55 protein-coding genes (1 of these 55 cut by a window edge) are annotated in these 57,671 nt (G+C 52.8%); 29 read left to right on the forward strand and 26 right to left on the reverse strand.

The annotated features are described in order from the left end of the window. Positions 1-218: 218 nt before the first annotated feature. The gene (locus AWR27_RS00970; protein WP_077129467.1) at positions 219-1,496 is read right to left on the reverse strand and encodes a bifunctional 3,4-dihydroxy-2-butanone-4-phosphate synthase/GTP cyclohydrolase II; all 1,278 of its coding nucleotides are present in this window, start codon (positions 1,494-1,496) and stop codon (positions 219-221) included. A gap of 628 nt (positions 1,497-2,124) precedes the next feature. On the opposite strand from AWR27_RS00970, the gene AWR27_RS00975 reads away from it, so the two are divergent. The 3 genes from AWR27_RS00975 to AWR27_RS00985 are packed head-to-tail and all read left to right on the forward strand — an operon-like array spanning position 2,125 to position 5,148. Then, complete coding sequence (locus AWR27_RS00975; protein WP_232325939.1) at positions 2,125-3,753, forward strand: gliding motility-associated C-terminal domain-containing protein; 1,629 nt, start codon at positions 2,125-2,127, stop codon at positions 3,751-3,753. A gap of 19 nt (positions 3,754-3,772) precedes the next feature. After that, on the forward strand, positions 3,773-4,105 hold the full coding sequence (locus AWR27_RS00980) for a YbaB/EbfC family nucleoid-associated protein (RefSeq protein ID WP_077129469.1): 333 nt from the start codon (positions 3,773-3,775) through the stop codon (positions 4,103-4,105). Positions 4,106-4,122: 17 nt separating this feature from the next. Beyond that, complete coding sequence (locus AWR27_RS00985) at positions 4,123-5,148, forward strand: glycosyltransferase family 2 protein (RefSeq protein ID WP_077129470.1); 1,026 nt, start codon at positions 4,123-4,125, stop codon at positions 5,146-5,148. A gap of 139 nt (positions 5,149-5,287) precedes the next feature. On the opposite strand, the gene AWR27_RS00990 is transcribed toward AWR27_RS00985, so the two are convergent. Beyond that, positions 5,288-5,509 (reverse strand): PspC domain-containing protein, encoded by a 222-nt coding sequence (locus tag AWR27_RS00990; protein WP_077129471.1) that lies wholly within the window; start codon positions 5,507-5,509, stop codon positions 5,288-5,290. Between the two features lie 338 nt (positions 5,510-5,847). Between AWR27_RS00990 and AWR27_RS00995 the strand changes: the two genes are divergently transcribed. Next, positions 5,848-6,054 carry a cold-shock protein gene (locus AWR27_RS00995; RefSeq protein ID WP_077129472.1) on the forward strand — a complete coding sequence of 69 codons (207 nt, stop codon included), beginning with the start codon at positions 5,848-5,850 and terminating at the stop codon, positions 6,052-6,054. A gap of 89 nt (positions 6,055-6,143) precedes the next feature. Here the strand turns inward: AWR27_RS00995 and lysS are convergent, their stop codons facing one another. Then, positions 6,144-7,928, reverse strand: a complete 1,785-nt coding sequence (gene lysS, locus AWR27_RS01000) for a lysine--tRNA ligase (RefSeq protein ID WP_077129473.1) — start codon at positions 7,926-7,928, stop codon at positions 6,144-6,146. 265 nt (positions 7,929-8,193) lie between these two features. Here lysS and AWR27_RS01005 point away from each other — a divergent pair, with 265 nt between their 5' ends. Then, positions 8,194-9,000, forward strand: coding sequence for an SPFH domain-containing protein (locus AWR27_RS01005; RefSeq protein WP_077133720.1), 807 nt, complete (start codon positions 8,194-8,196; stop codon positions 8,998-9,000). An 84-nt stretch (positions 9,001-9,084) separates the two neighbouring features. Next, positions 9,085-9,276 carry a type II toxin-antitoxin system antitoxin gene (locus AWR27_RS01010; RefSeq protein ID WP_077129474.1) on the forward strand — a complete coding sequence of 64 codons (192 nt, stop codon included), beginning with the start codon at positions 9,085-9,087 and terminating at the stop codon, positions 9,274-9,276. A gap of 17 nt (positions 9,277-9,293) precedes the next feature. On the opposite strand, the gene AWR27_RS01015 is transcribed toward AWR27_RS01010, so the two are convergent. The 7 genes from AWR27_RS01015 to AWR27_RS01045 form a co-directional block, all read right to left on the reverse strand. Next, the gene (locus AWR27_RS01015) at positions 9,294-10,067 is read right to left on the reverse strand and encodes a type III pantothenate kinase (RefSeq protein ID WP_077129475.1); all 774 of its coding nucleotides are present in this window, start codon (positions 10,065-10,067) and stop codon (positions 9,294-9,296) included. Positions 10,068-10,130: 63 nt separating this feature from the next. Beyond that, a complete protein-coding gene (gene tsaB / locus AWR27_RS01020; RefSeq protein ID WP_077129476.1) occupies positions 10,131-10,844 on the reverse strand; it encodes a tRNA (adenosine(37)-N6)-threonylcarbamoyltransferase complex dimerization subunit type 1 TsaB in 714 nt (237 codons plus the stop codon). Beyond that, positions 10,841-12,502: a S41 family peptidase gene (locus AWR27_RS01025; RefSeq protein WP_077129477.1), complete on the reverse strand. Its 1,662-nt coding sequence runs from the start codon at positions 12,500-12,502 to the stop codon at positions 10,841-10,843. Before AWR27_RS01025 ends, tsaB begins: the two co-directional genes overlap by 4 nt. A 61-nt stretch (positions 12,503-12,563) precedes the next feature. Beyond that, a complete protein-coding gene (locus tag AWR27_RS01030) occupies positions 12,564-13,058 on the reverse strand; it encodes a ribonuclease P protein component (protein WP_077129478.1) in 495 nt (164 codons plus the stop codon). A gap of 13 nt (positions 13,059-13,071) precedes the next feature. Beyond that, a complete protein-coding gene (gene rpmH, locus AWR27_RS01035) occupies positions 13,072-13,239 on the reverse strand; it encodes a 50S ribosomal protein L34 (RefSeq protein WP_077129479.1) in 168 nt (55 codons plus the stop codon). 236 nt (positions 13,240-13,475) lie between these two features. Beyond that, positions 13,476-14,309 (reverse strand): SDR family oxidoreductase, encoded by an 834-nt coding sequence (locus AWR27_RS01040; RefSeq protein WP_083732714.1) that lies wholly within the window; start codon positions 14,307-14,309, stop codon positions 13,476-13,478. Between the two features lie 61 nt (positions 14,310-14,370). Then, positions 14,371-14,949: a TetR/AcrR family transcriptional regulator gene (locus AWR27_RS01045; protein WP_077129481.1), complete on the reverse strand. Its 579-nt coding sequence runs from the start codon at positions 14,947-14,949 to the stop codon at positions 14,371-14,373. A gap of 119 nt (positions 14,950-15,068) precedes the next feature. Between AWR27_RS01045 and AWR27_RS01050 the strand changes: the two genes are divergently transcribed. The 7 genes from AWR27_RS01050 to AWR27_RS01080 all read left to right on the forward strand — a co-directional run bounded on the left by AWR27_RS01050 (position 15,069) and on the right by AWR27_RS01080 (position 25,272). Continuing rightward, entirely contained in the window at positions 15,069-16,673 is a 1,605-nt protein-coding gene (locus AWR27_RS01050; protein WP_077129482.1) for a M61 family metallopeptidase, read from the forward strand. 532 nt (positions 16,674-17,205) lie between these two features. Then, the gene (locus tag AWR27_RS01055; RefSeq protein WP_077129483.1) at positions 17,206-17,928 is read left to right on the forward strand and encodes an RNA polymerase sigma-70 factor; all 723 of its coding nucleotides are present in this window, start codon (positions 17,206-17,208) and stop codon (positions 17,926-17,928) included. Further along, positions 17,925-18,908 (forward strand): FecR family protein, encoded by a 984-nt coding sequence (locus AWR27_RS01060; RefSeq protein ID WP_077129484.1) that lies wholly within the window; start codon positions 17,925-17,927, stop codon positions 18,906-18,908. Before AWR27_RS01055 ends, AWR27_RS01060 begins: the two co-directional genes overlap by 4 nt. Before the next feature lie 27 nt (positions 18,909-18,935). Continuing rightward, positions 18,936-19,886 (forward strand): carboxypeptidase-like regulatory domain-containing protein, encoded by a 951-nt coding sequence (locus tag AWR27_RS01065; RefSeq protein ID WP_077129485.1) that lies wholly within the window; start codon positions 18,936-18,938, stop codon positions 19,884-19,886. Next, positions 19,856-22,408, forward strand: coding sequence for a SusC/RagA family TonB-linked outer membrane protein (locus AWR27_RS01070; RefSeq protein WP_232326079.1), 2,553 nt, complete (start codon positions 19,856-19,858; stop codon positions 22,406-22,408). Before AWR27_RS01065 ends, AWR27_RS01070 begins: the two co-directional genes overlap by 31 nt. Positions 22,409-22,420: 12 nt before the next feature. Continuing rightward, positions 22,421-23,893: a RagB/SusD family nutrient uptake outer membrane protein gene (locus AWR27_RS01075; RefSeq protein ID WP_077129487.1), complete on the forward strand. Its 1,473-nt coding sequence runs from the start codon at positions 22,421-22,423 to the stop codon at positions 23,891-23,893. Positions 23,894-23,976: 83 nt separating this feature from the next. After that, positions 23,977-25,272 carry a DUF4185 domain-containing protein gene (locus tag AWR27_RS01080; protein ID WP_077129488.1) on the forward strand — a complete coding sequence of 432 codons (1,296 nt, stop codon included), beginning with the start codon at positions 23,977-23,979 and terminating at the stop codon, positions 25,270-25,272. A 13-nt stretch (positions 25,273-25,285) separates the two neighbouring features. Here the strand turns inward: AWR27_RS01080 and AWR27_RS01085 are convergent, their stop codons facing one another. The 5 genes from AWR27_RS01085 to aat form a co-directional block, all read right to left on the reverse strand. Beyond that, positions 25,286-26,536, reverse strand: coding sequence for a glutamate-5-semialdehyde dehydrogenase (locus AWR27_RS01085; RefSeq protein WP_077129489.1), 1,251 nt, complete (start codon positions 26,534-26,536; stop codon positions 25,286-25,288). Beyond that, a complete protein-coding gene (locus AWR27_RS01090) occupies positions 26,533-26,898 on the reverse strand; it encodes a toxin-antitoxin system TumE family protein (RefSeq protein WP_077129490.1) in 366 nt (121 codons plus the stop codon). Before AWR27_RS01090 ends, AWR27_RS01085 begins: the two co-directional genes overlap by 4 nt. Positions 26,899-26,915: 17 nt before the next feature. Beyond that, positions 26,916-27,185 carry a hypothetical protein gene (locus tag AWR27_RS01095; protein ID WP_077129491.1) on the reverse strand — a complete coding sequence of 90 codons (270 nt, stop codon included), beginning with the start codon at positions 27,183-27,185 and terminating at the stop codon, positions 26,916-26,918. 48 nt (positions 27,186-27,233) lie between these two features. Then, positions 27,234-28,268 carry a glutamate 5-kinase gene (proB, locus tag AWR27_RS01100; protein ID WP_077129492.1) on the reverse strand — a complete coding sequence of 345 codons (1,035 nt, stop codon included), beginning with the start codon at positions 28,266-28,268 and terminating at the stop codon, positions 27,234-27,236. Positions 28,269-28,389: 121 nt separating this feature from the next. Then, the gene (gene aat, locus AWR27_RS01105) at positions 28,390-29,019 is read right to left on the reverse strand and encodes a leucyl/phenylalanyl-tRNA--protein transferase (protein WP_077129493.1); all 630 of its coding nucleotides are present in this window, start codon (positions 29,017-29,019) and stop codon (positions 28,390-28,392) included. A gap of 142 nt (positions 29,020-29,161) precedes the next feature. Between aat and AWR27_RS01110 the strand changes: the two genes are divergently transcribed. Continuing rightward, entirely contained in the window at positions 29,162-29,506 is a 345-nt protein-coding gene (locus AWR27_RS01110) for a DUF4260 domain-containing protein (RefSeq protein ID WP_077129494.1), read from the forward strand. A 120-nt stretch (positions 29,507-29,626) separates the two neighbouring features. On the opposite strand, the gene AWR27_RS01115 is transcribed toward AWR27_RS01110, so the two are convergent. Next, positions 29,627-30,637: an AraC family transcriptional regulator gene (locus AWR27_RS01115; protein WP_077129495.1), complete on the reverse strand. Its 1,011-nt coding sequence runs from the start codon at positions 30,635-30,637 to the stop codon at positions 29,627-29,629. Beyond that, positions 30,634-31,386 carry a helical backbone metal receptor gene (locus AWR27_RS01120; RefSeq protein ID WP_077129496.1) on the reverse strand — a complete coding sequence of 251 codons (753 nt, stop codon included), beginning with the start codon at positions 31,384-31,386 and terminating at the stop codon, positions 30,634-30,636. The genes AWR27_RS01115 and AWR27_RS01120 overlap by 4 nt, the downstream gene beginning before the upstream one ends. A 157-nt stretch (positions 31,387-31,543) precedes the next feature. Here AWR27_RS01120 and AWR27_RS01125 point away from each other — a divergent pair, with 157 nt between their 5' ends. The 12 genes from AWR27_RS01125 to AWR27_RS01180 all read left to right on the forward strand — a co-directional run bounded on the left by AWR27_RS01125 (position 31,544) and on the right by AWR27_RS01180 (position 47,149). Continuing rightward, positions 31,544-32,047 (forward strand): Rad52/Rad22 family DNA repair protein, encoded by a 504-nt coding sequence (locus AWR27_RS01125; RefSeq protein WP_077129497.1) that lies wholly within the window; start codon positions 31,544-31,546, stop codon positions 32,045-32,047. Between the two features lie 83 nt (positions 32,048-32,130). Further along, positions 32,131-32,856 (forward strand): head GIN domain-containing protein, encoded by a 726-nt coding sequence (locus AWR27_RS01130; protein ID WP_077129498.1) that lies wholly within the window; start codon positions 32,131-32,133, stop codon positions 32,854-32,856. 188 nt (positions 32,857-33,044) lie between these two features. Further along, on the forward strand, positions 33,045-33,776 hold the full coding sequence (locus AWR27_RS01135) for a vWA domain-containing protein (RefSeq protein ID WP_077129499.1): 732 nt from the start codon (positions 33,045-33,047) through the stop codon (positions 33,774-33,776). 133 nt (positions 33,777-33,909) lie between these two features. Beyond that, positions 33,910-34,398, forward strand: coding sequence for a helix-turn-helix domain-containing protein (locus tag AWR27_RS25450; protein ID WP_077129500.1), 489 nt, complete (start codon positions 33,910-33,912; stop codon positions 34,396-34,398). 90 nt (positions 34,399-34,488) lie between these two features. After that, a complete protein-coding gene (locus AWR27_RS01145; RefSeq protein WP_077129501.1) occupies positions 34,489-35,331 on the forward strand; it encodes an SDR family NAD(P)-dependent oxidoreductase in 843 nt (280 codons plus the stop codon). 3 nt (positions 35,332-35,334) lie between these two features. Further along, positions 35,335-36,492, forward strand: a complete 1,158-nt coding sequence (gene lpxB / locus AWR27_RS01150; RefSeq protein ID WP_077129502.1) for a lipid-A-disaccharide synthase — start codon at positions 35,335-35,337, stop codon at positions 36,490-36,492. 55 nt (positions 36,493-36,547) lie between these two features. Continuing rightward, positions 36,548-38,902: a glycosyltransferase family 4 protein gene (locus tag AWR27_RS01155; protein WP_077129503.1), complete on the forward strand. Its 2,355-nt coding sequence runs from the start codon at positions 36,548-36,550 to the stop codon at positions 38,900-38,902. A 49-nt stretch (positions 38,903-38,951) separates the two neighbouring features. Then, a complete protein-coding gene (locus AWR27_RS01160; RefSeq protein ID WP_077129504.1) occupies positions 38,952-40,439 on the forward strand; it encodes a glycoside hydrolase family 130 protein in 1,488 nt (495 codons plus the stop codon). A 458-nt stretch (positions 40,440-40,897) separates the two neighbouring features. After that, positions 40,898-44,170, forward strand: a complete 3,273-nt coding sequence (locus tag AWR27_RS01165; protein ID WP_077129505.1) for a SusC/RagA family TonB-linked outer membrane protein — start codon at positions 40,898-40,900, stop codon at positions 44,168-44,170. Positions 44,171-44,297: 127 nt separating this feature from the next. Continuing rightward, positions 44,298-45,782 (forward strand): SusD/RagB family nutrient-binding outer membrane lipoprotein, encoded by a 1,485-nt coding sequence (locus tag AWR27_RS01170; protein WP_077129506.1) that lies wholly within the window; start codon positions 44,298-44,300, stop codon positions 45,780-45,782. Positions 45,783-46,129: 347 nt separating this feature from the next. Then, positions 46,130-46,648: a hypothetical protein gene (locus tag AWR27_RS01175; RefSeq protein WP_077129507.1), complete on the forward strand. Its 519-nt coding sequence runs from the start codon at positions 46,130-46,132 to the stop codon at positions 46,646-46,648. Positions 46,649-46,735: 87 nt separating this feature from the next. Continuing rightward, positions 46,736-47,149: a hypothetical protein gene (locus AWR27_RS01180; protein ID WP_077129508.1), complete on the forward strand. Its 414-nt coding sequence runs from the start codon at positions 46,736-46,738 to the stop codon at positions 47,147-47,149. Positions 47,150-47,201: 52 nt separating this feature from the next. Here AWR27_RS01180 and meaB read toward each other — a convergent pair whose 3' ends face one another. Continuing rightward, a complete protein-coding gene (meaB, locus tag AWR27_RS01185) occupies positions 47,202-48,185 on the reverse strand; it encodes a methylmalonyl Co-A mutase-associated GTPase MeaB (RefSeq protein ID WP_077129509.1) in 984 nt (327 codons plus the stop codon). 299 nt (positions 48,186-48,484) lie between these two features. Between meaB and AWR27_RS01190 the strand changes: the two genes are divergently transcribed. The 3 genes from AWR27_RS01190 (at position 48,485) to AWR27_RS01200 (ending at position 51,325) form a co-directional block, all read left to right on the forward strand. After that, entirely contained in the window at positions 48,485-49,024 is a 540-nt protein-coding gene (locus tag AWR27_RS01190) for a transposase (protein ID WP_077129510.1), read from the forward strand. Positions 49,025-49,535: 511 nt separating this feature from the next. Beyond that, positions 49,536-50,492 (forward strand): HNH endonuclease domain-containing protein, encoded by a 957-nt coding sequence (locus AWR27_RS01195; protein ID WP_232325940.1) that lies wholly within the window; start codon positions 49,536-49,538, stop codon positions 50,490-50,492. Continuing rightward, positions 50,489-51,325, forward strand: a complete 837-nt coding sequence (locus AWR27_RS01200; RefSeq protein WP_232325941.1) for an HIT family protein — start codon at positions 50,489-50,491, stop codon at positions 51,323-51,325. Before AWR27_RS01195 ends, AWR27_RS01200 begins: the two co-directional genes overlap by 4 nt. Before the next feature lie 84 nt (positions 51,326-51,409). On the opposite strand, the gene AWR27_RS01205 is transcribed toward AWR27_RS01200, so the two are convergent. From AWR27_RS01205 to ade, 8 genes are all read right to left on the reverse strand, one after another. Further along, positions 51,410-52,054 (reverse strand): 2-C-methyl-D-erythritol 4-phosphate cytidylyltransferase, encoded by a 645-nt coding sequence (locus AWR27_RS01205; RefSeq protein ID WP_077129512.1) that lies wholly within the window; start codon positions 52,052-52,054, stop codon positions 51,410-51,412. Next, positions 52,054-53,097 (reverse strand): tRNA preQ1(34) S-adenosylmethionine ribosyltransferase-isomerase QueA, encoded by a 1,044-nt coding sequence (queA, locus tag AWR27_RS01210; RefSeq protein WP_077129513.1) that lies wholly within the window; start codon positions 53,095-53,097, stop codon positions 52,054-52,056. Before queA ends, AWR27_RS01205 begins: the two co-directional genes overlap by 1 nt. A gap of 116 nt (positions 53,098-53,213) precedes the next feature. Continuing rightward, positions 53,214-53,579 carry a hypothetical protein gene (locus AWR27_RS01215; protein WP_077133722.1) on the reverse strand — a complete coding sequence of 122 codons (366 nt, stop codon included), beginning with the start codon at positions 53,577-53,579 and terminating at the stop codon, positions 53,214-53,216. A gap of 121 nt (positions 53,580-53,700) precedes the next feature. Further along, positions 53,701-53,913 (reverse strand): DUF4926 domain-containing protein, encoded by a 213-nt coding sequence (locus AWR27_RS01220; protein ID WP_077133723.1) that lies wholly within the window; start codon positions 53,911-53,913, stop codon positions 53,701-53,703. An 8-nt stretch (positions 53,914-53,921) separates the two neighbouring features. Then, entirely contained in the window at positions 53,922-54,257 is a 336-nt protein-coding gene (locus AWR27_RS01225) for a DUF6883 domain-containing protein (protein ID WP_077129514.1), read from the reverse strand. Positions 54,258-54,286: 29 nt separating this feature from the next. Beyond that, the gene (locus AWR27_RS01230; RefSeq protein WP_077133724.1) at positions 54,287-55,573 is read right to left on the reverse strand and encodes a replication-associated recombination protein A; all 1,287 of its coding nucleotides are present in this window, start codon (positions 55,571-55,573) and stop codon (positions 54,287-54,289) included. A gap of 153 nt (positions 55,574-55,726) precedes the next feature. Beyond that, a complete protein-coding gene (locus AWR27_RS01235; RefSeq protein ID WP_077129515.1) occupies positions 55,727-56,326 on the reverse strand; it encodes an RNA polymerase sigma factor in 600 nt (199 codons plus the stop codon). Positions 56,327-56,416: 90 nt separating this feature from the next. Beyond that, positions 56,417-57,671: the 3' portion of an adenine deaminase gene (ade, locus tag AWR27_RS01240; protein WP_077129516.1), read on the reverse strand. 386 nt of this gene lie beyond the right edge of the window; only the last 1,255 of its 1,641 coding nucleotides appear in the window; its start codon lies beyond the right edge, outside the window; the stop codon is at positions 56,417-56,419.

Consider the following 57,671-nt stretch of genomic DNA (forward strand, 5'->3'; position numbering starts at 1 on the left):
GAACTTTTGGGAAATAGTAAACGATTGATTACTAATAACTGATTAATTGATGAAGTGTCTTTTACGAGTGGGTTAGCGTTCACAAGAACCGCAAAAAATAACTCCCGCTATGCGCCGGAAAACAGGCACAACGGGAGTTAAGACTAAGCCGCTCGGGTATGGTAACGGCCCTACTGCTATTTTTTGACTAAACTAATGCAGCGGTCATGCGTCAGAGATTATTGCTCTTCATTGACCGGCTCGTTCAAAATGGTGTGACCCATTTTGTCGCGTTTGGTGCGCAGATACCGCTCATTGTGCGGGTTGGCAGGCATCTCAAGCGCAACGGTCTCGACAATCTCCAGCCCGTAGCCCATCAGGCCCGCCCGTTTTTTCGGATTGTTCGAGATCAGCCGTAGTTTCCGAACGCCGAGGTCGCGCAGAATTTGCGCCCCTACGCCGTAGTCGCGGGCATCCATCGGCAAACCCAGGTCCAGATTGGCTTCGACCGTATCGCGTCCCATTTCCTGAAGTTTATAGGCTTTTAGCTTGTTAATCAGGCCAATGCCGCGTCCTTCCTGAAACATGTAGACCACTACGCCACGCCCTTCGGCTTCAACCATTTCCATAGCCGCGTGAAGCTGCCCCCCGCAGTCGCAACGGCACGATCCGAAAATGTCGCCCGTTACGCACGACGAATGGACGCGCACCAACACCGGCTCGCTCGGGTCCCACTCGCCTTTCACTAATGCCAGATGCGTGTCGCCGGTGTTATTTTGTTTGAAGGCGATGAGATCGAAATGACCCCACTCGGTAGGCATGTCGACGCCAATTTCGCGACGGATGAGCGTTTCGGTACGTAGCCGGTACGAGATCAAATCCTGAATGCTGATAAGTTTCATACCGAAACGGTCGGCCATAACGCGCAACTGCGGCAGGCGGGCCATCGTTCCATCTTCGTTCAGCACTTCGATGAGCACCCCCACCGGCGACAGTCCGGCCAGCCGGGCCAGATCAACGGCGGCTTCCGTATGGCCTGCCCGCCTGATAACACCCCCCTCAACAGCCCGCAACGGGAAAATATGCCCCGGTCGGCCCAGATCGTCGGGCGTGGTGGTGGGGTCGACTAAAGCGCGAATGGTTTTGGAGCGATCAGAAGCTGAGATGCCCGTTGTGCAGCCGTGGCCGAGCAAATCGACCGAGACCGTAAACGGGGTAGTATGAACCGACGTGTTGCTAATCACCATCATATCGAGACCCAACTGATCGCAGCGTTCCTGCGTGAGCGGGGCACACATCAGACCGCGTGCTTCACGAATCATGAAGTTAACCATTTCGGGCGTGATCATTTCGGCGGCACAGATCATATCGCCTTCATTCTCACGATCTTCGTCGTCGACAACCAATATAATCTTGCCAGCTTTGATGTCGGCAATGGCGTCTTCAACGGTATCGAGCCGAATGGGGGTTATTTCTTCAGGCGGTGGCGTATCGGATTTGGTACTATTATTGTTCATGGATTTGGTCGATGGGAATCGACGGAATTATATTTGATAGCTCGTTGGCAGTTTGTGTGGTTCGGCAGCAGGAAAGCCTGTCTACAGAACCGATGCTACTGCAAGTTGAAAACTCTTTTTCAGAAAGATACGTTTCGCGGGGCGCGAAAATGTCCGACGACCCGTTTTAGGCATAGCAACCATCTGACTTACAGGAACGAAAAACTCTATACCCTCCGTGCGAATTTTACGATTGTGGCTGGCCGAAGCAGGGGCGAAAACCGGAAAACCGGTGCAGTGGCAGACTTTTTTAGGCGTACTTTTTCTGGCTTTAGCCGGGGCTATACCCGCCATAGCGCAGGACCCCAACAACAATTACTGCGAAAATAAACTGGGCTTAGAGACAGGTGGATTTTCGTTGAACAGAAGCACTATATGTGCGGGATCATCGGTTAGCATTGTTAGTGGTAGTGTTCCTTCTGCAATGAACAACACTGCTGGTTATGTTTCCGCATACAGCGGGAGAGGGTTACCATCGGTTTCGGAAACTTCTGGACCAAGTATTGCGTATTCCCGGCCTGGCTCCTATACAATATTACAGATTGGTCAGATAAATTCAAGACCCTCTGTCTTCTGCCAGACTGTTAGAGTGCTGCCGCTTGAACCGCTAAAATTCACTGCCAAAGCGTGTTCTGGTCGTGTTGCAACGCTTGACGTAACGCTCGATGCTAATACAGGACAGTATGATAGTTTTATTGTGCGCTGGGGTGAGGGACTGCCTCAGGTCATTACAAGAGCCAACATCAATCAGGCTTCATATACGTATACTCGCACTGGAAACTTTACAATCGAAATTCAAGGCCAATACGCGGGACAAAACGCTACTGATTGTATAACCCCAATTTCAAAAGCAACTATTACAGTTTCACAGGCGAACAGTCAACCCTCCATTACCCGCCTGACCACAACCAGCGACAACAGCATTAGCATTCAGTATCAGGCCAGTCCGGGGTCTACGGTGCAACTTCATCAGAAAGGAACCGACGGCGTGTATGCACCGACAGGGCAAACCAGCACGGGCGCGCCGTTTGTAGTGCAAACAAACGCTAAACAAGTACAGTGTTTTCAGGTGGTGGCGCAGGATGCCTGCAACAACGCCGGGCAACGCTCCGACGAGGTTTGTAGCTTGGTAATCAACGCGCAGGCGGTTAACAAGCAGAACAATCTAAGCTGGCAACCGTATGCCGGTACAGTGTCGGGTACGCGTCCGTTTCGATTTTACCGACTAACGCGCAACGGCTCTCCAACCGGCGGCACAATCACGAATCGTAACACGGGTTCGTCAACGGATTTGAACGTGCAGTGTGGTGTGCAATACTGCTACGCCATAGAAGCCACCATCGACGGCACCAATGGCCTGCCGCAAACCGTTGTCGCGTCGGGACCGTCGTGCGTGACGGGCATCAACGGCGAAACGCCGGGCAGTTTTCGTAACACAACGGTATCAATCGAGAACGGGCGTCCGCGTTTGCAGGCGGGTTTGCCGTTAACAGGTACGTCGACCAGTTTCACGTTGGTTATCAATCGAAGCAGCGGCTCCGGCCCGGCGGAGACAATAGGAACGGTTACGAACCGCAACACATTTATCGACGAATCTGCCGATCCGAACGCCGGCTCGTACTGCTACACACTTACGTACATCAACAGTTGTGGCTTGAGTTCGCCCCCGTCGGCTCCGGTTTGTACGATACATTTAAGCTCAAAATCGAACGGTAGTATTGACTGGACCGCCGAGTCGCCGTTTTTGCCCGGCCCCGTGGCCGAGTATACGGTCGAGGTAATTGACTCGGTCAACAACACCAAGCGCGATATTCGGGTGGGCGGTAACACCCGCTACGAACCCGACCCCAACGACCCGAATCTGCAACAGCAGAAATACCGGATTGTAGCCACAACAAGTACCGGTGCTGTTAGCTACTCAAACTTTTTTACCTTTCGGCGCGAAGCCAGTATTTTTGTGCCCGACGCGTTCACGCCCAACGGCGACGGTATGAACGATGAGTTTCTGGCGAAGGGTATTTACGTCGATGCCTTTCGTATGACCATCTTCGACCGATGGGGTACGGTAGTGTATAGCACGCCCTATAAAACCAAAGGCTGGGACGGTACGATAAACGGTCAGATAGCCATGCCGGGGCAATACATGTACCGCATCGAAATCGAAGACCTGACCGGCCAGAAAACTGTTCGTACCGGTGGCGTGTTGTTGATACGATAACCTAACCTGTGGAAGAAAGATGAATATGATGGATATGTTTGGGAAGATGAAGGAAGTTCAGTCCCGAATGAAAGATGCGCAGGAAACTCTCCGAACCGTGACCGACACGGGCGAATCGGGGGCGGGTATGGTGCGCGTGACGGTCAACGGCCTGAAAAACGTGCTGTCGGTAGAGATTGACGTTGATTTGATGAAGCCCGACGACCGCGAAATGCTTCAGGACCTGATTGTGGCGGCCACCAACATTGCCATGCAGAATGTAGAAGTGAAAGCCCGCGAACACCTCCGTAAAGCCACCGAAGGACTGCTGCCCAACATTCCGGGCCTGAATCTGGACGGATTGATGAGTTAGTTAGACTGTTTATCAATTTGAGTACCCTCGCCATTGTTATCCTTACTTATAACGGTCAGAAGTTTTTAGCTGATTTCCTGCCTGCCGTACTGGCCCACGCCGACAGTAACCCGGTATATGTGGCCGACAGTGCATCGACCGATAATTCCGTTCCATTTGTTCGGGCTAATTTTCCGGCTGTTCGCATCATCGAACTGCCCCGCAATGAGGGCTACGCGGGCGGCTATAACGCAGCCCTTGCTCATCTTCGGGCAAACTACGAATTGCCAACGTATTACGTGCTGCTCAACTCCGACGTGGAAGTAACGCCCGGCTGGCTGCGGCCCGTGCAGACGTTGATGGATACTAATCCGAACATTGTGGCCTGTCAGCCCAAAATCCGGTCGTATCAGCAGCGCGATTTATTTGAACATGCCGGTGCTGCCGGTGGCTTTGTCGATTGGCTTGGCTACGTATTTTGCCGGGGTCGTGTGTTTGCTACGTTTGAAACCGACCACGGGCAGTACAACGACAACCGACGCGTGTTCTGGGCCACGGGCGCGTGTTTGTTTGTGCGGGCCGACGTGTTCCACGAAACGGGTGGTTTCGATGCGTCGTTTTTCGCGCATATGGAAGAAATCGACTGGTGCTGGCGGGTGCAGCGGCTCGGCTACGAGGTGTGGGCCTGTGGTGAATCGACCGTGTACCACGTTGGCGGAGGAACGCTTCAAAAATCGAACCCGCAGAAGACCTACCTTAACTACCGTAACAGCCTGCTCATGCTCTACAAAAACTGGCCCGCCGACGGCTGGCTGTGGGGCAAAATTCTGTTTCGACTACTGCTCGACGGAGCTTCGTCGGTGCTGTTTTTAAAAGCCGGGCAGTGGCGCGACGTGCTGGCAATCATCCGCGCTCACTTCGCTTTCTACGCCCGACTGCCGCAGCTACATCGCCAACGACGTGCGTTGCAACAGCAACAAACGGCTACCATTCAGCTTTTTGCCAAAAGTATCGTGTGGCAGTATTTTGTGAAGGGAAAGAAAACGTTCGGAGAGATTGTATAAAAATTATGCTGGGTAATAGGTTGTTACACAGAGATGCACTAAGAAAAAGAGATACCCAGAGATTCTTTTAAAACATTCTCCGTGTATCTCCTTTCCTCCGTGCATCTCTGTGTAATAACTTATCCACATACAGAAATTCTCAAAGTTCCCAGATTGTTGGGTGAGCGTGTCGGCGGAGGTGCTTATTCATCTCAAGCCAGAAGGCCATAATTAAATACAGCACAACGGGCGAGCCAAGCGTCAGAAATGACGTGTAGATAAAATAAAGCCGGATACTGCTCGCCGAGATATTCATTTTTTCACCCAACAGACTGCATACGCCGAATGCCTGCTTTTCAACGAAATATCTGATTCTGTACATACCGGTTTTTTTGTGAAGTGTACCTATATACGTCGAGTACGTCTGAGCAAAGCTAACGCCTATTACTGATATAATGTTTGCCGTTTACACAGAAAACAGGTATAAAATTAGTAAAAAGAGGTAAAAAAGTATTTTGTAGCTATTTTTAGTCGGAACATTTTTACTTTCTTTGTGTTGTAACGAGGTCGACATTATGAAAGTCTCGTCATATTCTCTTTTTAAACAAAGTCCGTTGACGCTCAATCCAATGACCCAGTAATGGGTGTGTGCTGGTGCCTGTTTCGCGCTCTTTGTTCCAACCCCTTGTGAATGTTTAATTGGTTAAATTTTCTCTTTTTATGCAAACAGGTGTAGTAAAATTCTTTAACGAAAGTAAAGGATACGGTTTCATCGTTGAAGACGACACAAACCGGGACATTTTTGTCCACATTACCGGTCTGAACGGCATTACCATTCGGGAAAAAGATCGGGTTCAGTTTGAAGTGGTTGATGGTAAGAAGGGACTCAACGCCGTAAAGGTAAAGAAATTGGATTCGGACTATTAAGCTCAGGCTTCCGAACATAAAAAATGAAACCCCCGCCCGATGCCAGGCGGGGGTTTTTTGTCGAGCTGCCCTGCTGGGTCAGCTATACGTTATGCCACCCAACTCTTCACGTCGTCAACCTTCGGCATTATCACATCGGTCATTTTCAGCTTCTTGCGAACACCACCGAGGTCGTTGAACAGTTTGTTTGGGTTGGTGGCTTTTAGCTGCTCAAGAGTCTGAATATTTAGCTGACGCAGAGCCGCAACCCACTCCGCCGGAACACCCGCCCCCGTAAAGTCGGCGTCGGTCGAAACGTCGGTCTTCTTTTCCGGGCGCATCTGCGGAAAAAATAGTACGTCCTGAATGCTTGGCTGATTAGTCATAATCATAGCCAGCCGGTCGATGCCCAGCCCAACGCCCGCCGTGGGAGGCATACCGTATTCCAGTGCCCGCAGGAAGTCTTCATCCAAGGCCATCGCTTCTTCGTCGCCCCGTTTGGCGAGTTCGAGTTGCTCCTCAAACCGTTCGCGCTGGTCGAGCGGGTCGTTTAACTCCGAGTAAGCATTAGCAATTTCTTTGCCGTTACAAATCGCTTCAAACCGCTCCACCAAACCCGCTTTGCTGCGATGCTTTTTGGTCAGGGGCGACATCTCGACGGGGTAATCGGTAATGAACGTCGGCTGAATCAGGTTAGGTTCGCAGGCATCGCCAAACAGTTCGTCAATCAGTTTCGACTTGCCCATGCTGGCGTCTGTCTGAATGCCCCGGCTTTCGGCTACAGACCGCAGTTCGGCTTCGTCCATGTTCGAGACGTCGACGCCGGTATATTCCTGGATGGCCTCGAACATGGTCAGGCGTTTCCACGGGCGTTTAAAGTCGATCACATTCTCGCCTACGGTCACTTTGGTCGTTCCGGCTACGTCGATGGCTATTTTCTCAACCATCTCTTCGATGGTGTCCATCATCCAGAGATAATCTTTGTAGGCCACATAGAACTCTACCTGCGTAAACTCCGGGTTGTGGGTACGGTCCATGCCCTCGTTGCGGAAATCTTTCGCGAACTCAAACACGCCGTCGTAGCCACCCACGATGAGCCGTTTCAGATACAACTCGTTCGCAATACGCAGATACAGCGTCATGTCGAGCGTGTTGTGATGGGTTTTAAAAGGTCGGGCGGCTGCCCCGCCATGAATGGGCTGCAAAATGGGCGTTTCTACCTCCAGATACCCACGCTGACTCAGAAACTGCCGGATCGAATTAACCAACTTCGTGCGCTTCACAAACACGTCGCGTACCTGCGGATTCACAATCAGATCGACGTACCGCTGCCGGTAGCGTTGTTCGGGGTCGGTGAAGGCGTCGTACACTTCTTTCTCGCCCGTTTGCTCATTCACCACTTCTTTCACCACCGGCAAAGGCCGCAGCGACTTGGTCAGGAGTTTGAACGATTTGACGTATACCGACAATTCGCCGGTTTGGGTTGTGAATACGTGGCCCTCGACGCCAATGATATCGCCAATGTCCAAGAGTTTCTTAAACACGGTGTTATACAGCGTCTTATCGTCGCCGGGGCAAAGGTCGTCGCGCCGGAAGTAGAGTTGCATACGGCCAGTGGCGTCCTGCATTTCGACAAACGATGCGCTGCCCATAATTCGGAAACCCATCAACCGGCCCGCCAGCCGGACTTGCCCGTACTGGGTATCGGACGAAAAATCGAGGTGGGATTCGTAGCCGCCCTGCGAGTCGGAACCGGCTTTGCTGGCGAAGGCATCGCGAAGCTGGGCGATGGTGTGGGTTACGTCGAAGAGGTCGGCGGGGTAGGGGTCAATGCCCATCCGCATCAGTTCTTCCCGTTTTTGTCGGCGGTTTATTTCTTGTTCGCTTAAGATCATCTGAACGGTCTGAACCGGGATTAGCCGGGATTATCAGGATTAAACACGATTGATTTTGTGCTCAGAAAATGAAACCGCAAAAATAAGGAAAAGGATTGGCGTTTGCAGAGGCAAGTCTGGAATTGCCGCTGATTGATTCGGCTAACCGTTCGTCTGATTTTTGACAAAATGTCTTTAGTGTTTGCTATTATTGTGCTATCAAAATAATATCAAAGTCATGAATGAAAAAACGCTTACCTCGATGTCGGGTTATCTGTTGTTGCTGATGGCCGTCGTGTGTTTGTTGGGAGCTGCCGCCGTTGGCGTGGCTCAGGTAGGCTGGCTTTTAGCTGGTCTGCTTTTCCTGATGTCAATGATTCTGTTTATGGGTATCACCGTCATCAATCCAAACGAAGCCGTAGCCTGCACGTTCTTCGGCGATTATGTGGGCACCATGAAACAGAATGGGCTGCGGTGGGTGAATCCGCTCTACAGCAAAACCAAAATCAGCCTGCGGGCGCGTAACTTCAACGGGCAGCAGATTAAAGTGAACGACAAGATGGGCAATCCCATCGAGATTGCCGCCGTAGTGGTATGGCAGGTGGTCGATACGGCCAAAGCCCTGTTCGATGTTGACAGTTACCAGACATTCGTGCAGATTCAATCGGAAGCTGCCGTGCGGTTTCTGGCGAGTTCACATGCCTACGACAACATGGAAGACGAAGACGAAACCGTGATTCTGCGCGATAATACGGGTCAGATCAATAGTTTTCTGGAGCAGGAACTGAACGAGCGGCTTGGTCAGGCGGGCGTTCGGGTGATGGAAGCGCGGATTAGCCACCTTGCCTACGCGCCCGAAATTGCAGGAGCCATGTTGCAACGCCAGCAGGCTACAGCGGTGGTATCGGCCCGGAAGCAGATTGTGGAGGGAGCCGTCGGGATGGTGGAGATGGCGCTGACGCGGCTGGCCGAAAAAGGCGTAGTGCAGTTAGACGAAGAGCGGAAAGCCGCCATGGTCAGCAACCTGCTGGTGGTGCTATGCGGTGAGAAAAACGTAAGCCCCGTAGTAAACGCCGGAACGCTTTATCCGTGATGAGTGATGAACGATGAGTGATGAGTGGTTTACGCGCAGGCGACACTCATCACTCATCGTTCATCACTCATCACTCAAAAACTTATGGCTGAGAAAAAAGCATTTGTGTTGCGGATTGCGCCCGAAACGCTGAAAGAACTGGAACGCTGGGCGCAGGAGGAGTTTCGGAGCGTGAACGGGCAGATCGAGTTTCTGCTCAACGACGCGCTCCGCAAACACCGGAAACGCAGCGCGTCGGAACCTGACGAAAACCAGCCGTCCGCGACAGACGAATAGAACCGGCTGACTAACTGTTAATTAGCCCCTCGTACCGATTCGCCAATGAGCCGCACGCCCTCCAGCGTCAGCGAAGGTATAACCTCGGCAAACACATCGCGTAACGAAGGAATCTGCCCCGACAGGCCACCCGTTGCCACGGCTATGCAGTCGCCGTTCAGTTCGGTGCGGATGCGCTCAACCAACGACCGAATCAGCCCTTCATAGCCCAGTACGACACCGGACTGAATGGCGTGCGTCGTGCTTAATCCTAATGCCGACGTGGGTACTTCAATGGGTACTTCGGGCAGTTGGGCCGTGTTGGCAAACAACGACCGAATAGCCGTTTTCAGCCCCGGTGCAATGGCGACGCCCAGAATTTTACCTTCCCCGGATACGGTCGTAAACGTTAGGGCGGTGCCAAAATCGACCACTACGCAGTTGCGCCGATAGCGCGTGTAAGCCGCCAGCGCATTGGCAACTAAATCGGCTCCAATTTCATGAGGGCGCAGAATTTCGAGCGGTAGCAACGGATAAACACCCGGCCCCACAACCACCGGTTCAGCCCCAAAAAGCTCGGTCAGCATCGTCCGCATGGTGGGCGTGAGGTCGGGCACAACGCTGCTGAGTACCGTGTGCGACACGCTGCTGAGTGGCGTCCCGGCTTCGAGGAGCCACAGCCGCAACCGTGCTTCGTAAGACTCGGCGGTTTCTTCGCGCCTTGCGGGTGTGCGCCAGACGTAAAGCCAGGAGGTTTGGTTGTATAAACCGAAAACGGCGTCGGTATTGCCGATGTCAATGATAATCTGCACAGGCGAGAGGAGAGAGGTTATCGGAGCGAAATAACGGCAAAATTGCCAGAATCCCGCAATCGGTCAGACCACCAGCCGCTTTGGCACCGTCGTCATAAACTCTTTGAGGTAATACGGCTCGAAGGTTGCCACGTTTTCAAACCGGCCTTCGGCAAAGGCTACGCTTGCCAGTGCGCCCACCGTGCGGGCCGAGGGCTGCACCACCTGATCGAGAAATTGGGCGTTGGGGTGGTTTCCCAGCACCGGGCGGCACTTGGCAGCCCCGTCGCCGAAAAACAGCACCGACCCGCGTTCGAGCCATTCGGCAAACGACTGTTCATCAATGATTTGGGCCGAGGTTGGCTGCACTTCCCGCCCATCGGCATCGTACATAGCGCAGTAAACTTCCATCCGCCGGGCATCAATCATGGGGCAGTAAAAACCCCCCTCCCCTTGTTTTAAGGGGAGGGGTTGGGGGTGGGGTAAAAGCCGTACTTGTTCGGTAAGTGCTTGTAGGGTGTTGATGGCGAGCAGGGGCTTGTCGAGAGCGAAACACAAGCCTTTGGCGGTAGATACGCCAATTCGCAAACCCGTGTACGAACCCGGTCCTTTGGCAACGGCAATGGCATCCAACGCGCTCAGTTCGTGGCCCGTATGCCGAACTACGTTATCGATCAGCGTAGTCAGCATAGCCGCCGACGTGCGCTCGGTATATAGTTCGTAGCAGCCCAGCAGTTTGTCGCCCTCGTGCAGAGCAACCGAACAAACGGTAGTAGAGGTATCGATGGAAAGAATCACTTTTTTAAAATGGCCTGATACCGGGTCATGTCTTTAAACAGATCGAGGGCAGCTTTCAGGTCGGGGTCGGTGGCAAAGGAGGCTTCTTTCAGACCGCGTTGCAGGTAATAATGCCCGGCAATTTCCTGTTCGAGCAAGGCTTTGATCTCGTTTTTAAACGTCAGCATATCGGCGTCTTTGCTGTGCGAAACTTTCGTTTTCAACGCCTTCAACTGATCCTGAATCTGATCGAAATACTTCTCTTTCTTTGCCGACGCTTCGAGGGTGCCGAGGTCTTTTTCAACCTGCGTGGTGTAGTCGTATTCTTTGTCTGACGCCCATTTCACAAACTCCTGGTATTCGGCATCGGTTAGCCTAAACTCGCGGGCGGGTTTAATGGTCGGGTGTTCGTGCCGATATTTCACGGCATAATCGAAAATCAAGCCTTTGTTGGTCAAACTCAGCGCAATGGGCGTGGGCGTAGGCGCTTCGGTTACAACGTCGGGCAGAACGCCCCCACCGTCGTAGACAACGCGCCCGGCTTTGGTTTTAAAAGCCGTTTTCAGCGAATCGGGCACTTTGCCTACGCTGCCATCGGGGTTGCGGTGGCTGTAGTCGATGGCCTGAATGCACCGCCCGCTCGGAATGTAATATTTGGCCGTCGTGATTTTCAGCTTGGTGTTGAACGACAGTTCGCGGGTGGTTTGCACCAATCCCTTGCCAAAAGTCCGTTGCCCTACCAAAACGCCCCGGTCATAATCCTGAATCACGCCCGACACAATCTCTGCCGCCGACGCACTGTGGTTATTGGTCAGCACCACAATCGGCATGTCCAGATCGAGGGGTGGATTCAGTGCCGTGTACGTCTTGTTCCACTCGGTCACTTTACCTTTGGTCGTTACCACTTCCGAATCTTTCGGGATAAAGATGTTGGAAATGTCAATAGCCATATTGAGCAGCCCACCCGGATTCTCGCGCACGTCGAGAATCAGTTTTTTCATGCCTTTGCCTTTCAGTTCCTGGTAAGCCGTGCGCACTTCGCGGGCGGCTGTAGCCGTAAAATCTTTGAGGTCGATGTACCCTACTTCGTCGCTAATCATGCCGTAATATGGCACATTGGTCATTTTTACCACGTCGCGCGTGACGCTGAGTTCGATAGGGTCTTTCTGCCCAAACCGCCGAACAGTCAGTTTCACCGCCGTGCCATTCTGTCCTTTCAGCAATTTTCCGGTATCGCCCGATCCGTCGCCACGATCTTTGCGATTTTTGAGATCAACGCCATCGATTTTCAGGATTTCGTCGCCAATACGCAGGCCCGATTTCTCGGCGGGGGTGCCTTCGTAAATCATTAGCACGATGTTGCGGTCCTGCCGGTTGCCAATGAGGGCACCAATGCCGTTGTATCGACCTGTAGTCATGGTGCGGTAATCCTCAATCTCGTCTTCGGCGAAGAAGTTGGTGTATGGGTCAAGTGCCTTCAGCATGGCGTCGATGCTGGTTTTGACCATACGATTGGGATTGATCTCGTCTACGTAATACAGGTTCAGCTCTTTGAAAAGCGTAGCGTAGATGTCGAGGTTGCGGGCGATCTCAAAGAAACGGTCGTCGGTTTTAAACGAAAACAAACCGATACCGCCTGCTACTATAGCCGACGACGCGAGAAGGGTAAAACGTTTCATAGTCAGTTATCAATTAACAGCCAACAGCCAACAGTACGCAAAACAACCCCTTTGAACGCAGTTAGCGTTTAGCTGTTGGCTGTTGGCTGTTACCTGATAACTGTCTGAGGGCTAATTTCATGCCTTTTTCTATCTCTTCAAACGAAATTATTTGTTTGGCGGTATATAAAAACGCAATGTAAGCCGGGCGGGGGCTTTCGGCCCGGAGCAGGTGTTTATTAAGCCGATACGCTTCGCGCACGCGCCGACGAATCAGGTTGCGGTCGACGGCCCGTTTAAACATGCGTTTAGGTACAGTGATAACAATGGCGGGTACAGGTAGAGACGCGACCCTTCGCGTCTCCTGTGCGTCAGCAACCCTTTGCGTCTCGCTCGCGTCAGCAACAGCCATCCGGTCAGGAGACGCAACATCTTGCATCTGTACCTGTGTTGGCATATACAACACCCGAAACGGAAAAAGGTAGAACGTCTGAACCGACGGACTACCTTTCTTAAATAGTTCACCCAGAATCTTTTTGCTGCAAAGCCGCTCCGATTTGGTAAAGGTTTGCCGCATTGACATAGGCTTTTTAAATCTTGAACCGCTCGCCTTTTTTCTCGTCTGAAACGGTTAGTTTCCAGCGACCTTTGGCACGACGGCGGGCCAGCACCTGCCGGCCATTGGCGGTTGACATCCGCTCACGGAAGCCGTGCTTGTTTTTGCGCTTCCGGTTCGATGGTTGGTACGTTCTTTTCATGATATATCTTGCCTAAAACCCTTGTTTTCCAAATGAGTCCGCAAAGATAGCAGAACCAAGTCAGTTTTACAAGTACCGGTTATGTTCGATTTGATCCCCGGTAATGCAGCGTCAATGCAGTTATATCGTCAAACTGATCGTAGGTGCTGATGACTGTTTCCAGGAAGAAACGTTTTCCGGTACAAAATAGCGGTATCAAGTAAATAGGCTGCTAACGAGCAGACTGGCTAATACCCTTATACCTCTGGCTTATAGCCTTTTTCGACAACGCTTTTGACAATGCCATGAAACCACGATAGCGGCAAAATCCGACGCAGAAACAGCAATGCACCGGTTTGGCTGCTGCCCGTCACATATCGCAGCCGGAACGAGCGATCATTAGCGGCTTTAAAAATGGTTTTGGCAACTACAATCGGGCCCGGCGCGTCGGCTCCGGCTTTCTGGGAGTTGGCGAGCGTAATACGCACATAGCCATCGTAGGCAGTCAGGCCAGGCTTCTGGAGCAAGTCCTGCGAACGGTCGTAAAAATCGGTCTTGATGGCTCCCGGCTCTACATTTTTAATCCGAATGTTGAATGGACGTACCTCAAAAGACAAGGCTTCAGCAAACCCTTCGACAGCCCATTTTGTGCCGTGATAGATGCTGTAAATTGGAAACGTGATTAGCCCGCCCATCGACGTCACGTTGATAATTGTGCCATCGCGTCGTTGGCGGAAGTAGGGTAGAATTTCGCGGATCACGTTCATGACGCCGAATACATTGGTATCAAATTGCCGTTGCACCTGTTCGGGCGTGGCAGCTTCAAACGGCCCGACGGCTCCATAACCAGCGTTGTTTACGATGACGTCGATATGACCAAAAGCCGCGCGGGTGTCGGCAATAGCCTGCCGGATACTGTCGCTATCCATGACGTCTAATCGAAATAGTTTCACATTGGGCAATTGACCGAGTTCGGTTTCTTTGGCGGGCGTACGCATGGTGGCGGCAACGTTCCAGCCCTGTTCGGCGAAGTAACGTACCGTAGCCTTGCCAATACCCGACGACGTGCCGGTAATCAATACAGTTTTCATGATTTTGTTTTTTTAAGGTGAAAAAATATTCATTTTAGTGCCAAAAAAAGGAGAGGCTATCTCACCGTTTAATACCGTCCCAGATTACGCCGAACGTGGTTTCCCAGTCTGCATCGGAGAGGGGTTGGCCCGTAAACGGCACCTGTTTAGCCAGTTCACTGAGCATACCGCAAACCAGTGTCACGAGCAAATCGGGGTTAGCATCTTTAATAATCGTTTCGCGCTGCCCCTGTACTACCAAGTCCAGGATCGGTTGTAACATAGCTTGTTCTTCGGCCCGTAAATCAGGCGTTTCAACTGCATAGGGAGACCGGAAATACTGTTCAAAAAATATGGTATATTCAGGGTGTTCTACGCAGTCGTTGAAGTAGTTACGGGCTATTTTCTGGAGCTTGATTCGTAGCGGATCACTGTCGCCAATACCCAGCGTAAGGTCGTTCAGGTTTTGCCGGAGCAGATACCGGTACAGCGTCTGAATCAGCGCGGGTTTATCGTCGAAATAAACGTACAGCGTGCCAGTAGCTACGCCCGCTTCTTTCGCCAGGTCCGACATTTTCAGCCCAGCCATGCCAACGCGGGTAATTAGCTGGAGAGCCGTTTCCAAAATCAGTTTTTCTTTCGCTTCGTCCTTTGTGCGCATACTGTTGAGCTAAGTACGCTGCAAAGATAAGTGAATAAAAATTCAATATCAAATCGAAAAAATAATCCTTCATCTATTTGATCTGTAGTATCTGTGTTCGCCGTTCGTATCTTTAACCTATGCACTACCGCTTGTCTGCTGATACCAATGCTGCGCATTACATCGCCGTTGAAGCCCATTTAACCAACATCGACACGCCGACCGTTGACCTGCAATTGCCTGCCTGGCGACCAGGACGCTATGAGTTACAGCCGTTTGCAAAAAACATTCAACGGTTCGGGGTGGTCGATCAGGACGGAAAACCGTTGCCATGCCGGAAGATTTCAAAAGATCGCTGGCGGGTAGAAACCAACGGTGCTACTGAACTTCGGGCCGTTTATAATTACTACGCATTACTCACTGCGCCCCATCAGCTTAACGCAGGCAGTAGCTTTATCAACGACACGTTGTTGTATGTTAACCCGGTAAATCTGTGTATCTACGCTGAAGGTCGCATCAACGAGCCGTGTTCGCTTGTTCTCGATGTGCCGACTAATTGGATGGTGGCCTGCGGGTTGCGGCAGGAGAGCGTTCGACGGTGGGTAGCGGCTGATTTTTACGAACTGGCCGACTGCCCGTTAATGGCCGCGCCCGTGCTGCAACACATTGGTTACGAAGTGAATGGCATTAACGTTCACGTATGGATTCAGGGTGGTAGGCGCACCGATGGCGACCCGGTTTTCGACGCCCGGCAAATCACGGAAGACTTTACAAAGTTTTCGGTGAGTCAGATCGAACTGTTCGGCGAGTTTCCCGAACGCGACTATCACTTCCTGGTACTGGTGCTGCCTGTAGCCTATTATCATGGCGTTGAACACCGCAACAGCACGGTGCTGGTGCTCGGCCCCAACGACGAAGGGCCTGGCCTCTACGTCGATCTGCTGGGCGTGGCTTCGCACGAACTGTTTCATGCCTGGAATATCATCCGCATCCGGCCCATCGAACTGCTGCCTTACGATTTCACGCGGGAGATGTATTTCGAGACCTGTTTTGTGGCTGAGGGCGTAACAACCTACTACGGCGACCTGATACTGCGGCAGTCGGGCGTGTTTGACGATGAAGCGTATCTGAAAGAACTACAGGTGGTTATCAAACGCCATTTCGAAAACAATGGCCGGGCTGTGCAGTCGCTGGTCGAATCATCGTGGGATTTGTGGCTCGACGGCTACGAGAAGGGCGTTCCCGACCGTAAAGTGTCGGTCTATCACAAAGGTGCGCTGGTAGCTCTGATTTTGGACCTCCACATCCGCCGACAGACCAACCACACCCGTTCGCTCGACGACGTGATGCGGGCCATGTGGCATCAATTTGGCAAACCGTTTGTGGGCTACACCCTGGCCGATTACCGGGCTATTACCGAAGCCGTAGCGGGCCAACCGCTCGACTGGTATTACGAGTTGTGCATTTTCGGAAACCAGTCCATCGAACCCATTCTGAACGAATACCTCGGCTGGGTAGGGTTGCAGGTGGTGTATGAACTGCCCGTTGGCGAACAGTCTGGTATGGATTCGCCCGGCGAATCTATCGGAACGCCAACCGCGCCGGGCGGCTACCGGCTGCTGGAACTGGACGAACCCAACGCCCTGCACCAACGCGCCCGCTGGTTCGGCCAGCCGCTCACCGAGCAACCGCACGAAGGCGTTGTGGAAGAAAAAACGGTTGGGAAAAATGTAGTGGCGAAGTGAGGGGAGTCTGAAATGAATGTTCTGGGCAGCGCGATTTTCTATGACCGCCACTTCATACAGCATCCTGCATGGTATCAAAGCTGAACGCTAAACGACTCTCGAATGGCATATCCGTATTGTATCCATATTGTATCCGTATTGTATCCGTAAATACAGCGGATACGCATGTCAAAACGAGCCTTAGAACACAAAGATATCCAATGTGGCTGGCGCGTGTAGAGACGCAAAGGGTTGCGTCTCTACAGGTGACCATCCGGCGTAGAGACGCAACCCTTTGCGTCTTTTTCGCGTCAGCCACGTTGGATGTCTCTTTCGCGCCAGCCATCACCCCCTTTGCGTCTCTTTCGCGTCAGCCATTACCCCTTCGCATCAGCCACACGCCAATGCATCAACAGGGTTTATAGACTCATAAATAGGCACCCACGCCCTATTCAGGAAATAATCAAAAAATTTATTCAAAAAGCGCAAGGGTAATCGGGTCGTGTAGGACTCTTCCCCATAGAAAGCCTATTCCTACTCCCAACGTCTGCCGATGGACGCCCAATTTGACGCTGAACAACCCGACCGCATCCGGCCCCTGCGCCGGGCACCCAACATTGACCCGGCCAATGCCTCGCCCGACCCGGAACTGTTTATCCGGCAGGCGTTTGCCGAGCATCCCGAAAAGGGGTATGAACTGCTGTTTCGGCGGTATTACGCGCCCCTGTGCAGCCATGCGGCCCGCTTTATCTATGACCGGCAGGCCGCCGAAGACGTAGTGATCGACGTATTCTCGCAGTTCTGGCAGAAACGGCTCGACCTGTCAGTAACCACTTCGTTTCGGGCGTACCTATTTACCATTGTTAGGAATCGGGCGTTCTGGCATCTGCGCCGGGAGTTTGGCCGCGAACTGCCCACCGACAATCTACCCGACGAAGACTTCACCGACGCGTTGGCAACGCCCCTGCAAACGCTGCAATTCAGTGAGTTATACATCACCATCAACGACACCATTCGGTCGGCATCGGCCCATAGTCAGAAGGTGTTTGTGATGAGCCGGTTCGAGGGTAAGAAAAACGCGCAGATCGCCGAAGAACTGGGATTGTCGGTGAAAACCGTGGAAGGCCACATTACTAAAGTGCTCAACCTCTTGCGGCAGGTGTTGCGGCAAGACGGACTGATTTCGGTAGGGCTGCTGCTGGGTGGCTGGCTAAACGCGCAAGGGATAGACCACCTTTTTCGACTCATCGGTATAGCAACTAATCTGAACGTATGAAGCCCGATCAGTTTAAATCCGTAATTATCAGCTCGTTTGAGGGCCGAAATACCCCCCTGCAACAAACGCTGATTGCCGAATGGCTTCAACAACCGGCCAACCTGGAACTGTATTATCAATGGCTGGAGGAGTGGGAACGGGCCAATCCGCAATTTTTGCCCGATACTGACGTGGCTTTCCGGCGTTCGCTGCAACAGGCAGGCCCGGCTGAGGTGGCGCAGGTAGTGCCGATGCCCGGTCGGCAGTGGGGCCGCTGGCTTATGGCTGCATCGGTGCTGGTGGTTCTGTCAAGCATTGGCTGGCTACTCCGCGACAACATCCGTTACCGGAATGAGCAAACGGCCTACGGTGAACTTCGCACGCTTACCCTGCCCGACGGGAGCCGCGTAACGCTGAACGCCAACACCCGGCTGCGGTTGCCGCGCTGGCGGTTTGGCACTGGCTCACGCGAGGTGTGGCTAACGGGCGAGGCCGAATTTTCGGTACAGCACCTGCCTGAACATCAGCCGTTTGTTGTGCATACGCCCGATGGCCTGAACGTACACGTGCTCGGCACCGAGTTCGTAGTTTACAGCCGGGCGCGGGGTACGAAAGTGGTCTTGACCAAAGGCCGGGTGCAACTCCAGAACGCCCGTGCCGATACCGCCAAACCGCTGCTGATGCTGCCCGGCGACGTAGTGATGCGTCCTGCCAATGGGCAGTTAACCCTGCGACACCGGCAGCCATTACCGGTGCATACGGTCTGGAAAAACCATCAGTTTGCATTCAACAATACCCCGGTGGCCGAGGTGGCCTATCGCATTCGGGAGCAATTCGGCGTAACCGTTATCCTTGCCGACACGGGCTTAGCCAACCGTCGGATTGGTGGTACGTTCAGCGCGCAAACCGCCGACGAACTGCTGATCGTAGTGGCGCAATTGCTGGGTGCCGATGTCGTCAAGACCAATTCCCTTCAGTATCAACTTAGTACCAACCCCTAATCGTCTATTCGTAAACCCAGTACTTCTATGCACAAACTCCTACGCATTCCATTCGTGCTGACGACGGGTTGTTTGCTCAGTGTGCCCCCGTTGCATGCCCAGCTTTTGGCCCGGCAGTCGGTGGCCCGGCAGCAGGTGGTGGCCCAGCCCGAAACCGGTACGCTCCGGCTCCGCGATGCCATCATGCAACTCAAAAAGCAATATGGCGTCGATATAATTTTTGAAGAACGCCTGCTCGATGGCATTTCCATTCGGGCCGATCTGCTTACATCTGGTGGCAACGTAGAGCGCACACTGACTAACCTGCTGCGTTCGACGAAGCTGAGTTACAAACGCGTTCGTCGCGATGCGTTCGTGATTCTGAGTCAGAAATCTGAACAAAAAACCGAACAGAAAACCAGCTATCAGGAACCCGCCCAGCCGCCACGCCCGGCACCAGTTGGCACCCCCGCCAGTGTTGCTTCGCTCACGCCCAACGCGCTTGTTTTGGGTCGGCCCGAAGACCGTACCGTGTCGGGATTGGTCACGAGCGAAACGGGCGAAGGACTGCCGGGCGTGAGTGTGGTGGCGAAAGGCTCCAGCCGGGGCACCACCACCGACGGGCAGGGTCGCTACCGGCTTAATGTCCCCGACGAGGCTACTACGCTCGTTTTCAGCTTTGTGGGCTATCTGTCGCAGGAAGTAGTGATCGGCAACCGGTCGGCGGTGGACGTGGGCCTGAAGCCTGACGACAAAATGCTCAGTGAAGTAGTGGTCGTGGGCTATGGTACGCAGAAGAAAACTGACCTTACCGGGGCCATTGGCTCGGTAAACGCTAAAGTACTGGCCGAACGCCCAACGGTCGATATTTTGGGTGCGCTGTCGGGGCAGGTGCCGGGCCTGAACGTCCACAACGGCTCCGGTCGTCCGGGGGCGGCATTCGGCTCAACATTCGCGGATTTGGTTCGATCAACGCATCGAACACCCCGTTGTATGTGATCGACGGAATGCTCGATGCCGATATTACGCTGTTGAATATCAATGACATTCAGTCGATTGAGGTACTGAAAGATGCCAGTGCTACGGCTATTTACGGCTCGCGCGGGGCGAATGGCGTTATTCTGGTAACGACCAAAAGCGGCAGCAAAAAGAACCTGAGCGTGCAGTTTACCAGCACGGTGGGCGTGGGCGTGATGGCCCGCCAGGTCGATGTGCTCGACGCCAACGAGTTCATGGAACAGCGCGAACGGCTCTGGGCCGACATTGTGGCCCTCGACCCCTCGCAGGCGAACAACAAAATCAACTACGGGCGCGATTATCCGCAATATTTTAACCCCGATGGTTCGCCTAAGTTTAATACCAACTGGCAGGACGAAGCCACCCGAACGGCTATTTCGACCCAGAACCACGTAACGCTATCGGGCGGCACCGATAAGTTTACGGGCGGGTTTTCGGCAGGCTATCAGAACGAACAGGGCATTATCATCAACACCGACCTGCAAAAAACCAGCCTGCGTTTCTTCGGCGATTATACCGTGAACAAGTGGCTGAAAGTGGGTAGTACGATCACCTACGGGGGCGTTACGCAAAACCGTCCCGACGACATTGGGGTAGGGGCCACCAGCATCGGGCGGCACATGATTGAACTGCCGCCCTACCTGCCCGTGAAAAATGCCGATGGCAGCTACACGAAAATGAACGACATAAAACGCCCCAACGGGCAGTGGGACGTATACCACGGCATAAACGTAGTGGCACTGCTGGAGCGCGAAATGAAATATTTCTATACCGATCATCAGATTCTGAGCAACAACTACATCGAACTGACGCTGGCCAAAGGGCTGACACTACGGTCGACTTACGCCAAGAAGATGCGGTTGTCGAACTTCGATCAGTACCGCACCCGCGACTACGATCAGTATGAATTGATGAACGTTGCGTCGCTGGGTAACGAACGGCGTAACAACTGGCAGTTGGAAAACTTCCTGACCTTCGACCGGCAAATCGGTGCCGACCACCGCCTGGGCGTACTGGCCGGGGCAAGCTGGTTCCACGATACGTACTTTGGGTTTTCGGCTTCGGCCAGCCGCTTCACCGACGAGTATTTTGGGTACTACAACCTCGGTCAGGGTACCAATCCGCACAATGTAGGAAGCGGCTATAGGGCCTCCAAGCTGAACTCGTACTTCACGCGGGTCAACTACGCTTACAAAGACCGGTATTTGCTGACCGCCACGGGCCGTTACGATGGGTCGAGCCGGTTTGGGGCCAACAACCGCTACGCCTTCTTCCCGTCGATGGCACTGGGCTGGCGTGTGTCGGAAGAGCCGTTTCTAAAAGGCAATCCTACTGTTACCAACATGAAACTGCGCGGTAGCTTTGGCGAAACAGGCAACAGTGCCATCGGCGAATACGACGCACTGGGCAGGCCGGGTGTGCAGACGGTCATTTTCGACAAGCAGCGCGCGGTTGGCAGTTCGCAGGGAGAAATGCCCAACTTCGACCTACGCTGGGAACGTAACCGCGAACTGAACGTTGGCATCGAACTCGACCTCTTCAATCGCATCTCGCTCACGGGCGACTACTACGTCCGCAAAACCTCCGACCTGTTGTTCCGACGCCCTACGGCGCGGTTTACGGGCTATGGCAGTTTCCTGAGCAACATTGGCTCGGTGCAAAACAAGGGCGTTGAGCTTCAGTTGCGGACGCAGAACATCATAAAAAGCAACTTCAACTGGTCATCGTCGTTCCTCTTCTCAGCCAATCGTAGTAAGATTCTGTCGCTGGGCGAGCGGAACGAAGATATCTTCCTGAACGTCAACGGATGGGGAAGAACGCAAATCATGCGTGTAGGCGAGCCGGTGGCGGTATTCTGGGGCTATACCCGTTTGGGCACCTGGGGCACGGCGGAGGTGGACGAAGCCAAACGCTACAACCGGCGACCGGGCGACATCAAGCTGAAAGACGTGAACAGCGACGGGCGGTATGACGAGCGCGATGCCAGCATCATTGGCAACCCATTTCCGAAGTTTGAACTGCTGGTCAATAATACGCTCACCTACAAAAACTGGAATCTTACTGTCGATATACGTATGGTGCAGGGCAACGACATTGCCGATGCGTCGATGTTTTTGATTGGCGACCGCAACCAGTACGGCAACAACTACACGAAGTTCTACCGCGAGTCGTGGACGCCCACCAATCAGAACACCATGCAACCCCGTGTGCGGGCCAACAGCGAAGCCTTTGGTTTGCTCGATACACGCCACATTTTCGACGGTTCGTTTATTCGGGGGCAGAACCTGACGCTCTCGTATAACCTGCCCAACGCGCTGCTGCAACGGCTGCGGATGTCGAACCTGCGGCTGTTTACGAACCTGCAAAACTTCTTCGTGATCGATACGTATCACGGCTTCGACCCCGAAGTAGCTACGTATCCCGGTCAGTTCAGCGTGGGCAACGACCTCTATAGCTATCCCAAAGCCCGCGTGTTCAACTTTGGTCTTAACCTAACTCTCTAACTGCCAGCATCCATGCGACACATTACCTACTGCCTGATCGCCGGTCTGTTAACGCTGACAGCCTGCAACGACTGGCTGACCGAAATGCCCCGGTCGAGCAAACCCATTGGCGGTGCTACCCGCGTCGATGCGCAGGCATCGGTCGATGGTATCTACGCTTTCCTGCGTCAGCCTTATGACAAGGGCGGCTATGCCAATATGGGTTTTAGTATTCTCGAATTGCCCACAGGCCAGTATTTGTCGGCGGCAATCGACGACTTTAGCGCGAAAGAAGTGGCCGATCTGGTGTATACCCGCAATAACGGCCACTTTGCCGGATGGTGGAACAGCAGCTACGGCGGTATTCAGGCGGCCAACATCGCCATCAATACCATTCCGACCATCACCGACGCAGCTCTGACCGCCGATTTGCGGAGTCAGCTTCTGGGCGAAGCGCGGTTTCTGCGGGCGTACTATTACTTTAATCTGGTGCGGATGTTCGGCGATATTCCCATCGTGCTGACCACCACTACGTCGATTGCCGACGGGCAGATTGGCAAGTCGTCGGTAAAAGACGTGTACGAGAAGGTGATTGTGCCCGATTTGCTCTTCGCCGAGCAGCAAAAATTACCGCTCGTCTCTACGTCGGGGCGCGTGGCGAACGGAGCCGTAAAAGGCTTGCTGGCGAAGGTCTATCTGACAATGGCCGGCCTGCCGCTTCAGCAAAAAGATAAGTACGCGCTGGCAAAAGCAAAGGCTAAAGAAGTGATGGATGGCCGCTACAAACTGTTCCAGACGGATGCAGCTCTAACCTGGTTCGACAAGCTGAACAATGCCAGTTTCGACAACCGCGAAGAGAATATGTTTATGGTGCAATATGCTGTAAACCTGGTCAATAATACGTTCTCTATTTACTTTGCGCCCGTGAGCGCGGCTGGTAAACTGACCTCGGCGGGCATTCACTTTGGCGGTATGGTGCCTACCACTACGTTCTTCAACTCGTATGCTGCCACCGACCTTCGGGCGCAGAACCGGGGCTTTTTCTTCACGGAATACGAGGGTATCAAGTTCGACCGCTCGGTGTATAAATACTTCGACAAAGGCTTGCGGACAACGGCCCCCAACGGCAACAAAAGCATCCCGCTCCTGCGCTACGCCGACGTATTACTCATCTACGCCGAAGCCCAGAATGCCGCCGACGGTAGCCCCGATGCCGATGCTTACGCGGCTATCAACGCCATCCGCGCCCGGTCGGGCCTGACCGCGTTGGCGGGATTATCGAAAGACCAGTTCGAGCAGGCCGTTTGGCGCGAGCGGGCGTGGGAGCTTACCTGCGAGGGCGTGACGTGGTTCGATATGAAACGTACAGGCAAAGTTTTCAACGGCACCAACTTCGTAAACGTAGTGGGCTACACGCTGCCCACTGGCAAGGTGATTCGGGAAGAGAACCTGTATTTCCTGATTCCGCAATCGGAGATTGACGTTAACCCACAACTGGGGAATTAATTGTGGGGTATTATTAATTAGGTTGGTTGGTGCTCGTGTAGCCGACGTCTGTCGGCTATTCGACTTTATACGCAGTTTATTGCATGAATAAATATCGTATTACTCTGATTGTCAGTTTGTTTTATACAGCGTCGTTGGCGCAATCTTCGCCTGCTGCCAAACCCGAATATGGCTTCTCGCGCACGAAAAGCCCGTTCCGCTGGGCCGATAACACGCCAGCCGGTTGCCCGTTTCCAAAAAGCCCGCGCTTTGCCAAACTGCTGTTTTCGGGTCGATATGCCAACTATACCAATGGCGATACGTGGTATCCGTCGTGGGCCGATGACGACGCGCTGTACTCACCCTGGACCGACGGCTATATACTGCGCACCGACGTGTTTGAACCGTTTCAGGAGTCGCATCCGGGGCTGGCCTGCAACTCGCTCGACTTTATGGGTCGCAAGGCTGCTACGGGCAATGCGAAAATTGTGGGCAACGACCCACTGAACCTGCAGATTGTGCCGTTGGGGCGCACCGACGGGCCACCCGCGCCCTACGGTGGTCGCTACCCGTGCGGATCGCTGGTGCATAACGGCGTCTGGTATTACGGCACTTACTGCCTGACCAACAACCCCACCAACGACTGTGGCGGCAACGGCTGGACCGAGATGGGGCCGTTTGTAGGCTTCCGCACCTCAACCGATTACGGCAAAACGTGGCAGGAAACGCCCCACACGCCCGTCAAACCTATTTTCGGTGAAAATCCGGCGCAGGCCAAAGTTAAAATTGGGTCGCCCCACTTTGTTGATTTTGGAAAAAATATGCAGCACTCGCCCGATGGTTATGCCTACCTGACCGCGCATGGGGCCACCAACCCGGCTGTATGTAACAACTGGATACAGGGCGATGAAATCTACCTGATTCGGGTAAAACCTTCGCTCCAGACCCTGAACGATCCGAATGCCTACGAGTTTTACGCCGGAAAAGACAAGGCCGGAAAGCCTATCTGGAGCCGCCAGTTCGCCGACCTGAAACCGCTTTTGACATGGGATGGACATTTGGGCTGCGTAACGGTGACGTACAACCCCGGCCTCAAGAAATACCTGATGTGCATCAGCCGGGGCATTCAGGTCGAAAAAGCTGACAAAGGCCCAACCAACCTCCGTTACGACACCATGATTCTGGAAGCCGACGCGCTTACCGGCAACTGGAAACTGCTGCAATACCTCGACAGGTTTGGCCCGATGGCCTATTTCGTCAACATCCCGTCGAAGTTTATCTCACCCGATGGCCGCACCATGTGGCTCAGCTACTCGGCCAACTGGGACGACAAAAACCGCTATGGCAACCCCGCAGGCAGCTATTATTCTTTCTCACTGCACGAGATCATGATGGAATGAAAATGGGTGAGTTTCACCACCGCACCTGCCCGTTGCCAGTGACAATCCACTTTTCGGTCACTAACTTTTCGAGCGCGAACGGGCCACGGGCGTGGAGTTTCTGCGTCGAAATACCAATTTCGGCACCTAACCCGAAACAGCCGCCATCGGTAAAGCGTGTCGATGCGTTGGCGTACACGGCAGCCGCATCGACTTCGGCCAGAAACCGGTCGATAACGGCCTGATTCTGCGAAAGAATGGCCTCCGAATGCCGCGACGAATACGTTTGAATGTGCGACAGGGCTTCGTCTGGCCCGTCAACAACTTTTATGGCACATTTATAATCCAGAAACTCGCGGCCAAAGTCTTCGTCACGAGCGGGTTGCAGGTTGGTGTAGCCCGCGTTCTGCAAAATGCCAAACGCCATTTCGTCGGCAAACACCTCGACGTTCCACCTGGCAAAGTCTTCGGTCAGCAGGGGCAGCAACCGGTCGGCTATGGCGGTATCGACCAGCACACAATCGAGGGCGTTGCATACCGATGGGCGCGAGACTTTAGCATTCACGACAATAGCCGCAGCTTTTGCCAGATCAGCCGAGGCTTCGACGTAGGTGTGGCATACGCCCGCGCCGGTTTCAATAGTTGGCACGAGCGAATTTTTCCGCACAAACTGAATCAGCGACTCCGACCCGCGCGGAATAATAATATCGACATAGCGCACTGCCGTGAGCAGTTCGTTGACTACGGCACGGTCGGGCGGTAGCAGCGTAACGGCGGCCTTCGGTACACCAAACTCGGCCAACACACTCTGTATCAGACCAACTAAATAGCGGTTAGAAAAGTCAGCTTCTTTGCCCCCTTTCAGCACACAGGCATTGCCTGACCGCAGACAAAGCGACGCCACGTCTACCGTAACGTTGGGCCGGGCTTCATAAATAACGCCCACCACGCCGAGCGGTACGGTCATTTTTTTCAGCCGCAGTCCAGGTTCAATCTCCCGTTCGAGCAGCACTTCTCCGGCGGGGTCGGGCAGCAGGGCCACGTCGCGCAGGCTGTCGGCCAGGCCCTGAACGCGGGCTTCGGTCAATTTGAGCCGGTCGAATTTGGGGTCGGCAGGGTCCATGCGGTCGAGGTCGCGCCGATTTTCGGCCACGATTTGGGCCGTATGGTCGATCAGTACGTTAGCAAGCTGGTTGAGGAGGTCGGTTTTACGGGCGGGCGAGAGCCGTCGAACGGTAGCAGCAGCCTGTTGTGTTGCTTGCAGAAGGGGCGTTATCGGTGTCATGGTTGGGGTAATTGGAGTTCGGTGGCGATAAATTCGAGAACGTCGGATAACGTAACACTATAGCTTTCTACTACCACTTCTGCACCGCCCCGGTAATCATGCTTATGGTGGGGGAACGAAGCTAATTTTGGGAAATGCGGCACATTATCCCAACGCATCAGCCAGATTGCATCGGCTGTCTGCCAGTGATAGGCATAACTATGTTTAACTTCGTCAGTGTATTCTTTCGTGAACAATAATGAACCGTCGGTCAAGACAATCCGAAGCTTCAAATGCGCTGCACCATCAAAGTCATAGAAATCCAAAACGTCATAATCGGATACAAGCGAATGGTGGTGCAACCAGTGTATAGATTCAGTCATAAACTACTTTTCAGGAGCTAATCGACCAATTCGATTTCACCATCATTTATGTCGCTGATTTTCGCATTGATACGGATCAAGAACTCGTGAGCTGCTTTCCAGTCAATGTAATCATCCCATTCTTCAAATACCTCTTTTTCAGCCGTTTCAAAGTGCTTTTCAAATTCTTCGAGCGACGTGTTGTACTTTCGTTCAAACATCGCGACTGTATCCTGAAATCGGTGTTTTTTGGCGCGATACTCCAACAGCATCCACTGCCTTACCGTTTGTTTGCTCACTTGTACCATAGCTGTGTTCGTTGTAAGTAAAAGACAAAGTTGCCAAAAAACAGCAACCTACAAAAGTACAATATCGTTGGCATTCGCCACGTCAACGTTTTGTTGTTGACGTTGTTGCGTAAGCGTTTCCGACGAAATCCGCGCCCGCGCCACAGCCACTACCGTATCCTGTTCATCTATAATTTCAACCATTTCGCCAGCGGCAAACTCGCCCAGCACCGCCCGAACGCCTACGGCCAGTAAACTGCGCCGTTGCGTTAAGGCCCGCACCGCTCCCGCATCAACCTGTACCCGACCCACCACCAGCGACCCGCTCGCCAACCAGCGGTTCCGCGCCGACAGCGACGTTTCCGCCGGTGTAAATTCGGTGCCTATTTCGCCCCGCAACGCCCGGTCAAGGCTGTTTGGTTCGTTCAATCCGAAAATTACGACCCGGATACCTAAGCGTGTCGCCAACTTGGCAAACGTCAGCTTGGAAGCCATGCCGCCCAGCCCCATCGATGATTTATCGGTACGGACTACCCCGAAAACACGCTCGTCGAAGGCTGTCACCTGCCTGATAATCTGCCCATTGCCGTCTAATAACCCACCAACCGACGTACACAGCATCAGCACGTCGGCCCCAAACCCTACGGCGATGAGCGTTGCCAGTTCGTCGTTATCCGAAAATTTCAGTTCGCGGTTGCTGACCACGTCGTTTTCGTTGGCAATCGGAATAATACCGTTCGCCCAAAGCTCTTCGTAGGTTTGTTTTAGTTGCAGAAACTGGTCGCGGTTGGCGAAGTGGTGCCGTTCGCAGAGGCTTTGGGCAATGGAGACGCCGTAGATGGAAAAGAAGCGCGAATATTGATTGAGCAACAGCAGATTACCGACAGCCGCAGCGGCCTTACGCTGGGTAATATCGCCCCGGTAATCGCGGATAAGTCCCTTGCCTGCGCCCACCGCCCCCGACGACACGAGTACGATGTGGTAGTGCGGCTGGAGAGCCGCTACCTGCCGCGCAATATCGACCATGATGGGTTCATTCGGTTCGCCAGTCGATTTGGTAATGGAAGCGGTGCCAAATTTCAGTACAAGAACGGGTTTTGTCATAGTCTTTACAGCGAGCCGCCAACAGTGGGTAGTATGCAGTTTTTAGCCGGCAAAGTTAAGTAGCTGCCGGTTTCAATTCATTACACTGCCTACTGATAACTGTTGACTGTTCACTGAAAACTTAATCGCCCGCATGATTACGGAACAGGTGTTCGAAGACGTTTTCGGTGAAGCGTGCTTTCTGGCGAAGGGCTGCTTTGAGTCGGCGAAGATAATCGGCTTTGGGAATTTCAATGGCACCGAACCGCCGAACGTTATCATTAATAAACTGCGTGTCAAGGAGTTGGAACTGCTGTTCGCGCAATGTCATAATCAGATAATGAAACGCTACTTTCGAGGCATCGCTGACGTGGTAGAACATCGACTCGCCGAAAAAAGCCGCGCCCAGCGATACGCCGTACAAACCGCCAACCAAACGATTATCTATATACGTTTCAACGCTATGTGCAAGCCCCATGCGGTGCAGTTCGGTGTACGCGTCGATAATTTCCTCGGAAATCCAGGTGCTATCATCATCGGAGCGGGGTACGGAACAGTAGCGCATCACCTGCTCAAAATTGTCGTTTACGCGCACGTCGAAGCGTTTTTGGTTTAAAACGGGCCGCAGCGACCGGGCGGGTTGGTAGGTGTCGATGGGAATAACGGCGCGGGGGTCGGGCGCGTACCAGTAGAGCGTACTGTCCGCGTCGGCCATCGGAAAGATGCCGTTGATGTACCCGTAGATCAGGTCGTCGGCGGAGAGCTTGCTCATGAAAGTGCAGGAAGAGATTAAGACAAAGATAGCAAAATAGTTGAGAATCAACTATTCGCAATCGGTCATTAACTTTTCGTTATCTGTCAGCGACTACCCGGCCTCTGTATGTGACCTTTGTATCAGATAAAAACAAACGGTCATGAAAACGCTCTTAAAATCTGAAGAATTAGCCCTGTTTCTGGGCAGCATCTACCTGTTCTCGCGCCTGAACTTCGCTTGGTGGTGGTTTCCGGCCCTGTTGCTCCTGCCCGACATCAGTATGATTGGCTATTTAGTAAACCCAGCCGTGGGTGCGGTGTTGTATAACGTGGTACACCACAAGGGATTAGGCATCCTGATTGGGCTGCTGGGTTTGGCAACTGGCAATCAGTACCTCATGCTGGCGGGAGTTATATTGCTGGCCCATTCAAGCATGGACCGCGTGGCGGGCTACGGTCTGAAATATTTCGATAGCTTTAAGCATACCAGCCTCGGATTGTTGTAATACAGCGATGTTGTTGTGACACAGAGATGCACAAAGGCGCACAGAGATACACGGAGCTTAGCTTAAAAATTCTCCGTGTATCTCCGTGTCTCCTCTGTGCATCTCTGTGTCATAAAAGTGTCATAAATACGCAGCCCGGAATTCGCCAGGCGTTTGGCCGGTCCATTTTTTAAACGACCGGAAAAATACGCTCGGTTCCGAAAAACCCAGCAGATAACATACATCCGTTAAACTCAGGTTTGGTTCCCGGAGGTGCCTGACGGCTAATTCCTTACGCACATCGTCTAATTCCTGCTGATAAGTCGTGCCTTCGCCTTTCAGATGCAGTTGCAACGTTCTAACACCCATCGCCAGCCGGTCGGCAATGGCCACGAGCGTCGGTTCTTCGCCCTTCAGCAACGTCACAATTTCGGCCCGGACACGTTCGCGCAGAGTCAGTGTCCGAACACGCTGCAACAACTCGCCGGCGTGTTGCTCGAACAGCGTGAACAGCCCTGGATTGGCGTTCAGTACGGGCAGGTTGAGCAGGGATGCGTCGAAAATATAGGCCGTTTGATGGGTATCGAAGCCGATTTCAGCCGGGCCAAATACGCGCTCGTGTTCGCTAACGTCAGCCGGGTGTGGATACGAAAACTGTACGGTATCAGCCACGAGCCGTTGCCCGGTCAACGCCCGCATCGCCGATTGATACACCGACAATTCGGAGTTCAGCGCGTAGTCGGGATAAGTAACGTCGGGGCTGACTATATCGAGTAGCAATGCAAACTGATTCCCTGTGCGTTTGCCCGTAGTGCGGATACCTTCGCATACAAGGTCTTGATACTGAAACAGTCTGTTGAGAGCTGCCCCCAGCGTGGGGCTGTGCATCATCACATAGGCCAGCACACCTACCGACATTGGACTGACTAACTCGCCAAGTTTAAGAGGCAGGCTGTTGTCGCCCGTGGCCGCTATTGCTTCGCGCCAGAGGTCGTGCATTTGCCGAATGGAAATACGATTGTCGGGGTGGCGCAGATAGCCGGGTGTAAGCCCCACCGTTTGTATGAGTGCGTCGGGATCGGCCCCTCGTTGTCGGGCGGCAAACAACATCAGATTAACCGTAGCTACCGAAAGCGTATGAGCGACTTTCATGCATGGAGTTTAGTTTGCAACTCCCGAAAATAGGTAGTTGCCCGGAGCAATCGACTGCCATACCACGAAAATACCTCCCCATCGACTCCCAGCACCTGCGCCCATGGGCAAACGGCCTGTAACTCTGTTACGTGTTTCGGCTTGAACGGGTACGGCTCCGATGACAAAAACACCAGATCGGGCCGGGCGGCTTGCAACGTTTCCGTCGACACCTCCGGGTAGCGGCTTTGATCGGCGAACGCGTTATAAAACCCGGCTGCGGTGAGCATAGCGTCGATAAACGTATCGGAAGCTGCCACCATGTATGGTTTGCGCCAGATTAGGTAGGCCACGCGCAGCCGGTTGGTGAGCGGCTGGGGAAGGCCAGCAAAATCCTGAGCAATCTGCGCGGCCATCTGATTGGCCTGTGCGCCGGCTCCAACCAGCGTACCTACAGTGCGAATCATTGACAGCGCGTCGGGCAGCGTTAGAACGTTGGTGATGTGAACAGGGTAGTGGCGTTGTAGTTCTTCGATCTGATCTCGTGTATTTTCTTCTTTGTTTGCCAGAATCAGGTCGGGCCGGAGCGCGTGAATGCGGTCGAGGTGGAGCGTTTTCGTGCCACCAACAACCGTCCCGGTCGTTCGCGCATGGGCCGGATGAATGCAGAACTTTGTGACGCCAATAACCTGTTCACCCACGCCCAGATCGAACAGCAGTTCGGTTTGCGATGGCACGACGGAGACGATGCGTTGCGGAGACGTTGGCATAACAGATTGTGCTGTTTTTTGCTTAAAAATGCGTATTTTTAAGCAGAATTCACCCCACCCCAACCCCTCCCCGTTAGGGAGGGACTAAAACCATCCGGTTTCATAAGTCCCTCCCTAACGGGGAGGGGTTGGGGTGGGGTTCAACAACCAATACAAAATGAACTTAACTATTTTAACGGCTCCACTTACGGCGCAGGAGATTGAGTGGCGCGTACAAAGTCAAACCAAAGACGGGCAAAAGATTATTGTGGTGCCGTATATCACCAACCGTTGTGTCATGCAACGTTTCGATGAACAGTTCGGCTGGTCGAACTGGCAGAACGAAATCAAGGAAATCGACGGGGGGTTTCTCTGCACCATTACCGTTGCCATGCAGGGCGGGCAGTTAGTCAAAAAAACCGACGGAGCCAGCCGCACCGACATTGAACCCGTAAAAGGGGGTATCAGTGACGCAATGAAACGTTGCGCCGTACAGTTCGGGCTGGGTCGTTCACTGTATGATTTTCCACGCGTGTTCGTGCAAACAACGGATAAATACATTCCCGACTGGGCGCAGACGCTGCTTGACAAATTGGTCGAAAAAATCAACGCGGGCGGTGCCGTTCGCGACGTGATTGTACTCAAACCTGAACACGCTAAACCGGCGGCTAAGGCTGTGTGATAAGTTTATTCGACACACGACGCAACGTTCAGCGGTTTTCAGTCATCTTTTGGGTAAATTGTTAAACAGATATACATAACTTCATGAAAACCCTGACCGCCCTCTTTTTTGTCTTTGCACTGGCCGTATCGTCAACACAGGCGCAGCAGCAGGAAACTATCAAAGGCAACGGCCAAATCGTGACGCAGAAACGCACACTCGGCTCGTTCGGCAAACTCAATGTTCGCGTAGGCATGCGCGTCAAAATTACGGCGGGTGATGCAGCCTCTGCCGAACTCGAAGGCGAAAGCAATATCCTCGAACACGTTCTTACCGACGTGAAAAACGGTGAGCTGACGGTTACGTTTGCACCGAACAAGAGCTTCAATCAAACCAAGGGGGTTGTTGTCACGATTCACGTACCCAAACTTGATCAGGTGATGGTCAGTACTGGTTGCTCGGTCGATTCAGACCTGCCCATTCAGGCCAGTACCCTGACGGCAACGGTCGAAACGGGTAGTTCGCTAACGGCCCCAATCAACGCGAAAACGCTGAAATTAGCCGTGAAGCAAGGCTCGAAAGCCAACCTGACCGGCACCGTAGCCGACGCCGACATTGAACTGGAAGGAGCCGGTAAGCTCAATGCCGAAAAGCTGACCATCGCCCGCGCCGACGTTCGGCTCGAAGGAGCAAGCCGCGCCGACATTCACGTGACCGAAACCCTTTCAGCCGCTGCCGATGGTGTAAGTACGATCAACTACACGGGCAACCCGACCGTCAAATCAGAACAGGCTACCGGCCTGTCGAAAATTCGGAAACAGGGGAAGTGATGTAGAAAATGCCATTTACTCAAAAAGCCGGACTGCCCGAACTGGGGCGGTTCGGTTTTCGTTTTCTGACTATACCATCTCTTTTCCGTCTTCCCCTAACACAGACCGCCCTCTATGATTACCCTCGCGTTGGGAGAACGCCAGGGCAGCATATCCTTTTGTCAAAATTCTAACCGCATTACTTATTTATGACACAAACACAAGCTGCTCAAAATCCTGTTACGCCTACGACATCGACCGCTGAGACAGTGGCCGATATCCTGAAACATCGGGTTTACAACCTGCTAATTTTAGACGAAAGCGGCTCGATGGCAAGCATCAAACAAGCCACTATCAGCGGGTTTAACGAAACACTGCAAACCATTCAGCACGCCGAACGCGAATACGCCGGGCAGCAGCATTTTGTGGCCGTTGTGCCGTTCAGCACCTGCCGCCCGCTCGACCGTTTCGACCTGCAAACCACAGCCGCGCTGAAACTGCTTGACGACCAAACATACAAACCCAACTGCGGCACGCCCCTCTACGACGCTATTGGCTTCGGCATTACCCAGTTGAGTCAGGTTATTGGGCAGCAGGGCGGTACGTACAACGTGCTGGTAACGGTGCTGACCGATGGGGAAGAGAACTCGTCGAAACAGTACACTGGTCCGCAGATAAAGACGATGATCGACACGCTGAGACCGCTCGGATGGCTCTTCACGTACATGGGCGCAAACCACGACGTCGAAAAAACAGCCGCCACCCTGTCGATTCAGCACAAGATGGCCTTCACGGCTGATGCCGACGGTGTGCAGCGTTCGTTGAAGAAGGATAGCCTGAGTCGGTTGAAGCTATACGCGAAGATGAACCTGAGCCAAAAGCTCGGCAAAACGCTCACGGACAAAGACACCGATTATTTCGGGGAAGGGGATGTGAACTGATATATGTTAATTTGCACCCGTCGGGGACTGGCCTTCGGCGGGTGTGGTTTATTTCATGTACAGTTTAGGCTACACAAAATAATGATTTTGTAAATTGTGTATTCATCAAGTAGAAACTACAACCAGCACAACTATGGACGAACAGAACTATGTTATTCAAAACCCAACAGAATTTCCATCGGGGCATAGTGAAGTGGGTAATCTTGATAAAATTAGGGCTGATTTGCTCAAAAGTTCACGCTTGGAGCAAAGTCTTAGTTACGATGAATTTGCAGAGATGGTTTGCATTGATGCTGATCGCCTACAACGTATAGAGACTTATCAAGAACCACTATCTGCTACAGAAATAGAGATATTCTGTTATATAAAACAGGTTCCATTAATTGACTTTTTCCCACTTCTACAAAAAGGGGCAAATTCATCAATGGGGCAGTTCGTACGCACTCACCGTAGAGCAAGAGGTTTAAGTCAAGAGGCACTTGGTGTAGCGATAGGTGTAACTAAACAGGCTATTAGTAAAATTGAAATGGGTGAAAGCTATCCCAGTCATATGCATCTAAAGCCTCTCGCAATAGTATTGAGTGTTCCTCTAACTGAACTTTTGGCGCGAAGACCTCATTGAAACTGTAATTGCTTCCCAAAGTTACTTTGGTCAAAATGATAGTTGTGCAGTACGAATGAATTATACGAAAAGCTAACAGTTTAATTCTCTGTGAAAACCGCCCTCATTACCGGTGCCAACTCCGGTTTAGGTTTGGCTACGGCCCGTGCGCTGGCCCAACGATCCGTTAACCTGATTCTGCTTTGCCGCAGCGAACGAAAAGGACGTGAAGCGCAGCTCAGTATTCAACAGGCCAACCCCGCCGTTCGGGTCGATTTGATCACGGCTGATTTGGCCGATCTGGCGTCGGTGCGCCGGGCGACAGTGCAGGTTCGCGAGCAGTACGATACACTCAACGTGCTGATTAACAACGCCGGTTATACACCCGCTCGTATCGAGTTTACGCCTGAAGGTATTGAAAAGTCGTTTTTTGCCAGCCATATCGGGCATTTTGTGCTGACGCATGAACTGCTCGATTTACTGAAGAAATCGGCTACGGCTACTGAACCGGCGCGGGTCGTGACGCTATCGTCGGCGGCCTATCTGGGCGGGCGCACGTCGCGATTTTTCCGGCGTATCGAAACCCTTTCGCCCACGCTGGCGTATTGCGACGATAAGTTAGCCAATCTGCTGTTTGCCAAAGAACTGGCGAAGCGCACCGCCGGGCAAAATATTGTGTCGTACTCAGTGCATCCGGGCGCGGTGAAAACCAACTTCGGAGCCGATACGCCGGGCTTTCTGGGCAAGGTATTCGCGCTGGTGGGGCCGCTCATGCGTACACCCGAACGCGGAGCCGAAACGTCGATCTTTTTGGCATCGGCTCCACTCAAAGCCATTGGCGAGCGGAATAATGGTGCTTATTTTGCCGATAGCCGACCCAAGACCACGTATAATGGCGACATCACCGACGAAAAAGCCGCCTGGCTCTGGGAGAAAAGTCTGGTGTACCTGTAATCGATGACCTACTACCTGATTGCTGGTGAGCGTTCCGGCGATTTGCACGGCGCGAACCTGATTCGGGCCATTCGGCAGCACGACCCGCAGGCGCAATGCCGGGCCTATGGGGGCGAACAGATGGAAGCCGCCGGGGCCGTGCTGGTGCGCCACTACCGGGAGATGGCCTTTATGGGTTTTCTGGAAGTGGTCCGTAACCTCGGCACCATCCGCCGAATTCTGCGCGAGTGCCAGGCCGATTTGCTGGCGAACCGACCCGACGCGCTTATTCTAATCGACTACGCGGGTTTCAACTTACGCATGGCCCGGTTTGCCAAAAAACATGGCATTCGGGTGTTTTATTACATCTCACCGAAGGTTTGGGCCTGGAACCAACGACGCGCCCTCACTATTAAAGCCAACGTCGACAGGCTGTTTACGATTCTGCCCTTTGAAACCGAGTTTTTTGCCCGCTACGATTACGAAGTAGAGTACGTCGGCAATCCCCTCCTCGACGCGCTGGCCGACTTCCAGCCCGGCCTGGATTGGCCCGGCCTGGATTGGCCTAGCCCGACGTTTGGCGACGCGCTGAGCGCAAACAACCGGCCCGTGGTAGCGTTGCTGCCCGGCAGTCGCCGACAGGAGATTACAATGATACTGCCCCTGATGCTGACCGTTACGCGCCGGTTTCCGCAGTACACGTTCGTGGTCGGCACGGTTAGCAATTTGCCGGAGTCATTATACGACAGTCTGCTGACCGATTACCCTGACGTTCGGCGGGTGAGCGATGCGGCTTATGATTTGCTGCACGTTGCTACGGCGGCACTCGTAACATCGGGTACGGCAACGCTCGAAACGGCCCTGCTCAATGTGCCGCAGGTGGTATGCTACAAAACAACGGGCGTTAGTTATGCCATTGCCAAACGGCTCATTGCCGTGCCGTTTATTTCGCTCGTGAACCTGATTGCCAATCGTGCCGTTGTTACTGAGCTGATCCAGAATGATCTGACGCCCAGCCGTATCGAGCAGGAATTACGGGCTATTCTGCCCGGTGGCGACCGGCGTGACCAGCAACTGGCCGACTATGCCACTGTCCGGCAAATAATGGGCGATCCGGGAGCGTCGGAACGGGCTGGCAAGCGTATGGTCGAACTGGTGGCTGACCAAACAAAAAACCGCTGAATTCGATTATATTAGTAGGATAGTTCGCACCTGACTACCACTATCAATCAACGCTATGACGACTTTGACGAACCAGCCGGGTATGCCGGACCAGGAATTACCGAGTGCATCGGTATGGGCTTACAATCCCAAAAACGTAGCTTTTATCGGCGATTATCTGCCCCGGCAATGTGGCATTGCTACGTTTACGTCTGATCTGTACAGTTCGTATAATCGGTTTATTCCTGATTCAAATGCCATTGTCGTGTCGGTCAACGACACGCCCGAAGGCTATGATTACCCCGCCGAAGTGCGTTATGATTTCTATCAGCACGATCAGGAAGCGTATCGCCGTGCTGCTGAGTTTCTGAATGCCAAAGACGTTGACGTGGTGTGTTTGCAGCATGAATATGGCATCTTCGGCGGACCGGCAGGAAGCTACATCCTGACGCTGCTGCGCAACCTGACGATGCCCGTTGTAACTACGTTTCACACGATTTTGAAAGACCCCAATCAGGATCAGTTGCTGGTGCTGAAAAGTATAGCTGATCTATCGGCTCGCGTTGTTTGCATGAGCGAGAAGGGTCGTGATTTTCTGGTTAATATCTACGAAATTCCCGCTGAGAAAATCGACGTAATCGCTCACGGCATTCCCGACATGCCGTTCGTTGACCCGCATTTTTACAAGGATAAGTTCGGGATGGAGGGTAAGCAAACGCTGCTGACCTTCGGGCTGTTGTCGCCCAATAAGGGCATTGAAACCATGATTCGCGCGTTGCCACAGATTGTGGAGCAGGTGCCAAACGTGGTGTATATGATTCTGGGGGCTACGCATCCGCACCTGATTCGGCACGAAGGTGAAGCCTACCGCGACAGTCTCAAAGCCCTTGCTACCAAACTCGGCGTTCGCGACAACGTGCGATTCTACAACCAGTTTGTCGAGATCGAAGACCTGCTCGAATACCTCGGCGCGGCTGATATTTACGTTACACCGTATCTGAATCCGGCGCAAATTACCTCTGGTACGCTGTCGTATGCGTTCGGTTGCGGCAAGGCGGTGGTATCGACGCCCTACTGGCACGCCGAAGAACTACTGGCCGACGGGCGCGGAGTGCTGGTGCCGTTTGGTGATAGTGAGGGGTTTGCCAATGCTATTATCAACCTGCTGACCGACGAACCGGTGCGCCACGCGCTCCGAAAGAAGGCGTATTTAGTGGGCCGACAGATGATTTGGGAAGAAGCCATTCAACGTTATGCCCGTTCGTTTGCGCAGGCCCGGCAGCAGCGTATGATTGTTGTGAGCCGGCAATTACCGCAAAACGCTGATATTGACGGCGGTTCGACCTTCAAACTGCCCGCGCTTAAACTCGACCACCTGTTCCGGCTTACCGACTCGACCGGTATGGTGCAGCACGCCCGTTTCCACTTGCCTTTCTACGATGAAGGGTATTGTTCGGATGACAACGCCCGTGCGTTGATTTTGGCGATATGGCTGCGCGACGCGGGCTTGAGCGACCCGAAAGTAGCCAAAGCCGCTGATAATTACGCAGCTTTTCTCAATCACGCCTACAGTGCTGAACACCGCCGGTTCCGCAATTTCATGAGCTACGACCGGCAATGGCTCGAAGACATTGGTTCTGACGATAGCACGGGCCGCACCATGTGGGCAATTGGCACGAGTATTGGCCGTGCTACGGATCGTAATACCGTTACGTGGGGTATCAACCTGATTGAGAGCGTATTGCCAACGATTGTACAGATGGGTTCGCCCCGTGCCTGGGCCTTCGCATTGCTGGGTATTTATGAGTACCAGAAAAAATTTAATGACGACCGGCTGGCAAAAACCATCCAGCGACAACTGCTCGACAAACTTATGGCCTGCTACCACGCTACGGCTACTGAAGACTGGCCGTGGTTCGAAAACGTGCTGTCGTATGATAACGCTGTGCTGGCTCACGTGCTGATTCGGTCGGGCGATAACGCGATGGTGCAGGTTGGGTTGAAAGCACTGCGGTGGTTGCTGAATTTGCAGACCGCACCCAAAGGGCATTTCCAGCCTATTGGCTCTGATGGATTTTACACCAAAGGCCAGCCCCGCGCCTATTTCGATCAGCAGCCGCTCGAAGCGCAAAGTACGGTATCTGCCTGCCTGGCCGCTTTTTCGGCGACGGGCGATGCAGAGTGGCACCGTGCCGCCATTCGGGTATTCAACTGGTTTACAGGGCTGAACGATCTGGGTCTGCCACTTTACGACCCGCAAACGGGCGGCTGTCGCGATGGCTTGCACATCGACCGCGTGAATCAGAATCAGGGGGCAGAATCTACGTTATCGTATCTGCTGGCATTGGCTGAGTTATACACGGTGCAGAAACAACAGGCAGAATTGAAAGCAGTTGACACGGCGGTGGCAAAGTTGGTTAAGGCACAGTAGAATTTTGTTTATTGCAGCAAATAAACCACTACACAATACTAAAGAAGTAATGAGTATCAAAGCCACCCGCACCGGCATTGTGTTGCGGCCCGACCCCACCCGCGTGTTGTTTCGCCCGTTTGAGTTGGGCAGCAGCACTCGTACCCTGAAAATCATTGCCCGCGTTGGCTCGATGACCGACGAAGAGGCCGATAAGAAACTCAATGAAGTGATTCGAGAGTTTGGCGGTCGGCATCATAAACTGGAGCGGTTTCTGTTGCAACGCTTCGAGCAAATCAAGCCGCATTTGCTGACCGATGAGCCGCTGGAACTTGATCGGAAGCTGCTGCTGGGCGCGTATTTCACAATGGAATATTCGCTGGAGTCGGCGGCTCTGTTTAACCCGTCGATGATCTGGCACCCCGACCAGACCAACGTACCGCCGGGCTACAAACGCTTCATACTCAGTTTGCGGGCTACGGGCGAGGGGCACGTATCATCTATCTCGTTTCGGATGGGCTACATCGACGAAGAAGGACAGATTGTGTTGCGTAAGCCTTCCCGCTACGTAACGGCTCCCGAAATTGTCCCCGATCAGCGGTTTAAACGGGTGCAGTTTGAACGGAAACTCTATGAGCTGCGCCTGGAAAACAGCATTCAGGAGAAAATGATGACCGGGCTGGGAGAGGAGTTTACACTGGCCGAACTCGAAGCGCAGGTCCGGCGTATTTCGGCTCAGTACCGATATAACGCTGAATATGAAACCATTGCCGCCGGTCTGACGGCTCTCGCCCGCTCGAATTACGAGATTGATTTTGACGACGACCTGAGCTTAGACGAACGCTGTATTTTTCCGACCTCGCCCAACGAAACCAACGGCATCGAAGACGCCCGCTTCGTACAGTTCACCGACGATAACGGCGACGTAACGTATTACGCCACTTACACCGCCTACAACGGGCGCGTTACGTTTCCGCAACTGCTTGAAACCAAAGACTTTACGCATTTTCGGGTCAGTACGCTCAGCGGTGCCGAAGTGTCGAACAAGGGTATGGCACTGTTTCCGCGTAAAATCAACGGCAAGTACGCGATGATCTCACGGCAGGATGGGGAGAATATCTACCTCATGTATTCCGACGATCTGTATATCTGGCAAACCAAAGAACTGCTGCTTAAACCAACGCACCACTGGGAATATGTGCAGTTAGGCAACTGCGGGTCGCCTATCGAAACTGAAGCAGGCTGGCTCGTGCTAAGCCACGGCGTCGGGCCGATGCGAAAGTACGCCATCGGCGCGTTTCTGCTCGACCTGAACGACCCCGGCAAGGTACTTGGTCGGCTAACCGAGCCGCTGCTTAGCCCCGATGAAAATGAGCGCGAAGGCTATGTGCCGAATGTGGTGTACAGTTGCGGAGGAGTAGTGCATGGCCGCGAACTGATTATCCCGTATGCGATGGCCGACTACGCGAGTAGCTTTGCCACAGTAAACGTTGACGAACTGCTGGCCGAACTAACAGGCACGATTAAGCCCGAACTAACTCAGGCAGTAGTGGTCTGATTGCCATGAATTTTTAAGGAAGCCGAAGCATCGGCCCGGATAGATAGTACGGATGTTGCGGATTAACACAGATTTCTCATCTGTAATGATTCGTAACGTTCGTATTTCTATTTTTTACATATAGGTAATTACTCAAAATTATGCAAAAATATAACTAATCTAATGTGAGTAAAAATACTTACAAGTAATAACAGCCTATAGTACCCTACTTATTCAACACCACTTTTCTTATTGCTTTATTGAGATTTAACAGATATTATGAACTTTATTTTTTAGATAAAGTGCTGATTGATAATTATTTGCAACAAAATATGTAAGATATTCCGCAAAGCTGCAAAAGGAGTTCTTTAAATTCTGTCAAAATTATAGACTAAAGAATTTTGTATTGCATAAATAATTGTACAAATTTGAGTTTGCTTTCTTACCTATATAGTCCATAAAACAAGATCAAGTAGTTCATGAGAAAACTTTTAATGACGCAGCTATTGCTGTGTTTTCTCAGTTTGCCATTGCTGGCGCAGGATGTTGCCATCAGTGGTAAGGTTACGTCGACGGAAGACGGGTCTGTGCTGCCGGGCGTGAACATTGCCGTAAAAGGCACGTCGCGCGGCACCAGTACCGACGCCGAAGGGACGTACCGACTCAACGTACCGGCGGGTTCGACGCTGGTGTTCAGCTTTATCGGGTTTGTTACCCAGGAAGTGCCTATCGGCAATCGCACCACGGTCGATGTAGCATTGGCGAGCGATGCGGCCCAGCTTCAGGAAGTGGTTGTAACGGCCTTGGGTATCAAACGCGATGCCAAATCGATTTCGTTTGCTACGCAGCAGATCAATGCCGAACAGCTTCAGGTGGTGCGGCAACCCGATGCGGGGAATGCGCTGGCTGGTAAAGTAGCGGGTTTGCAGGTGCTCAGTCAGGCCGGGTCGAAACTTGGTCAGGGTGCTGTGATTCGGATTCGGGGGGCGGCTTCATTGGTCGATAAAAACCCGCTCTACGTGGTCGATGGCACTCCGCTGACAGCCGACAGCGGCACCCCGCCTTCGCTCGACATCAACCCCGACGACATCGAAACGCTGTCTGTGCTGAAGGGTCCCAACGCTACGGCTCTCTACGGGCAGCGGGGCGACGCTGGTGTGATTGTCATTACGACCAAGAAGGGCCTCGCCCGTAAAGGTATTGGCATTGACATCAACAGCACCACGACCTTCGATCAGGTCAACATCATTCCGAAATACCAGAATCTGTATGGCGGGGGCGGTTCGTCGGCATGGCGGACTTTTACGTGGGCACCGGGCAATCCCGTTGAGTGGCAGGCGTTTAATGGTAAGCGTTATCACGACTACACAGACGATTCGTCGTGGGGGCCGCGTTTAGATGGCTCGGAGTACATTCCGTGGTATGCCTGGTATCCGGGTAGTCCGTACTCGTTCAAAACGGCGTCGTTTACGCCCCAGCCGAACAACGTGCGCGATTTCTACAACACGGGCCTGACGCTCAACAATGGCGTGAGTATGCGGGCGGGCGGCACGGGCTACAACCTGCGGCTGTCGTACACGAACGTGAACCAGACGGGTGTGCTGCCAAACACGTCGCTGCAACGCAACTACATCACGGCGGCCACAACTTTCGACCTGGGCAAAAACCTGACTGCCGGGCTGAACCTGAACTATACTACCGACCGCGTAAACGGAAACTTCGACGACGATTACTCGAATTTCTCAGGGGCGGGGTCGTTCAACCAGTGGTTTCACCGCAACCTCGATATGGGCATCATGCGCGAGTTGCGCGATTTCCGCACACCCACCGGTGCGCTGGCAAGCTGGAACCACAGCAATCCTACGGCCACCACCAACTTCAGCACGCCGAACTTCAACCGGGGCAACTACTGGTATAACTGGTATTCGTATCAGGACAACATTAACTACCAGACCAATCGCGACCGGCTGTTTGGCGACGTGAACCTGACCTACCGCATCAACGACCACTTCCGGGTGCAGGGCTGGCTGCGCCGGAATCAGCGGCAGACCAATTACGAGAACAAAACGCCGACGATTCTCGAACTCAGCGCGGCCCAAACGGGCGTGAAAGCTGAATACACCACCGGTGCTGTTACCGAGCGCGAAGACAACTACGAATTCTTAGGTTCTTACGACAACACCTTCGGCGAGTTTGACCTGAGCGCGAACGTGGGCGGCAACATCCGCGACAATCGCTACTCGCGGGTCGATATGGCAACAACGGGCGGGCTGTTCGTGCCTGACCTGTTCACCATCGGCAACTCGATTGGTACGCCAAATCTGACAAACAACCGCTTCCGCAAAGAAGTACGCAGCTTATATGGCCGGGCCTCGCTGGGCTGGCGCGATATGGTGTACCTCGAAGTAACGGGACGTAACGACTGGAGTTCGGCCCTGCCTGCCGACCGAAATTCGTATTTCTACCCCTCGGTGGGTGGTAGCTTTGTGTTCTCTGAACTGACCCGCGACAGGTTGCCGTTTCTATCGTTCGGGAAGCTGCGCGGTAGCTGGGCGCAGGTGGGTTCCGATCTGAACCCGTATCAGTTGGCACTGAACTACCAGGTGAATCAGTTCAAATACAACACTAACAGCCTCATTACCACGCCTAACCTGCTGACCAATGCCGAAATCATTCCGTCGCTGTCGTCGGCGTATGAAGTGGGCGTTGATCTGCGTTTCCTGAAAAACCGGGCCGGGCTGGCGTTTACGTATTACAAGGAGAACAAAATCAACGAGATTCTGAACGTAGACGTGACAACCGCCAGTGGCTTTACCGAAAAGGTAATCAACGCGGGTCGCATCGAGCGTAACGGCATCGAACTGCAATTGACGGGTCAACCCGTTGTGGGCAAAAACTTCAACTGGGACGTTGCGCTGAACTTCGCCGTAAATAATTCGCGCGTGATTAGTCTGGGTAGCGTCAACTCGATTCAGGCGACCTCGGCGGTGCCGTTCGGCTCCTCGCTGCAATCGTTCGACACCAACGATGCGTTTGGGTTTGCTTACGTGATTCATACCGACGGCACCGACAACGGCGGCAACAACCGCTGGGGCCAACTGCGCGGCAACGGAATTCTGTACGACGAGCAGGGGCGTCCTTTGCTGAACAGAGATCCTGTGACCGGCATCTACACGTATCAGTTTGCGGCTAACCAGTACTTCGGCTCGGTGCTGCCTGATTTCACGGGTGGTTTGATTAATACGCTGCGGTACAGAAACTTCAACCTCGGCATTGCCATCGACTACCAGAAAGGCGGCAAATACTTCTCGCTGTCGAACCTGTTCGGTCAGTATTCGGGCTTGTACGCCGAGACTGCGGCTACCAATGACCGGGGCAAAAACGTGCGCGACGACGTAGCCGAAGGCGGTGGCGTTCGGGTTCAGGGTGTAAGCAGCACAGGCGAGGCAGTAGATACCTACGTACCAGCTTACGACTATTACCATCAGTTTGGCAACAACGGCATCATCAATAATTCGGTGTTCGATGCTTCGTATGTCAAGCTGCGCGAGATAAGTTTCGGTTATAACATTCCGCTCAAGTCGAACCGCTATTTCCAGGGTATCGGTCTGAGCGTAGTGGCCCGGAATCCGTATCTGCTTTATGCCGCCAACCGCAACATCGACCCTTCGGAGTTATCGCAGCGGTTCGGCGAAAACGGTCAGCAGCCCGGTACGCGCTCGCTCGGTTTCAACGTTCGGTTAAGTTTTTAGTAAGAGTTATGACACAGAGATTCGCTGAGATAACACAGAGATACACCGAGATGATTTTAGTAAAAGCTCAGTGTATCTCCGTGCAACCTCTGTGCATCTCTGTGTCACAAAAATTTTTGTAATCACAATGAACTTCAAACATAAATTTCTCTCCATCAGCCTGTTTACGGGCTTAGGATTAATGGCGGGGTGCAGCGATTTCGGGGATATGAACGTGAACCCCAACGCGGCCACAACGCCCGTAACGTCGGCTCTGCTAACGGCGGCTATGACGGGCATTCCGCCGACGACACCCACAGGGGCACTGCTCGAAGGCATTGCCGGGCGGCTGACCGCGCTGGCCGTCGAACCGCGTTTGTTCGTACAATACTGGTCGGAAAGCCAATACCCCGAAAATTCGCAGTATGCCACGACGTTTGCCGACTGGAACCGGTATTATGCCGTAACACTCCAGGACCTGCAAACGATTATCGACTACAACACCAACGCCGATACGAAAACCTATGTGGCCCAGTTCGGCTCGAACAACAATCAGTTGGCCGTTGCCCGTATCTTGAAAGCGTACCTGTTCTCGGTTGTGACCGACCGCTGGGGCGACGTGCCGTATGTCAACGCACTGAAGCAAACCACCGCCGTGCCGTATGACCCGCAGCAGGCTATTTACGCCGATTTGTTCAAGGAGTTGCGGGAAGCGAGTGCGCAGTTCGACAATGGACGGGCATTTCAGGGCGACATTCTGTTTAATGGCAATCAGGCCCGCTGGAAAAAATTCGCCAATTCGCTCCGCATGATTCTGGCGATGCGCCTGACCAAAGTTGACCCTGCCACGGCCCGCACCGAATTTCTGGCCGCTTACAATGATGCGGCTGGCTATATCAGTACCAATGCCGACAACGCGACCATTCAGTTTACCGACGTAAATCAGTTTCGCAACCCCGACAACGCTCTGTTCGACGGGCGTAGCGATTACGGCGTGAGCGACGTGCTGGTAAACAAGCTGAAAGCTTTGAGCGACCCGCGCCTGCCCGCCTACGCTGCCCCAACCGACAACGGCGATTATCTGGGCTTGCCTTACGGCCTGACCCGCGAACTGCTCATTGCCTACACGAACGACAACGAGTTCTCGCTGCCGAGTGCGAAAGTGCTGGCGAAAACGCAGCCGGGCTATATCATTACGGCGGCTCAGATGCTGCTGGCAAAGGCCGAAGCTGCGGCCCGTGGCTGGATTTCGGCAGATGCCCGCACCGCCTACAATGATGCTATTCGGGCATCGTGGGAGCAGTGGGGCGTATTCGATGCTACGAAATATGCCGCCTACATTGCCAGCCCTGCCGTGCTTCCAACCACGGGCGACATTCTGGCGAAAATTGGCGATCAGCGGTGGCTGGCTCTGTACCCAAATGGGCAGGAAGCCTGGTCAGAATGGCGTCGGACGGGCTTCCCCGATCTGAAACCAACGCCCTATGCCGTTAACGAAAGCAAGCAGATTCCGCGTCGGTATGCTTACCCGAACAGCGAACCCACGCTCAACGCGGCTGCTTACACCGAAGCGGTGGGCCGGTTGCAAAATGGTGATAAAACCAATGCCCGTGTGTGGTGGGATAAGCCTTAAATTGACGCAGGTGTAAAAACGAAAAAGCAGGTCGACAATGTTGACCTGCTTTTTATATTACGCTTTATCCAACTATTAAAGACTATATCGAACGGCTCTGGAGATACAGAGAGACCGGTGAATGACTTTTCAAAATCAGACAATAAATTCGTATTACTGCCCAGATGTTTCTACAAATGTAAAGGCTTTATAAAGCTTTTAAGGTATCGCTCGTAGAATCGTATACTATTCGGTATGAATATTAATTTTTCGGTAGGTGAACAATACATTTTTCTGTCAGGCGGCTACTAAAGACCCTTAAACTTTTTCGTTCATAGGGAGTTATTTCTTGTAAACAACTCAACGATATGAACGACGAAAAGCATGTAGAACGCGACGATGCACAGATTATTGGCCGCACAGAAGGTCCTTTCGGCACCGATGATGCCGACGCCGATGTGTCTCAAACTGATAATAAAAACCGGGATTCGCTCGAAGACTCGGCCAATGGATTAGATAGCCTTCAGGTTCGGGGTGGGCAGGATGGTCGCAACAACCGTGGTATTGGCAGCACCGATATGGATAGCAAAAACGGTGTGTTGCGCATGGGCGATCAGGATAACAGCACGATGGAAGTGACCGAGCAGGCCAAAGAAAGCATTGCCGGAAGTGCTACTACCAATACAAGTACCGTAGACGTAACAACCGCTGGTCCCGACGATTACGCATCTGCCAATCAGGTGGGTGTTCCGAACGCGCAGCAAGCCGCCAAAGCGGAGGACGACGAAAACGATGCTGACTCCGATGATCGTGACAGTGTGCAGGAAGACCGCGAAGAAGACGTAGCCGAAACCGGCACCGATTTGAACAATCAACCGACGTATTGAGTAATGAAAAGTGAAAAATGAAAAGTTATCGACCACCAACTTTTCATTTTTCACTTTTCATTTTTCACTTTTTAAAAATGCAACGTTATGAGTCTTAGCAGCAAAATGCGTAAAGAAAGCACTGAGTCGAATGCGGCTCAGGCTATGCACAGCCCAATGGGTTTGCACCCGGAACAGGGCCTTGCCCAACTGAACGACAAAGGGTTAGAGAATGAGTTGCCCTCACGCGTAGCCGGTAGCAGTGATACCGATGTACCGGGCGACGTAGCGCAGAACAAAATTCTGGCTAATGAGTCAGGTACTGGTGAGCAATCTGTATTGCCCGCCGATGCCGAAGACGCATCGACCGACGAAGACAATCCGATGACTGCCTATCAGCAACCCAACACGCTTTCGACCGACGACGTAGTTGCCGATGCCGACTGGAATCGTAGCACAACGGAAGGAGGCATTCCGGCTACCCGCGCCAACGAACCTGACCGCACGTTAGGTAATTCATAATCGTTCGGTTCCGTAAGCGGCTGAATTAATTCCGGGACGCGCAATCAGCCGCTTACGGAACGATTGCAGTGAACAGCGTATCGACCGCCTGACTTGGCAACATTGTACCGTTTTTAATTTGCTCTTCCAGAGCAGTCAGACGGTCGGCGATGCCGGGTCGGGCATAAAAATTTTGACTCAGGCGTTGTTGTAACAGGCCTTTAAACCAGCTAAGTTGTTGCTGTTGACGTCGTTGAGTACGATGGCCGTTTTGTGCGGTCAGCGTTTGATGTTCCTGAATGGTTTGCCATACGTCAGCCACGCCCATGCCAGTTAGAGCCGAACCCGTCAGCACGGGCGGAAACCAGCCCGTATCGGTGGGCGGAAACAGGTGTAGCGCGTTCTGGTACTCAACGCGGGCGCGATCGGCATTGGCGACATTATCGCCGTCGGCTTTGGTGATACAAAGCGCATCGGCCAGTTCCATGATACCGCGTTTCATACCCTGCAACTCGTCGCCCGCACCGGCCAGCATTAGTAGCAGAAAAAAATCGACCATACCGTGTACGACCGTCTCTGACTGCCCCACACCAACGGTTTCAACCAGAATCACATCGAACCCGGCGGCTTCGCAAAGAAGCATGGTTTCGCGCGTTCGATGTGCCACTCCCCCCAGTGCGCCACTTGCCGGACTGGGCCGGATGTAGGCGTTCGGATTGGTAGACAGCGTTTCCATCCGCGTCTTATCGCCCAGTAAACTCCCGCCCGACCGTTGGCTACTGGGGTCAACCGCCAGTACCGCCAACCGATGCCCCACGTTGGTCAGGTAAGTGCCGAACGCTTCAATGAACGTGCTTTTTCCCACGCCGGGCACACCCGTAATACCTACGCGCACCGACCCGCCCGTATGCGGCAGCACACCCTCCAGCACCTGTTGCGCCAGAGCCTGATCGTCGGGTCGGCTGCTTTCCACAAGTGTAATAGCCCGGCTCAAAATCAGCCGGTCGCCGGTCAGGATACCGTTGATATAGTAGTCGGGTGAAAAACGTTGTCGCATCGGCTGCAAAATACGTAGAGACGCAAGATTTTGCGTCTCTGGGGTAGGAATTGTGTCTCAGGTATAAAAATCGCGTCTCAGCCGTAGAAGTTCGGCGCGGTTACTTGGCATGCCGCAAGATTTTTGCATCTCAGGTGTGAATTTGGCTGGCTAATTACGTCTAACGGCTGACGCGAGGGGGCTGACGCAGAAATGGCTGACGCGTTATGGCTGGCGCGAGAGGAGACGCAAAAAAGGCTGGCGCGAGAGGAGACGCAAAATCTTGCGTCTCTACGATTGTATGACAAAACCACCGTATTATGAAAATAACGCACTACCGAGACAAATACCGGATTGATTCGGCGCGATTGGCCGATTATGATTACGGCTCAAACGGGATGTATTTTATCACAATCTGCACTAAAAATCGCATTCCATATTTCGGGTCGATTGAAGAAACAGATGGGGAGTTTGCGCTACAACCCACATTGCTCGGACAGCAGGCCATTGCGTGTTGGTTAGCCATCCCTGACCATTTCCCATTTGTCGCGCTGGATGGTTTCCAGATAATGCCGAATCATATGCACGGATTGCTTTGTATAAATAAACCCGGTTACGAGGAGTGGCATCCGAACGTTTTTGGCCCCCAAAGCCGAAATCTGGCATCAATCCTGCGCGGCTATAAAGTTGGTGTAACGCGGTTCGCTATAGAAAACCAGCTCGAATTTGGCTGGCAACCCCGGTATTATGACCGGGTAGTTCGCAATGAGGACGAACTAAATCGAATTCGCTGGTACATTCAGCAAAACCCCGCCAATTGGGCCAACGATGCCGAAAACGCGGAAGGGCAATATATGTGAACCCACACGTAGAGACGCAAAATCTTGCGTCTCTTCTCGCGTCAGCCTTTTTTGCGTCTCTTCTCGCGCCAGCCATAACGCGTCAGCCGTTTCTGCGTTAGCCCCCTCGTGTCAGCCGTTTCTACGTCTCTCCCTGCGTCGGTCTATTGAGTTGCACTCCGTTGATTTTCAGATTGGAAATACACGTATGAAATGGCTGGCGCATGAGGAGACGCAAAATCTTGCGTCTCTACGCGAGGGAAACGCCCCAAAACTGCGTAGATTTGGGTAAAAAACTATTTCCTAATGCTCGCTTTTGAACCCCGTAAACTGTCTTTTTCCGGCCACGAATCGTTCCAGTGCCGTAGTTTGTGGCTGAAGAAAGGCTAAGATGATGCAACTCCCGGAAAGCGACGGTTTAGATGTTGGGAGATTATCATCTGTTTTCTCTGATACAACCAATTCTTATAAATTCTACTGGCTACTGGCTATTCTTGACAGCCTGCGTGAAACCGGCCAAACGCGGTTCTCAATGAGGGATTTATCCTTACGGATGGTTGCTAATGTCTGGTATCCGCTCGATTATTTCAAACTGTCATTTGGTAAACAGGATGGTTTCAAGCCCATTGCTGACTTTGTTTCTGAACGTATTACTGTCGACAACGGCCCCACGGCTCCTCATCTGTTCGACCAATTGAATACCCGTTTATCACCAGTTGACGCTGAACAACTTCACCGGAAAGTAAGCGCGTTGTTGCGGTGGGTTCCATACCGGTTTGTCCGGCCTTTTTTTGCTCAGGAGACACGCGGTTTGCCCGACGACCAGGTAAACAAGCGCATTGTGGAACTGGCTGGTCAAACCACCAAAGTACCCTATCGTTTCGTGGGTAGCGACATTGAACTGAATAATAATTGGGTTGTGTATTTGCAACAGCATCAGGCTATTCTACGCGGCTTTACGCTCTGGCATCTGGTGCGTTTTCTGCAAAAAAATAACCCCAACGTTATTGGCCTGACCGAAAAATTAGAGAAACCGGGCGTCCGGGTGCTGAACACAGCCAACACGTTCTGGAAAGAATACCTGAAAGCAAACCCAGCTTTGACCTGCGTTTACTCCGGCCAAACGATCACAACGGCTAATCTAAGTTTAGACCATTTTCTGCCGTGGTCGTTTGTGGCGCACGACCAGCTTTGGAACATTATTCCGACACCAAGAGCAGTTAACTCAGCCAAAAATGACTGGTTGCCTTCCGTCGATTTGTACTTTCATGCCTACACTCAGCAGCAGTTTGCAGGCTTCCAGTTTCATGCTCAAAACGGCCATGATAAGTTGTTAGAGGACTATTCCTTGCTTTTCGGGCAGAGTCTGAGAAGTATTCAGCAACAACCGTTTACATGGTTTCTTGAACGGCTGGAACGTGCTGTTTTACCACAACTCCAGACCGCCCAGAATTTAGGGTTTTCTTATCCATTCATTTATAAATCTTGAACCCACAAAACCCCTACAGCTACCTCACGGCCAAGCAACGCGATACGCCTTCCTTGCCTATCCGAATGCTTCACGAGCGTAAGCTCCTGAGTGGGCGCATACTTGACTACGGATGTGGATTCGGTCAGGACGTGCGTTTTCTGCAAGCCAAAGGCTACGAAACTCACGGCTACGACCCGCATTATTTCCCGGAACTGCCTGCCCAATCGTTCGACACCATTGTTTGTTTCTATGTTCTCAACGTCTTGTTCCCAGATGAGCAGACGGATGTGCTGATGAACGTTTCGCGTCTGCTCAAACCCACAGGCCGGGCTTACTTCGCCGTTCGGCGCGATATTACCCGCGATGGTTTCCGAACGCACCAGCTATACGGCAAGCCGGTTTACCAGTGCAATGTGCAATTGCCGTTTACGTCTATTTACCGAAACGAAAACACAGAATTTTATCAGTATCAGCACATTAACCAACTCGCTGCCGAGACGAGCAAATGCCCGTTTTGCTCACCCAAATCCAGGCTGAAATTACTGACTGAAACAAGCCTGACATATGTCGTACTGGATAGCTACCCCGTCAGCAAAGGTCACGCACTTATCACACCCAAAAGGCACGTTGCCAACTTCTTCGATTTACCGTTGTCGGAACAAAACGAGTGCTGGCAGGTGGTCAATAAAGTGCAGGAAATTTTACAGGAACGGTTCGCGCCGGACGGCTTCAACGTCGGGCTGAACATCGGCGTTGCTGCGGGGCAGAAATTTCCCCACGCGAGCATTCACGTGATTCCACGTTACACGACGATTCCGGGGGGCGGGATTCGGAACGTGGTGAGGAAATAACTCTGCAGCATTTCCCGGATAATAGCGCAGCGGCCTAAATCCCGTTTAATCTTGCAAATCCTGGCTAATCCTGGTTCAGATGGTTCAAAGATCCTCAGGCGTCGTAATTTTGATGTTTTCGTAACTGCCCTCGATGAGCGTGATGGGGAAACCGGCGTGTTCCAGTACGCTGGCGCAGTCGGTGAAGTGGGGCTGCTCGTCGGCTTGGAAGGCTTGCCGAAACCAGTCGAGCCGGAACGTTTGGGGCGTTTGCACGAGCCGCACCATAGCCCGGTCAATGGCCTGACTGGTGTTGTCGGGATTGAGAATGCGCACCGAATCTTTGGCCGATACACACGTCACCGCCGAACCAACGCGGGCGGCTGTCTCGAAACTATGCAGAATAATATCGGGCGAAACATAAGGCCGAACCCCATCGTGAACAGCCACTAATTCGGCATCGGCGGGAATGGCACTCAACCCGTTACGAACCGACTGAAACCGCGACGCACCCCCATCGACGGTCTGGATAGGCGCAAAAAAATGGTGCTGCTCACACAGCGACGTCCAGATGGAACGGTCGCGGGCGGGCAGCACCAGGATGATGTTCTCGGGGGGCAGAACGGCCAGAAACCGTTCGAGGGTATGTTGCAGAATGGGCTTACCGCGCAGCAGTAGGAACTGCTTCGGCACGTCGGCTTTCATCCTGCTTCCGCTTCCCCCGGCTACAATAATGGCAAAATTTTTCACTATAGAATCAGCATCGCGTCGCCGTAGCTGAAGAAGCGGTATTTTTCTTTAATGGCTACTTCGTAAGCGTGTTTGATAAGCTCATGTCCGCCGAACGCGCTCGTCATCATAATCAGGATCGATTCGGGCAGGTGCAGGCTCGTCAATAACGAATTAGCGATTTTAAATTCATAAGGCGGAAAAATGAACTTATCGGTCCAGCCTTCAACGGGTTTTAACCGGCTATTGGCCGATACCGACGATTCGATAGCTTTTAACGAAGTTGTTCCCACGGCACATACACGTCTGCCTGCGTCGAGGGCGGTATTGACAATATCAGCGGCTTCGGGGCCTATCCGGTAGTTTTCCGAATCGGTCTTGTGCTTGGTCAGGTCTTCAACGTCAACCTGCCGGAACGTACCCAAGCCCACGTGCAGTGTGATGGGGGCAAAGTGTACGCCCTTGATTTCCATGCGCTTCATCATTGCTTTGGTGAAGTGCAGACCCGCCGTTGGAGCCGCCACCGCACCGACGTGCTGCGCGAAAACGGTTTGGTAGTGATCGCGGTCGGCGTTTTCAACGTCGCGCTGAATTTCGCGTGGAATCGGGGTTTCGCCCAATTCATCAACCGCTTTCATAAATTCTTCGTGATTGCCATCGAACAGAAACCGGATGGTGCGGCCCCGCGAGGTGGTGTTATCAATAACTTCGGCTACCAGATCGCTGTCGCCGAAATAGAGTTTATTACCTACGCGAATTTTACGGGCCGGGTCAACCAGCACGTCCCACAGTTTCATTTCGCGATTCAGTTCGCGCAGCAGAAATACTTCGATTTTGGCACCGGTTTTCTCTTTGTTACCATAAAGCCGGGCCTGAAACACCTTCGTATTATTAATTACCATCACGTCGCCATCATCGAAATAGCTCAGGATATCCGAAAACTTCTTGTGTTCAATGGTCTTCGTTTTCCGATGAACAACCATCAACCGACCTTCACCCCGCTCAACCGGGTATTTGGCAATGAGACTTTCGGGCAAATCAAACTTAAATTCGGATAACTTCATGATGGATTGATACGATAACGACGGACGCAATTTTGCTAAAGGCCGCAAAGGTAATAAAAAAACCGGAAAAATGGTAGTCTTCCGGCTTCTTTTTCTTGCAAATGTGACTAAAATGCTTATTGGTTAGCCCCAAACGGCTCAATTGGCTGCACTGACCCCTCGGTATTGACCGTTGGTCGCTCGCCCACGTTAAACTTCGCCATGAGTTCAGGGGTCACTTCGTTGGCATACGTTCCCTGCGCCGACACAAACACGCCTTTGATACCATTAGAAGCTGTGATGGCATAGAGCGTCATCTCGTCGCCGGGGTCCGACGTGCCTTCAAACCGATGAAATTCGTCTACCATAAACTCTTCGCTACGGAGTTTGGTATGGTCGTCGCCAGTTAGTTGCAGATAATCCTGACGGGGTGAAAACTCGGCGGTATAGCCGCGTTCGCGAAGGGCTTCCATAGCCTCAGTGAGGGTGGTGAAATGTTGCATAACGTTGTTGGTAAGTTGCTGAACAGAAAACTCGCCCTGCCTGAAATAGTTTAACAGCAGGCTACTACTATGCTCAATACCCATACCACTCGCCCCACCATTTTTGCAGGCTGCGCCGGATTTATGCAGTCACTGGTTCCTGATACACTTTCATCAGTTGCGAAACATTTACCACGGGCATTGCATAGGGAATACCATTGGTATCGGCAAACTCAACCAAATACTCATCGTTGGGAAATACCTCCACAATAGTACCCAAACTACCTTTCCTAAGCTTATCTGGCAGTGAGTCTGTGATCAAAACAACTGCATCTAACAAATGGAGTGTGTTCATGTCCATGCTTACTTGTTAACATAACAACTAACTAATCGCGGGAACGATTCCCCAAAACGAACAATCCAAGCCGTTCTGATTGGTGCCACCCGGTTTTTGTGCTTCAGAATGAAGTCTACCGTGTATAATTCGCCCTGATTATTTTGTCCTGCCGCATGCGCATCATTCAGCAGTACGGCTGTCAAAATAGCATCTTTCAGTATCAGATAATCATCGCTCGTTAGATGTAACGAAGCTTTAAAAACACGGGCTTTGTGCTTGCCGGAAATATGCGTCTCGGACAGGCAATAGCCTATTAATTTTTGGTCATTAATGTATGCCCGTTCGGCAAATGGTAATAGCATTCTGTAAAGATAACTCTCCTCAGAAGATGTCAATACCCATACCACTCGCCCCACCATTTTTGCAGGCTGCGCCGGATTTCGGCTTCGCGGGCGTTGTGGCCGGGTTCGTAGAGTTTGTGGCCCTGAAGATCGTCGGGTAGAAAATTTTGCTGTACAAAATTGCCTTCGTGTGCATGAGCGTACAGATACTCGTTTCCATAGCCGAGTTGTTTCATCAACTTCGTGGGGGCATTTCGCAGATGCAGCGGAACGGGCAGGTGCGCCGTTTTTTCGGCCAGTGCAATGGCATCGTCAATGGCAACGTAACTGGCGTTGCTTTTTGGTGAGGTAGCTAAATACACGGCTACCTGACTTAAAATAATCCGGCCTTCGGGCATGCCGATGGCTTTGATAGCCTGCACCGCTTCCGACGCCATAATCATAGCCGTTGGGTTGGCATTGCCAATGTCTTCCGAGGCCAGAATCAGCATTCGGCGGGCGATGAAAACCGGGTCTTCGCCCGCAATAATCATCCGCGCCATCCAGTATAAAGCCGCGTTCGGGTCGGAGCCGCGCAACGACTTGATAAAGGCTGAAATGATGTCGTAGTGCTGTTCGCCCGATTTATCGTAGCGGGCAATGTTCTGTTGCGCCACATTCGTCACCAGTTCATCTGTAATCGCCAGCGGTTCGGCCAGCACGTGTGCCGACGCAACCAATTCCAGCAAATTCAGCAACTTCCGGCCATCGCCCCCCGACAGCCGCAGGAGCGCGTCGTATGACTCGACTGTAATCGACTTCGACTGGAGAAAAGCGTCCTGTTTAATGGCCCGGTCAACTACCTGAATCAGTTCGTCGCGACTGAGCGGTTCGAGAATGTAGACCTGCGTTCGCGACAACAGGGCTGAGTTGACCTCAAACGACGGGTTTTCGGTGGTGGCTCCGATCAGCGTAATCTGCCCGCGCTCAACGGCTCCCAGCAGGGCGTCTTGCTGACTCTTGTTGAAGCGATGAATTTCGTCAATGAATACGACGGGTGGAAACATACCCGGCATGGCTGTGCCGCCAGGACGGCTTATCACGTCGCGTATTTCTTTAACGCCTGCGTTAATGGCACTGAGCGCAATGAAAGGTCGTTTTACGACTTCGGCCAGCAACAGGGCAAGGGTAGTTTTGCCCACACCGGGTGGACCCCACAAAATCATAGATGGTAGCCGTCCGGCTTCGATAGCCCGACGTAGGGCACCATTGGGGCCAATCAGTTTACGTTGTCCAATAATTTGGTCGAGCGTTCGGGGCCGAACCCGTTCGGGCAGGGGCGTTGAGTCGGTAGTCATTCCCAAAGTTACTACCTGCGAAAACACGGATGGAGCCGTCAAAAAAATAACCCGGCAACCACTGCGTAGTTACCGGGTTTGGTATGGTTTAGGAATAGCACTTGTACGTTTCAACATACGACTAAAAAGCCGCCAATTAATCGAGAAGAAGGTTCAAAGGGAGATTGTTTCGGAGGTAACGTAGCGTTTGAGGTTGCTCATGGCCCCAAAAATCAGGTTGTATACCGATTGAATGTTGATTTGCATAAGGGCCGAAATTTCCTCGTTGCTCATGTTCTGGAAATACCGAAGGTGAACGGCTTCGCGCTGACGGCGGGGGAGCTTTTCGAGGGCCTGATGCAGGCAGCTATTCATATACGAGTCTTCCTCGTGGGCAATCATCCGGTTTTCGTGCGAGGGGTCGGCACCGGGGAGCGTATCGCCCAGCCGCCGTCCGTTGGTCATATCGTCCTGACTGACTAATTTCTGTTCGGCAGTCAGGTGTCGGACTAATTTACGTTTGATGGAGGCCATCAGGTAGAACCGCACGGAGGTGGTAGGGCCAATGGTGGTGCGGTGTTTCCAGAGTTCAACGAAGAGGTCGTGAATACAGTCTTTAATTAACGCCCGGTCGGTGGCGAAGTGAGCGCAGTAATGGTAGAGGGTGTTAACGTAGTTTTGATAAAGCCGGGCAAACGCGTTCTCATCACCGGCGCGAAATTGATTCCAGAGGGTTTCATCGTCGGGGCCGGTTTTTGTTTTTGAGCGGGCCATGAGTGGGTCGTAAGGGGTTGGAGACGTGATTGAGTTGTGTAAACATATTGATATTAAATTGAATTTAAAACGGCGAAGGCGTAAAATTTTTTATCGAACTTGAAGTGGGGTAAAATTGAATAGTTTTCCGTCAAATATGCCCATATCGCTCAGTTTAAGGCTTGGTATCACCAGCAATGCCATGAATGAAAGGGTCATGAACGGGGCCGACAGGGTACTGCCCAGCTCATCTTTTACAAACCGGTCAAGCGCGGCATAACGACGCGAAATTTCGTATCCGTCAGTGTCGGTCATCAGACCCGCCACCGGAAGCGGAAGCAAGTGATGAGTGAGAAGCGATGAGCCATAAGTAGCCACCAGCCCGCCCCGCGCGTCGGTCACGGCGTTGACGGCGCGACAGATGCTCTCGTCGTCGCAGCCAACGGCAGTGATGTTGTGCGAATCGTGCCCGACTGAAGAGGCAATGGCTCCCTGCTTTAGGCCAAAGTTTTTGATGAAGCCAATGGCTGGCTTAGCGTCGGCGTAGCGATTTACAACGGTAATTTTCAGAATATCGCGCTCAACGTCGGGCACAATCAGGCCGTTTTCAATCCTGGGTTCGAGGTGCAGTTCGTTGGTGATAAGCTGCCCATCAAGAGCTTCGATGACGCGGATTTTCCCCTCACCGGAACTGGCTAAAGCAAATTCTTCGACCCGTTTTGGCGAACAATTGAACTGATTGACGTGTTCGCTGCGGAGGTCGGGCAGGAGGGAGGTGCCATTTTCTGCTACAACTTCGCCATTGATTACTGTTTGCCGAACCCGAAAATCGCGCAGGTCATCAACCATAATAAAATCGGCAGGGTCGCCTTCGCGGAGCAGCCCAACGGGCATACGGTAATGCAAAACGGGATTCAGGCAGGCCGCCCGCAGGGTGTTCCAGAGCGAATGCTCCGCAGCAAGGGCACGGACCACCAATTGATTGATATGGCCTTCGGCAAGCGTGTCGGGGTGCTTGTCGTCGGAGCAGAACATAATCTGCGCCGGAAACTCGGCCAATAGCGGAATGAGCGCATCGAAGTTGCGGGCCGCGCTACCTTCACGAATCAAAATATGCATCCCGCGCCGGGCTTTGTCTAATCCTTCTTCGTAGGTAAAACATTCGTGGTCGGTACTCATGCCCGCGTCGATGTAGCGTTGGGCGTCGTTGCCCATCAGGCCAGGTGCATGACCGTCGATGGGTTTGTTGAACGCCTGGGCCAGCGTGATTTTTGCCAGCACGTCGGGGTCGTCGTGCAACACGCCCGGAAAGTTCATCATTTCAGCCAGATAGCCGATTTCTTTCGTTGCCAGCAGTTTCCGCACG

Source organism: Spirosoma montaniterrae (assembly GCF_001988955.1).
Taxonomy (GTDB): domain Bacteria; phylum Bacteroidota; class Bacteroidia; order Cytophagales; family Spirosomataceae; genus Spirosoma; species Spirosoma montaniterrae.

What these genes read in the sequence shown, in the direction of transcription:
- AWR27_RS01110 (WP_077129494.1), top strand. Translation starts at nt 29,162, where the DNA reads ATGAAAACGCTCTTAAAATCTGAAGAATTAGCCCTGTTTCTGGGCAGC.
- AWR27_RS01175 (WP_077129507.1), top strand. Translation starts at nt 46,130, where the DNA reads ATGAACGACGAAAAGCATGTAGAACGCGACGATGCACAGATTATTGGC.
- AWR27_RS01155 (WP_077129503.1), top strand. Translation starts at nt 36,548, where the DNA reads ATGACGACTTTGACGAACCAGCCGGGTATGCCGGACCAGGAATTACCG.
- lpxB (WP_077129502.1), top strand. Translation starts at nt 35,335, where the DNA reads ATGACCTACTACCTGATTGCTGGTGAGCGTTCCGGCGATTTGCACGGC.
- AWR27_RS01195 (WP_232325940.1), top strand. Translation starts at nt 49,536, where the DNA reads ATGAGGGATTTATCCTTACGGATGGTTGCTAATGTCTGGTATCCGCTC.
- AWR27_RS01130 (WP_077129498.1), top strand. Translation starts at nt 32,131, where the DNA reads ATGAAAACCCTGACCGCCCTCTTTTTTGTCTTTGCACTGGCCGTATCG.
- AWR27_RS00995 (WP_077129472.1), top strand. Translation starts at nt 5,848, where the DNA reads ATGCAAACAGGTGTAGTAAAATTCTTTAACGAAAGTAAAGGATACGGT.
- AWR27_RS01170 (WP_077129506.1), top strand. Translation starts at nt 44,298, where the DNA reads ATGAACTTCAAACATAAATTTCTCTCCATCAGCCTGTTTACGGGCTTA.
- AWR27_RS01220 (WP_077133723.1), bottom strand. Translation starts at nt 53,913, where the DNA reads ATGAACACACTCCATTTGTTAGATGCAGTTGTTTTGATCACAGACTCA.
- AWR27_RS01065 (WP_077129485.1), top strand. Translation starts at nt 18,936, where the DNA reads ATGCACAAACTCCTACGCATTCCATTCGTGCTGACGACGGGTTGTTTG.
- AWR27_RS01235 (WP_077129515.1), bottom strand. Translation starts at nt 56,326, where the DNA reads ATGGCCCGCTCAAAAACAAAAACCGGCCCCGACGATGAAACCCTCTGG.
- AWR27_RS01125 (WP_077129497.1), top strand. Translation starts at nt 31,544, where the DNA reads ATGAACTTAACTATTTTAACGGCTCCACTTACGGCGCAGGAGATTGAG.
- lysS (WP_077129473.1), bottom strand. Translation starts at nt 7,928, where the DNA reads ATGATCTTAAGCGAACAAGAAATAAACCGCCGACAAAAACGGGAAGAA.
- AWR27_RS01215 (WP_077133722.1), bottom strand. Translation starts at nt 53,579, where the DNA reads ATGCAACATTTCACCACCCTCACTGAGGCTATGGAAGCCCTTCGCGAA.
- AWR27_RS01120 (WP_077129496.1), bottom strand. Translation starts at nt 31,386, where the DNA reads ATGCCAACGTCTCCGCAACGCATCGTCTCCGTCGTGCCATCGCAAACC.
- AWR27_RS01045 (WP_077129481.1), bottom strand. Translation starts at nt 14,949, where the DNA reads ATGCGCACAAAGGACGAAGCGAAAGAAAAACTGATTTTGGAAACGGCT.
- AWR27_RS01055 (WP_077129483.1), top strand. Translation starts at nt 17,206, where the DNA reads ATGGACGCCCAATTTGACGCTGAACAACCCGACCGCATCCGGCCCCTG.
- AWR27_RS00990 (WP_077129471.1), bottom strand. Translation starts at nt 5,509, where the DNA reads ATGTACAGAATCAGATATTTCGTTGAAAAGCAGGCATTCGGCGTATGC.
- AWR27_RS01090 (WP_077129490.1), bottom strand. Translation starts at nt 26,898, where the DNA reads ATGACTGAATCTATACACTGGTTGCACCACCATTCGCTTGTATCCGAT.
- AWR27_RS01005 (WP_077133720.1), top strand. Translation starts at nt 8,194, where the DNA reads ATGGCCGTCGTGTGTTTGTTGGGAGCTGCCGCCGTTGGCGTGGCTCAG.
- rpmH (WP_077129479.1), bottom strand. Translation starts at nt 13,239, where the DNA reads ATGAAAAGAACGTACCAACCATCGAACCGGAAGCGCAAAAACAAGCAC.
- AWR27_RS01060 (WP_077129484.1), top strand. Translation starts at nt 17,925, where the DNA reads ATGAAGCCCGATCAGTTTAAATCCGTAATTATCAGCTCGTTTGAGGGC.
- meaB (WP_077129509.1), bottom strand. Translation starts at nt 48,185, where the DNA reads ATGCGACAACGTTTTTCACCCGACTACTATATCAACGGTATCCTGACC.
- queA (WP_077129513.1), bottom strand. Translation starts at nt 53,097, where the DNA reads ATGAAGTTATCCGAATTTAAGTTTGATTTGCCCGAAAGTCTCATTGCC.
- AWR27_RS01160 (WP_077129504.1), top strand. Translation starts at nt 38,952, where the DNA reads ATGAGTATCAAAGCCACCCGCACCGGCATTGTGTTGCGGCCCGACCCC.
- AWR27_RS01115 (WP_077129495.1), bottom strand. Translation starts at nt 30,637, where the DNA reads ATGAAAGTCGCTCATACGCTTTCGGTAGCTACGGTTAATCTGATGTTG.
- AWR27_RS01080 (WP_077129488.1), top strand. Translation starts at nt 23,977, where the DNA reads ATGAATAAATATCGTATTACTCTGATTGTCAGTTTGTTTTATACAGCG.
- AWR27_RS01050 (WP_077129482.1), top strand. Translation starts at nt 15,069, where the DNA reads ATGCACTACCGCTTGTCTGCTGATACCAATGCTGCGCATTACATCGCC.
- AWR27_RS01025 (WP_077129477.1), bottom strand. Translation starts at nt 12,502, where the DNA reads ATGAAACGTTTTACCCTTCTCGCGTCGTCGGCTATAGTAGCAGGCGGT.
- AWR27_RS01190 (WP_077129510.1), top strand. Translation starts at nt 48,485, where the DNA reads ATGAAAATAACGCACTACCGAGACAAATACCGGATTGATTCGGCGCGA.
- AWR27_RS01165 (WP_077129505.1), top strand. Translation starts at nt 40,898, where the DNA reads ATGAGAAAACTTTTAATGACGCAGCTATTGCTGTGTTTTCTCAGTTTG.
- AWR27_RS01040 (WP_083732714.1), bottom strand. Translation starts at nt 14,309, where the DNA reads ATGAAAACTGTATTGATTACCGGCACGTCGTCGGGTATTGGCAAGGCT.
- AWR27_RS01075 (WP_077129487.1), top strand. Translation starts at nt 22,421, where the DNA reads ATGCGACACATTACCTACTGCCTGATCGCCGGTCTGTTAACGCTGACA.
- AWR27_RS01095 (WP_077129491.1), bottom strand. Translation starts at nt 27,185, where the DNA reads ATGGTACAAGTGAGCAAACAAACGGTAAGGCAGTGGATGCTGTTGGAG.
- AWR27_RS25450 (WP_077129500.1), top strand. Translation starts at nt 33,910, where the DNA reads ATGGACGAACAGAACTATGTTATTCAAAACCCAACAGAATTTCCATCG.
- AWR27_RS01230 (WP_077133724.1), bottom strand. Translation starts at nt 55,573, where the DNA reads ATGACTACCGACTCAACGCCCCTGCCCGAACGGGTTCGGCCCCGAACG.
- AWR27_RS01180 (WP_077129508.1), top strand. Translation starts at nt 46,736, where the DNA reads ATGAGTCTTAGCAGCAAAATGCGTAAAGAAAGCACTGAGTCGAATGCG.
- AWR27_RS00970 (WP_077129467.1), bottom strand. Translation starts at nt 1,496, where the DNA reads ATGAACAATAATAGTACCAAATCCGATACGCCACCGCCTGAAGAAATA.
- AWR27_RS01225 (WP_077129514.1), bottom strand. Translation starts at nt 54,257, where the DNA reads ATGCTATTACCATTTGCCGAACGGGCATACATTAATGACCAAAAATTA.
- AWR27_RS01030 (WP_077129478.1), bottom strand. Translation starts at nt 13,058, where the DNA reads ATGCGGCAAACCTTTACCAAATCGGAGCGGCTTTGCAGCAAAAAGATT.
- proB (WP_077129492.1), bottom strand. Translation starts at nt 28,268, where the DNA reads ATGACAAAACCCGTTCTTGTACTGAAATTTGGCACCGCTTCCATTACC.
- AWR27_RS00980 (WP_077129469.1), top strand. Translation starts at nt 3,773, where the DNA reads ATGAATATGATGGATATGTTTGGGAAGATGAAGGAAGTTCAGTCCCGA.
- aat (WP_077129493.1), bottom strand. Translation starts at nt 29,019, where the DNA reads ATGAGCAAGCTCTCCGCCGACGACCTGATCTACGGGTACATCAACGGC.
- AWR27_RS01135 (WP_077129499.1), top strand. Translation starts at nt 33,045, where the DNA reads ATGACACAAACACAAGCTGCTCAAAATCCTGTTACGCCTACGACATCG.
- AWR27_RS01010 (WP_077129474.1), top strand. Translation starts at nt 9,085, where the DNA reads ATGGCTGAGAAAAAAGCATTTGTGTTGCGGATTGCGCCCGAAACGCTG.
- AWR27_RS01085 (WP_077129489.1), bottom strand. Translation starts at nt 26,536, where the DNA reads ATGACACCGATAACGCCCCTTCTGCAAGCAACACAACAGGCTGCTGCT.